Origin of the sequence: Herbaspirillum sp. 1173 (assembly GCF_031455335.1) — a bacterium.
Classification (GTDB): domain Bacteria; phylum Pseudomonadota; class Gammaproteobacteria; order Burkholderiales; family Burkholderiaceae_D; genus Herbaspirillum; species Herbaspirillum huttiense.
On record NZ_JAVDSP010000001.1, the window covers coordinates 1,608,447 to 1,663,982 of the forward strand.

The 55,536-nt window shown below is 63.0% G+C and carries 53 protein-coding genes, 5 tRNA genes and 1 riboswitch (2 of these 59 running past the window's edge); of the genes, 31 read left to right on the plus strand and 27 right to left on the minus strand.

Annotated features, from left to right (window positions below; all coding sequences use genetic code 11):
- Together J2X56_RS07140 and J2X56_RS07145 are read right to left on the minus strand one after the other, a co-directional pair.
- Positions 1-801: the 5' portion of a CoA-acylating methylmalonate-semialdehyde dehydrogenase gene (locus J2X56_RS07140; RefSeq protein WP_121042043.1), read on the minus strand. 708 nt of this gene lie to the left of the window's left edge; only the first 801 of its 1,509 coding nucleotides appear in the window; the start codon lies at positions 799-801; its stop codon lies off the left edge, out of view.
- Between the two features lie 71 nt (positions 802-872).
- Positions 873-2,114 carry an ABC transporter substrate-binding protein gene (locus tag J2X56_RS07145; RefSeq protein WP_252695204.1) on the minus strand — a complete coding sequence of 414 codons (1,242 nt, stop codon included), beginning with the start codon at positions 2,112-2,114 and terminating at the stop codon, positions 873-875.
- A gap of 213 nt (positions 2,115-2,327) precedes the next feature.
- Here J2X56_RS07145 and J2X56_RS07150 point away from each other — a divergent pair, with 213 nt between their 5' ends.
- The 4 genes from J2X56_RS07150 (at position 2,328) to J2X56_RS07165 (ending at position 5,039) form a co-directional block, all read left to right on the plus strand.
- Entirely contained in the window at positions 2,328-3,245 is a 918-nt protein-coding gene (locus tag J2X56_RS07150) for a LysR family transcriptional regulator (protein WP_252695205.1), read from the plus strand.
- A 91-nt stretch (positions 3,246-3,336) separates the two neighbouring features.
- Positions 3,337-3,918, plus strand: coding sequence for a DJ-1/PfpI family protein (locus tag J2X56_RS07155; RefSeq protein WP_034329926.1), 582 nt, complete (start codon positions 3,337-3,339; stop codon positions 3,916-3,918).
- 153 nt (positions 3,919-4,071) lie between these two features.
- The gene (locus tag J2X56_RS07160; RefSeq protein WP_310159179.1) at positions 4,072-4,659 is read left to right on the plus strand and encodes a sigma-70 family RNA polymerase sigma factor; all 588 of its coding nucleotides are present in this window, start codon (positions 4,072-4,074) and stop codon (positions 4,657-4,659) included.
- Complete coding sequence (locus J2X56_RS07165) at positions 4,659-5,039, plus strand: hypothetical protein (protein WP_121042049.1); 381 nt, start codon at positions 4,659-4,661, stop codon at positions 5,037-5,039. Before J2X56_RS07160 ends, J2X56_RS07165 begins: the two co-directional genes overlap by 1 nt.
- Positions 5,040-5,068: 29 nt before the next feature.
- Here J2X56_RS07165 and J2X56_RS07170 read toward each other — a convergent pair whose 3' ends face one another.
- From J2X56_RS07170 to apbC, 9 genes are all read right to left on the minus strand, one after another.
- On the minus strand, positions 5,069-6,322 hold the full coding sequence (locus J2X56_RS07170) for an NAD(P)/FAD-dependent oxidoreductase (RefSeq protein WP_121042051.1): 1,254 nt from the start codon (positions 6,320-6,322) through the stop codon (positions 5,069-5,071).
- A gap of 2 nt (positions 6,323-6,324) precedes the next feature.
- The gene (locus J2X56_RS07175; RefSeq protein ID WP_134136075.1) at positions 6,325-7,128 is read right to left on the minus strand and encodes an enoyl-CoA hydratase-related protein; all 804 of its coding nucleotides are present in this window, start codon (positions 7,126-7,128) and stop codon (positions 6,325-6,327) included.
- Positions 7,129-7,645: 517 nt separating this feature from the next.
- Positions 7,646-7,721 (minus strand) — tRNA-Glu (locus J2X56_RS07180).
- A 73-nt stretch (positions 7,722-7,794) separates the two neighbouring features.
- Positions 7,795-7,870, minus strand: a tRNA-Ala gene (locus tag J2X56_RS07185).
- Between the two features lie 110 nt (positions 7,871-7,980).
- Positions 7,981-8,056, minus strand: a tRNA-Glu gene (locus tag J2X56_RS07190).
- A 56-nt stretch (positions 8,057-8,112) separates the two neighbouring features.
- Positions 8,113-8,188, minus strand: a tRNA-Glu gene (locus J2X56_RS07195).
- An 80-nt stretch (positions 8,189-8,268) separates the two neighbouring features.
- Positions 8,269-8,344: transfer RNA gene (locus tag J2X56_RS07200), tRNA-Ala, on the minus strand.
- A 73-nt stretch (positions 8,345-8,417) separates the two neighbouring features.
- On the minus strand, positions 8,418-9,818 hold the full coding sequence (gene gltX / locus J2X56_RS07205; RefSeq protein ID WP_134136077.1) for a glutamate--tRNA ligase: 1,401 nt from the start codon (positions 9,816-9,818) through the stop codon (positions 8,418-8,420).
- A gap of 135 nt (positions 9,819-9,953) precedes the next feature.
- Positions 9,954-11,042 (minus strand): iron-sulfur cluster carrier protein ApbC, encoded by a 1,089-nt coding sequence (gene apbC / locus J2X56_RS07210; RefSeq protein WP_134136079.1) that lies wholly within the window; start codon positions 11,040-11,042, stop codon positions 9,954-9,956.
- A 230-nt stretch (positions 11,043-11,272) separates the two neighbouring features.
- Here apbC and metG point away from each other — a divergent pair, with 230 nt between their 5' ends.
- The 7 genes from metG (at position 11,273) to J2X56_RS07245 (ending at position 19,200) form a co-directional block, all read left to right on the plus strand.
- Positions 11,273-13,324 (plus strand): methionine--tRNA ligase, encoded by a 2,052-nt coding sequence (metG, locus tag J2X56_RS07215; protein ID WP_134136081.1) that lies wholly within the window; start codon positions 11,273-11,275, stop codon positions 13,322-13,324.
- Between the two features lie 41 nt (positions 13,325-13,365).
- Positions 13,366-13,845 (plus strand): GNAT family N-acetyltransferase, encoded by a 480-nt coding sequence (locus J2X56_RS07220; protein WP_039784909.1) that lies wholly within the window; start codon positions 13,366-13,368, stop codon positions 13,843-13,845.
- Positions 13,846-14,068: 223 nt separating this feature from the next.
- Complete coding sequence (locus J2X56_RS07225) at positions 14,069-15,049, plus strand: sugar-binding transcriptional regulator (protein WP_039784908.1); 981 nt, start codon at positions 14,069-14,071, stop codon at positions 15,047-15,049.
- A gap of 24 nt (positions 15,050-15,073) precedes the next feature.
- The gene (locus tag J2X56_RS07230) at positions 15,074-16,123 is read left to right on the plus strand and encodes an ABC transporter ATP-binding protein (RefSeq protein ID WP_121042062.1); all 1,050 of its coding nucleotides are present in this window, start codon (positions 15,074-15,076) and stop codon (positions 16,121-16,123) included.
- A gap of 54 nt (positions 16,124-16,177) precedes the next feature.
- Complete coding sequence (locus J2X56_RS07235) at positions 16,178-17,470, plus strand: ABC transporter substrate-binding protein (protein ID WP_121042064.1); 1,293 nt, start codon at positions 16,178-16,180, stop codon at positions 17,468-17,470.
- A gap of 27 nt (positions 17,471-17,497) precedes the next feature.
- Entirely contained in the window at positions 17,498-18,373 is an 876-nt protein-coding gene (locus J2X56_RS07240; protein WP_121042066.1) for a carbohydrate ABC transporter permease, read from the plus strand.
- The gene (locus J2X56_RS07245) at positions 18,370-19,200 is read left to right on the plus strand and encodes a carbohydrate ABC transporter permease (protein WP_121042068.1); all 831 of its coding nucleotides are present in this window, start codon (positions 18,370-18,372) and stop codon (positions 19,198-19,200) included. Before J2X56_RS07240 ends, J2X56_RS07245 begins: the two co-directional genes overlap by 4 nt.
- A gap of 12 nt (positions 19,201-19,212) precedes the next feature.
- Here J2X56_RS07245 and J2X56_RS07250 read toward each other — a convergent pair whose 3' ends face one another.
- The gene (locus J2X56_RS07250; protein ID WP_121042070.1) at positions 19,213-19,740 is read right to left on the minus strand and encodes a hypothetical protein; all 528 of its coding nucleotides are present in this window, start codon (positions 19,738-19,740) and stop codon (positions 19,213-19,215) included.
- 71 nt (positions 19,741-19,811) lie between these two features.
- Between J2X56_RS07250 and J2X56_RS07255 the strand changes: the two genes are divergently transcribed.
- From J2X56_RS07255 to J2X56_RS07270, 4 genes are all read left to right on the plus strand, one after another.
- Positions 19,812-20,015, plus strand: coding sequence for a DUF3460 family protein (locus J2X56_RS07255; RefSeq protein WP_034337181.1), 204 nt, complete (start codon positions 19,812-19,814; stop codon positions 20,013-20,015).
- Between the two features lie 9 nt (positions 20,016-20,024).
- Positions 20,025-20,921 carry a ScpA family protein gene (locus J2X56_RS07260; protein ID WP_039784902.1) on the plus strand — a complete coding sequence of 299 codons (897 nt, stop codon included), beginning with the start codon at positions 20,025-20,027 and terminating at the stop codon, positions 20,919-20,921.
- Between the two features lie 89 nt (positions 20,922-21,010).
- Positions 21,011-21,850 carry a pantoate--beta-alanine ligase gene (gene panC, locus J2X56_RS07265; RefSeq protein WP_121042072.1) on the plus strand — a complete coding sequence of 280 codons (840 nt, stop codon included), beginning with the start codon at positions 21,011-21,013 and terminating at the stop codon, positions 21,848-21,850.
- A gap of 3 nt (positions 21,851-21,853) precedes the next feature.
- Positions 21,854-22,741: a cobalamin-binding protein gene (locus J2X56_RS07270; RefSeq protein WP_121042074.1), complete on the plus strand. Its 888-nt coding sequence runs from the start codon at positions 21,854-21,856 to the stop codon at positions 22,739-22,741.
- A gap of 46 nt (positions 22,742-22,787) precedes the next feature.
- Here J2X56_RS07270 and J2X56_RS07275 read toward each other — a convergent pair whose 3' ends face one another.
- The 5 genes from J2X56_RS07275 to J2X56_RS07295 all read right to left on the minus strand — a co-directional run bounded on the left by J2X56_RS07275 (position 22,788) and on the right by J2X56_RS07295 (position 28,298).
- Positions 22,788-23,417 carry an outer membrane protein gene (locus J2X56_RS07275; RefSeq protein WP_158601259.1) on the minus strand — a complete coding sequence of 210 codons (630 nt, stop codon included), beginning with the start codon at positions 23,415-23,417 and terminating at the stop codon, positions 22,788-22,790.
- Between the two features lie 327 nt (positions 23,418-23,744).
- On the minus strand, positions 23,745-24,344 hold the full coding sequence (locus J2X56_RS07280; protein WP_121042078.1) for an outer membrane protein: 600 nt from the start codon (positions 24,342-24,344) through the stop codon (positions 23,745-23,747).
- A 165-nt stretch (positions 24,345-24,509) separates the two neighbouring features.
- Entirely contained in the window at positions 24,510-25,310 is an 801-nt protein-coding gene (locus J2X56_RS07285; RefSeq protein WP_134136211.1) for an ABC transporter ATP-binding protein, read from the minus strand.
- Positions 25,311-25,315: 5 nt separating this feature from the next.
- Positions 25,316-26,299 (minus strand): iron ABC transporter permease, encoded by a 984-nt coding sequence (locus J2X56_RS07290; protein WP_199725075.1) that lies wholly within the window; start codon positions 26,297-26,299, stop codon positions 25,316-25,318.
- A gap of 22 nt (positions 26,300-26,321) precedes the next feature.
- The gene (locus J2X56_RS07295; protein WP_134136085.1) at positions 26,322-28,298 is read right to left on the minus strand and encodes a TonB-dependent receptor; all 1,977 of its coding nucleotides are present in this window, start codon (positions 28,296-28,298) and stop codon (positions 26,322-26,324) included.
- 79 nt (positions 28,299-28,377) lie between these two features.
- A riboswitch (cobalamin riboswitch) is annotated at positions 28,378-28,655 on the minus strand.
- A gap of 499 nt (positions 28,656-29,154) precedes the next feature.
- Between J2X56_RS07295 and J2X56_RS07300 the strand changes: the two genes are divergently transcribed.
- Together J2X56_RS07300 and J2X56_RS07305 are read left to right on the plus strand one after the other, a co-directional pair.
- The gene (locus tag J2X56_RS07300; protein WP_121042082.1) at positions 29,155-29,898 is read left to right on the plus strand and encodes a protein phosphatase CheZ; all 744 of its coding nucleotides are present in this window, start codon (positions 29,155-29,157) and stop codon (positions 29,896-29,898) included.
- A complete protein-coding gene (locus J2X56_RS07305; RefSeq protein WP_121042084.1) occupies positions 29,898-31,820 on the plus strand; it encodes a chemotaxis protein CheA in 1,923 nt (640 codons plus the stop codon). Before J2X56_RS07300 ends, J2X56_RS07305 begins: the two co-directional genes overlap by 1 nt.
- 99 nt (positions 31,821-31,919) lie before the next feature.
- On the opposite strand, the gene J2X56_RS07310 is transcribed toward J2X56_RS07305, so the two are convergent.
- Positions 31,920-32,861, minus strand: coding sequence for a CysB family HTH-type transcriptional regulator (locus tag J2X56_RS07310; protein ID WP_034333711.1), 942 nt, complete (start codon positions 32,859-32,861; stop codon positions 31,920-31,922).
- Positions 32,862-33,047: 186 nt separating this feature from the next.
- Between J2X56_RS07310 and J2X56_RS07315 the strand changes: the two genes are divergently transcribed.
- The 8 genes from J2X56_RS07315 to J2X56_RS07350 all read left to right on the plus strand — a co-directional run bounded on the left by J2X56_RS07315 (position 33,048) and on the right by J2X56_RS07350 (position 40,356).
- Complete coding sequence (locus J2X56_RS07315) at positions 33,048-33,821, plus strand: sulfite exporter TauE/SafE family protein (RefSeq protein WP_310159205.1); 774 nt, start codon at positions 33,048-33,050, stop codon at positions 33,819-33,821.
- A gap of 63 nt (positions 33,822-33,884) precedes the next feature.
- Entirely contained in the window at positions 33,885-35,582 is a 1,698-nt protein-coding gene (locus tag J2X56_RS07320) for a nitrite/sulfite reductase (protein ID WP_121042088.1), read from the plus strand.
- Positions 35,575-36,102 (plus strand): DUF934 domain-containing protein, encoded by a 528-nt coding sequence (locus J2X56_RS07325; protein WP_209583762.1) that lies wholly within the window; start codon positions 35,575-35,577, stop codon positions 36,100-36,102. Before J2X56_RS07320 ends, J2X56_RS07325 begins: the two co-directional genes overlap by 8 nt.
- Positions 36,103-36,132: 30 nt before the next feature.
- Entirely contained in the window at positions 36,133-36,864 is a 732-nt protein-coding gene (locus J2X56_RS07330) for a phosphoadenylyl-sulfate reductase (RefSeq protein WP_252695221.1), read from the plus strand.
- A gap of 49 nt (positions 36,865-36,913) precedes the next feature.
- Positions 36,914-37,849: a sulfate adenylyltransferase subunit CysD gene (gene cysD, locus J2X56_RS07335; RefSeq protein WP_310159212.1), complete on the plus strand. Its 936-nt coding sequence runs from the start codon at positions 36,914-36,916 to the stop codon at positions 37,847-37,849.
- Positions 37,849-39,180, plus strand: coding sequence for a GTP-binding protein (locus tag J2X56_RS07340; RefSeq protein ID WP_310159215.1), 1,332 nt, complete (start codon positions 37,849-37,851; stop codon positions 39,178-39,180). The genes cysD and J2X56_RS07340 overlap by 1 nt, the downstream gene beginning before the upstream one ends.
- A 37-nt stretch (positions 39,181-39,217) precedes the next feature.
- Positions 39,218-39,979 carry a uroporphyrinogen-III C-methyltransferase gene (gene cobA, locus J2X56_RS07345; protein WP_121042094.1) on the plus strand — a complete coding sequence of 254 codons (762 nt, stop codon included), beginning with the start codon at positions 39,218-39,220 and terminating at the stop codon, positions 39,977-39,979.
- 5 nt (positions 39,980-39,984) lie between these two features.
- Positions 39,985-40,356: a tRNA-binding protein gene (locus J2X56_RS07350; protein WP_310159222.1), complete on the plus strand. Its 372-nt coding sequence runs from the start codon at positions 39,985-39,987 to the stop codon at positions 40,354-40,356.
- A 79-nt stretch (positions 40,357-40,435) separates the two neighbouring features.
- Here J2X56_RS07350 and J2X56_RS07355 read toward each other — a convergent pair whose 3' ends face one another.
- Genes J2X56_RS07355 through lptF form a run of 3 tightly spaced genes read right to left on the minus strand, consistent with a single transcriptional unit; the run spans position 40,436 to position 43,130 of the window.
- Entirely contained in the window at positions 40,436-40,819 is a 384-nt protein-coding gene (locus J2X56_RS07355) for a sirohydrochlorin chelatase (protein ID WP_205703686.1), read from the minus strand.
- 48 nt (positions 40,820-40,867) lie between these two features.
- Positions 40,868-41,998: an LPS export ABC transporter permease LptG gene (gene lptG, locus J2X56_RS07360; protein WP_034335073.1), complete on the minus strand. Its 1,131-nt coding sequence runs from the start codon at positions 41,996-41,998 to the stop codon at positions 40,868-40,870.
- A gap of 1 nt (position 41,999) precedes the next feature.
- Entirely contained in the window at positions 42,000-43,130 is a 1,131-nt protein-coding gene (gene lptF / locus J2X56_RS07365; protein WP_134136088.1) for an LPS export ABC transporter permease LptF, read from the minus strand.
- 154 nt (positions 43,131-43,284) lie between these two features.
- Between lptF and J2X56_RS07370 the strand changes: the two genes are divergently transcribed.
- The 6 genes from J2X56_RS07370 (at position 43,285) to xth (ending at position 50,263) form a co-directional block, all read left to right on the plus strand.
- The gene (locus J2X56_RS07370; RefSeq protein WP_134136089.1) at positions 43,285-44,805 is read left to right on the plus strand and encodes a leucyl aminopeptidase; all 1,521 of its coding nucleotides are present in this window, start codon (positions 43,285-43,287) and stop codon (positions 44,803-44,805) included.
- Positions 44,806-44,840: 35 nt separating this feature from the next.
- Positions 44,841-45,821, plus strand: coding sequence for a dienelactone hydrolase family protein (locus tag J2X56_RS07375; protein WP_310159227.1), 981 nt, complete (start codon positions 44,841-44,843; stop codon positions 45,819-45,821).
- 154 nt (positions 45,822-45,975) lie between these two features.
- Positions 45,976-47,088: an alkene reductase gene (locus J2X56_RS07380; protein ID WP_310159229.1), complete on the plus strand. Its 1,113-nt coding sequence runs from the start codon at positions 45,976-45,978 to the stop codon at positions 47,086-47,088.
- A gap of 152 nt (positions 47,089-47,240) precedes the next feature.
- Positions 47,241-48,008: a MipA/OmpV family protein gene (locus J2X56_RS07385; RefSeq protein ID WP_034335090.1), complete on the plus strand. Its 768-nt coding sequence runs from the start codon at positions 47,241-47,243 to the stop codon at positions 48,006-48,008.
- Between the two features lie 690 nt (positions 48,009-48,698).
- Positions 48,699-49,271: an FxDxF family PEP-CTERM protein gene (locus tag J2X56_RS07390; RefSeq protein WP_121042105.1), complete on the plus strand. Its 573-nt coding sequence runs from the start codon at positions 48,699-48,701 to the stop codon at positions 49,269-49,271.
- A gap of 224 nt (positions 49,272-49,495) precedes the next feature.
- On the plus strand, positions 49,496-50,263 hold the full coding sequence (gene xth / locus J2X56_RS07395) for an exodeoxyribonuclease III (protein ID WP_034330165.1): 768 nt from the start codon (positions 49,496-49,498) through the stop codon (positions 50,261-50,263).
- Positions 50,264-50,342: 79 nt separating this feature from the next.
- Here xth and J2X56_RS07400 read toward each other — a convergent pair whose 3' ends face one another.
- From J2X56_RS07400 to prpB, 6 genes are all read right to left on the minus strand, one after another.
- The gene (locus J2X56_RS07400; protein WP_121042342.1) at positions 50,343-50,630 is read right to left on the minus strand and encodes a hypothetical protein; all 288 of its coding nucleotides are present in this window, start codon (positions 50,628-50,630) and stop codon (positions 50,343-50,345) included.
- Positions 50,630-51,133, minus strand: coding sequence for an arsinothricin resistance N-acetyltransferase ArsN1 family B (locus J2X56_RS07405; RefSeq protein ID WP_310159232.1), 504 nt, complete (start codon positions 51,131-51,133; stop codon positions 50,630-50,632). The genes J2X56_RS07400 and J2X56_RS07405 overlap by 1 nt, the downstream gene beginning before the upstream one ends.
- Positions 51,134-51,245: 112 nt before the next feature.
- On the minus strand, positions 51,246-53,132 hold the full coding sequence (locus J2X56_RS07410; RefSeq protein WP_310159234.1) for a propionate--CoA ligase: 1,887 nt from the start codon (positions 53,130-53,132) through the stop codon (positions 51,246-51,248).
- 320 nt (positions 53,133-53,452) lie between these two features.
- Positions 53,453-53,890, minus strand: a complete 438-nt coding sequence (locus tag J2X56_RS07415) for a hypothetical protein (RefSeq protein WP_209583748.1) — start codon at positions 53,888-53,890, stop codon at positions 53,453-53,455.
- A gap of 263 nt (positions 53,891-54,153) precedes the next feature.
- Positions 54,154-55,308: a 2-methylcitrate synthase gene (gene prpC, locus J2X56_RS07420; protein ID WP_039784877.1), complete on the minus strand. Its 1,155-nt coding sequence runs from the start codon at positions 55,306-55,308 to the stop codon at positions 54,154-54,156.
- A 73-nt stretch (positions 55,309-55,381) separates the two neighbouring features.
- Positions 55,382-55,536, minus strand: the end of a protein-coding gene (prpB, locus tag J2X56_RS07425) for a methylisocitrate lyase (protein ID WP_121042346.1). It continues 736 nt past the right edge of the window; only the last 155 of its 891 coding nucleotides appear in the window; the start codon falls outside the window, past its right edge; its stop codon occupies positions 55,382-55,384.

A 55,536-nucleotide genomic window follows, 5' to 3' on the forward strand; every position in this document is an offset into this window, starting at 1 on the left:
CTTGGGGGCATCGGGCAAGACGATGCAGTGGTTCTTGGCGCCCATCATGCACTGGGCGCGCTTGCCGGCTTCGCTGGCGCGGCGATAGATGTGGGTGCCGACATGGGTGGAACCGATGAAGGACACCGCCTTGATGTCGGGATGGTCGCAGATCATGTTGGCCACGTCCGGACCGCCATGCACCACGTTCAACACGCCCGGCGGCAGGCCGGCCTGGTTGGCCAGCTCGACCAGGAACAGCGAGGAAGTCGGGTCCTGCTCGGAGGGCTTCAACACGAAGGTATTGCCGCAGGCCACGGCGATGGGGAACATGAAGCAAGGCAGCATCACCGGGAAGTTGAAGGCGGTGATGCCCGCCCCCACGCCGAGCGGCTGGTAGAGCGTGTAGACGTCCACGCCGCCGGCCACGTTCTCGGCCAGTTCGCCCAGCTGCAGCGAGGTGATGGAGCAGGCATGTTCCACCACTTCCAGGCCGCGCATGACTTCGCCTTCGGCGTCCGGCAGGGTCTTGCCGTGTTCGCGAGTGATCAGTTCGGCCAGCGGGGCGATGTTCTCGCGCAGCAGTTGCTGGAACTTCAGCATGATGCGCATGCGCTGCGCCAGTGAAGTATTGCGCCAGGTCTTGAAGGTTTCCTTGGCGTTGGCCACGGCCCGGTCCACTTCTTCCTTGGTGGCGAAGGGCACGCGCGCCACCACTTCCTGGGTGGCCGGGTTCAGCACGTCGCGCCACTCCTTGGAAGTGGACTGCACCTTTTCACCGTTGAGGTACAGGGGAACGTTGGGGATGTTGGCTTGGCTCATTGCAATTTCCATTGTGAAGAGGTGAACAGGATGGGGAGAGCAAGGCCGGGAGCAGCTCCCGGCCACAGGCATTACTGCTTGACCAGCGGGCAGGCCGCGTCCATCGGACGGAAGGCCTGCTGGGCCGGGATCACCGACAGCAGCTTCAGGTAATCCCACGGCGCCTTGGACTCGGCCGGGGTCTTGACCTGGTACAGGTACATGTCGTGGATCACGCGGCCATCCGGACGGATGGAGGCATTGCGCATGACGGCGTCGGAGATCGGAATTTCTCGCATCTTCTGCGCCACCACTTTCCAGTCCGAGGTCTTGGCGGCCGCGCGCGCCTTCAGGAACTGGTAGACGCTGGAATAGACACCGGCCTGCACCATGGTCGGCTTGATGTTCTTGAACTGCGCTTCGAAACGCTTGGAGAAGGCGCGGGTCTGCTCGTCGTAATCCCAGTAGAAGCCATCGGTATAGACCAGGCCTTGCGCGGCCTCCAACCCCAGCGCATGTACGTCAGACAGGAACACCAGCAGCGCCACCAGGCGCTGGTCCTTGCCGCCGACGGCAAAGGAACGGGCCTGCTTGATGGCGTTGACCACATCGGTGCCGCCGTTGGCCAGCCCGATCACCTGGGCCTTGGAGGCCTGCGCCTGCAGCAGGAAGGAGGAAAAGTCCGAGGCATTGAGCGGATGGCGCACCGAACCCACCACCGTACCGCCATTGGCCTTGACCACATCGGACGCATCCTTCTCCAGCGAATGGCCGAAGGCGTAGTCCACCGTCACGAAGTACCAGGACTTGTTGCCCAGCTTGGTCAGCGCCGCTGCCGCACCGGCCGCTTGCGAGTAGGTGTCGAACATCCAGTGGAAACCGTTGGTGGCGCATTCGGCCGTCGTCAGCGCACCGGTGGCCGGGCCGCTGTACATGGCGATGCCGCCCTTTTCCTTGATCAGCTTCTGCACCGCCAGCGCCACCGAGGAATTGGTGAGATCGGCGATGGCCTCGACCTTGTCGCGGTCCAGCCATTCGCGGGCGCGCGTCACGCCGACGTCGGGCTTGTTCTGGTTGTCGGCCGAGAGGATCTCGATCTTCATGCCCTTGCACTCATTCTTGAGGCAGTCTTCCACCGCCATTTTGGCGGCCACCACCGAACCCTGGCCGCCCATGGCCGAGTAGGGGCCTGACATGTCGGTGAGCACGCCGATCTTGACGGTGTTGGCATCCTGGGCAAGGGCGGGAATGGCGGTCATCGCAGTGGTGGCCAGCGACACCGTACAGGCCACGGCAGCAGCCGTGAGGGAACGGCCGAAAGCGTTCTTGGACATCTTGTCTCCTTGATCTTGTGATTGTTGTCGGACCTGCCCGCGTTCATGGACGCCGGGTCTTGCCGTTGTCTCCTGCCGTCTGTCGCCTCTGTCTTCCCGGGCGGCATCACGGCCCCGCTATTCTGCATGTGCGTATTTACCGATACAATAACCACAAAGACAAAACGCTTTTGCATTTATGCACATCGGCGGCGATGCAACCATGGAGACCACATGCTGGACTGGGACAACCTCAGGATCTTTCTCGAACTCACCCGCAGCCAGGGCCTGGTGGATGCCGCCAAGAAGCTGGGCATCGACCATTCCACCGTCTCGCGGCGCATGAAGCGCTTCGAGGAGCAGGTCGGCAGCCAGCTGTTCGACCGCAACAACCACGGCTACAAGCTCACCGCCGACGGCTACCGGCTGGTGGAATATGCCGAGCAGGTCGAAAGCACTCTCTATGCCGCCACCGAAGAACTGGGCGGACACAACAGCAAGCTCTCCGGCCAGGTCCGGCTGGGCGCGACCGAAGGCTTCGGCACCTTCGTGCTGGCACCGCACATCGCGCATTTCTGCGCCCGCAATCCCCACATCACGGTGGACATGCTGCCGATGCCGCGTTTCGTGAATCTGTCCAAGCATGAGGCCGACATCAGCGTGTCGATCGAACGGCCGCTGTCGGGTAATTACGTGGTCACAAAACTGTCCGACTATGTCCTGAAGCTTTATGCTTCACGTGAGTACTTGGCCAGGCACGCGCCGATTCACACCATGGATGACCTGGCGCAACACAACTTCATCGGCTACATCGATGACCTGGTCTTCAGTGAAGAATTGCGCTACAAGGATACGGTGGCGCCGGACGCTTTCCGAGCCTTCCGCAGCACCAGCGTGGTAGCGCAATACACGGCGGCCTGCGCCGGCCGCGCGCTGGCGATCCTGCCCTGCTTCCTGGCGCAGCAGTCCGACGAGCTGGTGCCGGTGCTGCCTGAACAGATCGCCATCACCCGCACCTTCTGGCTGGTGGCTTCCAGCGAGCAGCGCCATGTGGCGCGGGTATCAGCCCTGTGGAGCTACCTGCGCGACTGCGTGGAGCTCAACCGCGACTTCCTGATGGGGCAGTCGCGCCGGATGCGCTGGCTGGAGTGAATCCTGCCCAAGCCATCCCGCAACAAGATGTGTTTCAACCCGGCCGCCCGGTCCCTCCCCGCGCCGGCGGCCTTATCCCAAGGAGATGACGATGGCTGCAAAGAAAATCCTGCTCTTGACCGGTGATTTCGCCGAGGATTATGAAACCATGGTGCCTTTCCAGGCCCTGCAGATGGTCGGCCACACGGTACACGCGGTCTGCCCCGGCAAGAAAGCCGGCGACAAGATCAAAACCGCCATCCACGACTTCGAAGGCGACCAGACCTATACCGAGAAGCCCGGCCACCAGTTCGCCCTCAACGCCAGCTTCGACGACGTCAGCGCGGCAGGCTATGACGCGCTGGTAGTGGCCGGTGGCCGCGCCCCGGAATACCTGCGCCTGAACCCCAAGGTGATCGAGCTGGTGCAAGCCTTCGCCAAGGCTGACAAGCCCATCGCCGCGGTCTGCCACGGTCCGCAGGTGCTGGCTGCGGCGGGCGTGCTGGAAGGCAAGAAGGTCTCGGCCTATCCGGCTTGCGCGCCGGAAGTGAAGCTGGCCGGCGGGCAATTCGCCGATATTGCCGTGGATGCCGCCATCACCGACGGCAAACTGGTCACGGCACCGGCCTGGCCCGCACATCCGGCGTGGCTGGCGCAGTTCCTGCAGGTGCTGGGCACGCGCATCGAACTGTAAGGGCTGGAGCCTCAGGCGGGGAGCGGCTTGCAGGGCCATGGCTCCCCGCGCAAACCCGCTGGTTTTGCTTGTTTCTTCATTTCCTCTTCGCAGTTCCCCCCCATTTTTTCCTGCCGAGCCACAATATGCCCTGAGAACAACCGTCTTCAGGGCATGCAGCCCATTTCCACCCTCTCCCCGATGAGCGACCAGGACCGCGAGATCACCGCCACCGTCATGCGCGAACGCAGCCGGCTGGGCGGCTTCATCCGCCGCCGGGTGGCCGACGCCGGCGAGGCCGAAGACATCCTGCAGGAAGTGTTCTACGAGTTCGTCCAGGCCTACCGCCTGCCGGAGCCGATCGAGCAGGTCAGCGCCTGGTTGTTCCGCGTGGCGCGCAACCGCATCATCGACCGCTTCCGCAAGAAGAAGGAAGAGCCCTTGCCCGAGGCGCACGACATCGAGCAAGTCGAGGGTGGCGAAGACAGCTGGCGGCTGGACCTGGTGCTGCCGGCCAGCGACGGCGGCCCGGAAGCGGCCTATGCCCGTGCGGCGCTGATCGAGGCCTTGCAGGCGGCACTGGACGAATTGCCGCCAGCGCAGCGCGAGGTCTTCATCGCCCACGAACTCGATGGCCTCAGTTTCAAGGAAATGGCTGCTGCCAGTGGCAACAGCCTCAATACCCTGCTGGCGCGCAAGCGCTATGCAGTCCTGCATCTGCGCGAGCGCTTGCAGGCGGTTTATGACGAATTGGAGATGTAATGGAACAGAACGACATGCCTCAAAATCCGCCCACCCCGGCACGCCGCGATCGTGGCTTCCGTGGCGGGCGTGATCCGCGCCGCTGGGGCGTGAAACTGCTGCTGTGCCTGCTGTGCTTGCCCCTGCTGGGCGTGGTGGTGATGCTGCTGTGGAACTGGGTGATGCCGCCGATCTTCCCGGGCGTAGCCGAGATCGGCTTCTGGCGGGCGCTGGGATTGCTGGTGCTGTGCCGGGTGCTGTTCGGCGGTTTCCGCGGGCGGCATGGTGGTTGGCATGAGAAGCGCCGCTTCATGCAGGCGCGCTGGGAAGCGATGACGCCCGAGGAACGCGAACGCTGCCAGCGCCGCGGCCGCCTGTTCTGCCGCGAAGAGCGCAAGTGAAGGAAAACGTCTTCCCGGGTTGAACGCGATCAGCCCAGGGCCGAGGGCTGGGGTGCGATGTTCCAGTCGCGCTCCTGCAAGCCAATCGACGTGAAGGGATCGACCAAAGTGCCGGCCACCATCCGCGCCAACATTTGCGGTGCGGGCGGCACTACCGACAAGCGCGCCGCCAATTGGTCGCGCACCCACGGCAACCACACCGAATCGGACTGGTAGAACGGCGTGAACATCGCCGACATCGCCTGGAAGGTCCGCACGTGGCGGCGTCGCGAGGCGGCATAGCGCGGCAGCGCTTGTTGCAGCGTATCGGACTGCTGCAGGGCATGAATCAGCGCCCGTGCATCGAGCAAGGCCATGTTGGCCCCCTGCCCCAGCTGCGGGCTGGTGGAGTGGGCAGCGTCGCCGATGATGGCCAGCCGCTGGCCATAGGGCGAAGGCAGGGTGTGATGGCCGTAGCGCGCCAGCGTCATCTGTTCGAAGCCATCGATCTGGGCCAGATAGGGTTCACATTCCGGCCACAGCGCATGAATTCCCTCCTTCCATGCGTCCAGCCCTCGTTGCTTGAGCTGCTCCACCTGGTCCGGCTTGGTACTCCAGAAGAAGGCCACCATGGGATCATCCTGCTGCCTCGGGCGACCGATGGGCAGCACCCCGATCATGGTGCTGGCGCGGCGATAGCGCTGTACCAGCGAATTCACACCGAACGACAGGCCGGGCTGGGCGCGCAAGGAAACCCAGAAGGCACCATAAGGCAAGCGCTTCGGCTCGCAGGTATTGAGCGCGTGGCGGCGCAGCAGCGAACGGGCACCACTGGCATCGATGACCAGATCGAAGGGACCGATGCGGCGGCCATCCGCAGTGCTCAGGCTGGCACCTGCGCTGCCCTGTTCCAGGCCGTTGATCTCATGGCCGGTTTCGGCTTCGATCCCTTCCCGTTGCGCTGCTTCCTGCAGGACGCCGAACAGGGCCGCACGATGGACCGCAATGCCATAGCGTCCTCCGCGCACGGCGTCATACCGCACATCCAGCACCGTCTTGCCGTTGCGGGCGTCGGCCCCGTAGAGGCGGTCGATGCGCTGGCCCAGCGCGGCGATGCGCGAGAACAGGCCCAGGTCTTCCAGTACCGTCAGTCCCGTGGGCTGCAGGATCAGGCCGGAACCGACGGGCGCGGCCGTAACGAAGCGCTCCAGCAAGGTGACGCGATGGCCGGCGCGCTTGAGATAGAGCGCCATGGCCAATCCGGCCGGACCGGCACCGGCGATGGCTACGTGCATGGATTTCATGTTTATCCTGCTGAAGATGAAGCGCGTGTCCAGGCCGGGGCGTCTTTTTCGAGGAAGGCGCGCAGGCCCTCCCGCCCTTCCGGGGAGGCGCGCAGGTCGGCGATGACGCCGGCCGTATATTCCGCCAGTTCAGGCGTGACCTGCAGCGGATTGGCGACCTGCACCAGTTGCTTGGCGGCGCGCATGGCCTGTGGTCCATTGGCCAGCAAGGCATCGATCACTTGCAGCACCTTGGCATCCAGTTCCTGGGCCAGCACCACTTCATGCACCAGGCCAATGGCGGCGGCGCGGATGGCCGAGAAACGCTCGCCAGAGACGAAGAAGCGGCGCGCCTGCGATACGCCCATCTTGGCGATCACGTACGGGCTGATGGCGGCAGGAGCCAGGCCCAGCTTGACTTCGGAAAGCGCAAAGAAGGCCGCCTCGGAAGCCACCACGATGTCGCAGCACGAGACCAGACCGACACCGCCGCCCATCACCGCGCCCTGGACCTTGGCCACCGTCGGCGCCGGGAAGCTGTTGAGGGTTTCCATCAGCAAGGCCAGCTTGCGGGCATCGCGCAGATTGTCATCGCGCGAGGCATCGGCCATGCGGCGCATCCAGGCCAGGTCGGCACCGGCGGAGAAGGACTTGCCGGTGGAGGCCAGCAGCAGGACGCGAGTACGCTTGTCGTCACGCGCCTCGTTGATGAGGTCGATCAGGTGGGCGATCAGTTGATCGTCGAAAGCATTGTGGACATCAGGGCGATTGAGGGTCAGCGTGGCCAGGCCACGCGGGTCGATGTCGAGATGGGCGGCTGCGGTCATGAAGGCTCCTGCGGTAAGGTTTGACGGGAGGATAGCGCAAAATGCCGGGGGAAAATGTTACTGGGGAGACAAATGCACTTTGGGGCAGCAAACAAACAAGCCCGCTTGCGCGGGCTTTCGGTCGGCTGGATTGGCTTGGATTGCGTCAGGTGCGCGCTCAACAGTCTTCTAACGCTCGCGGCGCGAGCGAGGGATTCGCCCACGTGCCGCGGGCCCGGTTTCGCTTGCAAGCGAAACCTTTCGAATCCCCCCCGCGATGTGCTCAAGCACATCGCTAGGCGCCGCCAAATAAAAAAGCCCGCTTGCGCGGGCTTTCGGTTGACTGGGTTGGCTTGGATCGCGTCAGGTGCGCGCTCTACAGTCCTCTAACGCTCGCTGCGCGAGCGAGGGATTCGCCCACGTGCCGCGGGCCCGGTTTCGCTTGCAAGCGAAACCTTTCGAATCCCCCCGCGATGTGCTCAAGCACATCGCTAGGCGCCGCCAAACAAAAAAGCCCGCTTGCGCGGGCTTTTTTATTTGGCGTCCCCTGGGGGATTCGAACCCCCGTACTCACCGTGAAAGGGTGATGTCCTAGGCCTCTAGACGAAGGGGACAAAACGGTCACAACTACAACATTCCTCGAATCAGCTCTTCCGCCAATTCACCCCGCATTTCCATGCGGGTCGCTGGTGGAGGTAAGCGGGATCGAACCGCTGACCTCTTGCATGCCATGCAAGCGCTCTCCCAGCTGAGCTATACCCCCTGCGAAAGGAAAAGTCCCAAACTACAGACTATCCAACCTCAAGGTAGCCTGATCAATCAGACTACTTAAACTTTCCAACAATCCGGCGGCAACCGGACTGCCTCACAACCTGGCGTCCCCTGGGGGATTCGAACCCCCGTACTCACCGTGAAAGGGTGATGTCCTAGGCCTCTAGACGAAGGGGACACTGTACCGCTACATACCTGCGCTGCCTGCTGGGTGACAGCGCAGATATCAAAATCTGGCGTCCCCTGGGGGATTCGAACCCCCGTACTCACCGTGAAAGGGTGATGTCCTAGGCCTCTAGACGAAGGGGACAAGCAGGTACTTCACATTACTTCTTACTTCTACACTTCAAGCTTCGCCTGAAATATCACCGCCAAACATCTGCGGGTCGCTGGTGGAGGTAAGCGGGATCGAACCGCTGACCTCTTGCATGCCATGCAAGCGCTCTCCCAGCTGAGCTATACCCCCGTTGCGAAGAAGCGAGATTATGCAATACCTCTTTTCAAAAGACAACAGCTTTTTGAAAAATAATTTCTTTTTTTCAAAGATATGCCGCCAAGCGTGCCTCTACAGCCTCACGGCCAAACAATTGCAGCACGGCGTCAATGGCCGGCGTCTGCAATTGCCCCGCCACGATCAGGCGCAACGGCATCGCCAGCTGTGGCATCTTGATGCCGTGCGCAGCCAGCACTTCCTTGATCATCGGCGCAATCGCTTCCTTGCTCCACTCCACCGTCGCCACGCGCTGGGCAAAGTCAGCCAGCGCCGGCTTGATCGCCTCGGTAATGTGCTGGGCCACCAGGGCCGCATCCGGGGCCGGCTGGCGATAGAACATCAGCGCCGCAGCCGCAATCTCGTTGACGGTATTGGCACGATCCTTCAGCAGAGCAATCACGGCCGCCAGATCAGGCGCGCCCTCGAACACCGCACCCTGTGCCTGCAGCAGCGGGCGAACCAGATCAGCCAGGCGGGCGTTGTCAGCCAGCTTGATGTAGTGGTTGTTGAGCCAGTTCAGCTTTTCCGGATTGAATTGCGCCGGCGCCTTGGTCAGGTGATCCAGGTCGAACCATTCGCAGAACTGCTGCATCGAGAAAATCTCGTCGTCACCATGACTCCAGCCCAGGCGCGCCAGATAGTTCAGCATGGCCTCAGGCAGATAGCCCTGGGCCGGGTAATCCATCACGCTCACCGCACCGTGGCGCTTGGACAGCTTCTCGCCATCCGCACCCAGGATCATCGGCACGTGGCCATACTCGGGCAGCGTGCCGCCCAGAGCCTTCAGGATATTGATCTGGCGCGGCGTATTGTTCACATGGTCGTCGCCACGGATGACGTGGGTGATCTTCATGTCCCAATCATCCACCACAACACAGAAGTTGTAGGTCGGCGTGCCGTCCGGACGGGCGATCACCAAGTCGTCCAGCTCACGGTTGGAGATGGTGATGGGGCCCTTGACCACATCATTCCAGTTCACCTCGCCGTCTTGCGGATTCTTGAAACGCACCACCGGCTTGCGCCCTTCAGGGATCGCCGGCAAGGTCTTGCCCGGCTCGGGACGCCAGGTGCCGTCGTAGCGCGGCTTCTCGCCGGCCGCACGCTGGCGCTCGCGCATGGCTTCCACTTCTTCCGGGGTGCAATAGCAATAGTAAGCCGTGCCCTGCTCCAGCATCTGGCCGATCACTTCGCGATAGCGATCCATGCGCTTCATCTGGTAGAACGGACCTTCATCATGCTCCAGCCCCAGCCACTGCATGCCCTCGATGATGGCCTGCACCGCTTCCGGGGTGGAACGCTCGACGTCGGTATCTTCGATGCGCAGCACGAAAGTGCCGCCGAAGCGACGGGCATAGGCCCAGGAGAACAGCGCCGTGCGGGCACCGCCCAGGTGCAGGTAGCCGGTGGGGCTGGGAGCGAAACGGGTACGAACTTGAGTGGCAGTCATGATAGCGAGTAAAAATCAGGCCGGTCCTGGAATGCCAGGGCCGGCCATCGGTCAAGCAAAGGAATTCGGAAAGGCGTCATTTTAACGCCTTTGCAGGGCGGCACGCCATGCCGGCGGGACGCCCCGGGGCGGACATCAGTCGTTCTGCACCACGATGCTGGGGAACTTGCTGGTCATGTCGCGCGCCTTCTCGGCCACCTTCACGGCCACCTTGCGGGCGATGGCCTTGTAGATCTCGGCGACCTTGCCATCCGGATCGGCCACCACGGTGGGCTTGCCGGAATCGGTCTGCTGGCGGATTTCCATGGTCAGCGGCAAGGCCCCCAGGAAGTCCACGCCGAAATCCGCACACATCTTCTCGCCACCGCCCACGCCAAAGATGGGCTCGGCATGGCCGCAGTTGGAACAGACGTGCATGCTCATGTTTTCCACGATCCCCAGGATGGGGATGCCGACCTTCTCGAACATGCGCAAACCCTTGCGCGCATCCAGCAGGGCGATGTCCTGCGGGGTGGTGACGATGACCGCACCGGTGACCGGCACCTTCTGTGACAAGGTCAGTTGCACATCGCCTGTACCCGGCGGCATGTCGACGATCAGGTAATCCAGGTCGCGCCAGTTGGTCTGGTCCAGCAATTGCTGCAGGGCTTGCGTGACGATGGGGCCGCGCCAGACCATGGGCTCGTCCGGATCGATCATGAAACCGATGGACGAGACCTGCAGGCCGTGGTTTTCCAGCGGCTCCATGGTCTTGCCATCCTTGGTCTCGGGCTGGCCGGAGATGCCCATCATCATGGGTTGCGAGGGACCATAAATATCGGCATCCAGGATGCCCACGCGCGCGCCCTCGGCCGACAGCGCCAGCGCCAGGTTGACCGCCGTGGTGGATTTGCCTACCCCGCCCTTGCCCGACGCCACGGCGATGATGTTCTTGACGTTGCTCTTGAGCTTGATGCCGCGCTGCACCGCGTGCGCCACGATCTTGAAGTAGACGTTGGCCTCGACTGCGGTCACGCCCGGCAGCTTGCCCAGCGCCTCTTCAACCAGCTGGCGAATAGGCGCAATCTGGCTGGCCGCCGGATAGCCCAGCTCCACATCCAGCAGCACGCGGCCAGCCTCGACGCGGATGTTGCGGGCTTCCTTGCCACGGATCATGTCCTTGCCGGTATTGGGGTCGATCACCTGCAACAGGGCCGCCTTGATCTCTTCCACGGTAATGCTCATTGGTTCTCCTTGCTCAGAACCCGCAAGTCTAAACCAATCGCGCCAGGGCCGCCCTGTGCGGCAATCAAACCACCCTTGCACAACGCTTCACTTTGATTGCAATGGAGCAACTACTGCGCCCAAGGCCCTCTGACTGATAGAATGCCCCTCTTTCATGGCAGTTTTCTTGCAGCTTTCTTGCTTTTTCGGCGCGCACGCGCCTTAACCTACTTGCATCGTCCGTATCGCCAATGAGCACTTCCGCACCTCGCCAACTCTTCGTCACGACCGCACTCCCCTACGCCAACGGCGCTTTCCACATCGGCCACATCATGGAATACATCCAGGCCGATATCTGGGTCCGGTTCCAGCGAATGCAGGGCAATGAGGTGCACTTCGTCGGTGCCGACGACGCCCACGGCGCGCCCATCATGATCGCCGCCGAAAAGGCCAACATCACGCCGCAGCAGTTCGTGGCCAACATTGCCGCCGGCCGCAAGCAGTACCTGGATGGCTTCCACATCGCCTTCGACAACTGGAGCTCCACCGACAGCCCGGAGAACCACGCACTGTCGCAGGAAATCTACCGCGCGCTGCGCGACGAGGCCAAGCTGATCTCCACCAAGACCATCGACCAGTTCTACGATCCGGTGAAGAACATGTTCCTGCCGGACCGCTACATCAAGGGCGAATGCCCCAAGTGCGGCACCAAGGACCAGTATGGCGACTCCTGCGAGAACTGCAGCGCGGTCTATTCGCCGACCGACCTGAAGAATCCTTACTCGACCCTCTCGGGCGCAACCCCGGTGATGAAGTCGTCTGAACATTTCTTCTTCAAGCTCTCGGATCCGAAGTGCGTGGCCTTCCTGCGCGAATGGGCACTGGACAGCAACCGCCTGCAACCGGAAGTGGCCAACAAGGCCCGCGAGTGGCTGGATGGCGAAGACGGCCTGGGCGACTGGGACATCAGCCGCGACGCGCCCTACTTCGGCATCGAGATCCCGGACGCACCGGGCAAGTACTTCTACGTCTGGCTGGACGCGCCCATCGGCTACCTGGCCTCGCTGAAGAATTACTTCGTCAAGACCGGCCGCGACTTCGACGCCTTCATGGCCGATGACAAGACCGAGCAGTATCACTTCATCGGCAAGGACATCACCTACTTCCACACCCTGTTCTGGCCCGCCATGCTGAAGTTCGCCGGCCGCAAGACGCCGACCAACGTGTTCGCGCACGGCTTCATTACGGTCAGCGGCGAGAAGATGTCCAAGTCGCGCGGCACCGGCATCTCGCCGCTGCGCTACCTGGATATCGGCATGAACCCGGAATGGCTGCGCTACTACATCGCCGCCAAGTTGAATGCCAAGGTGGAAGACGTGGACTTCAACCCGGACGACTTCGTCGCCCGCGTCAACGCCGACCTGATCGGCAAGTACGTCAACATCGCCAGCCGCGCTGCCGGTTTCATCGCCAAGCGCTTCGAAGGTCGTGTTTCCACCCAGTGGGCCACCGCTGACGATGCCTTCCTGGCCAAGCTGCGCGGCGTGGCTGAAGAGATCCGCAGCCTCTACGAGCAGCGCGAATACGGCAAGGCCCTGCGCCTGGTGATGGAGCAAGCCGACGCCATCAACGCTTACGTGGACGCCAACAAACCTTGGGAACTGGCCAAGGACAGCAGCAAGGATGCGCAACTGCACGAAGTCTGCAGCCGCCTGCTGGAAGCCTTCCGCATCCTGACCGTCTACCTCAAGCCGGTGCTGCCGCAACTGGCCGCCCAGGTGGAAGCCTTCCTGCAGGTCCAGCCCTTCCAGTGGAGCGATGTGGCCGTGCCGCTGGCCGATGGCCACGTCATCAATGCCTATTCGCACCTGATGCAGCGCGTCGATCCCAAGATGTTGGATGCTTTGTTCGAAGCGCCGGAAGCGCCCGCAGCGGCAGAAAGCGCCATCGAAGAGCTGGCGCCGGAAATCTCCATCGATGACTTCGCCAAGGTCGACCTGCGCATCGCCAAGATCGTCAACTGCGAAGCGGTGGAAGGCTCCACCAAGCTGCTGCGCCTGACCCTGGATGCCGGTGAAGGCCGCACCCGCAATGTCTTCTCGGGCATCGCCTCGGCCTACAAGCCGGAAGAACTGGTCGGCAAGCTGACCGTGATGGTGGCCAACCTGGCGCCGCGCAAGATGAAGTTCGGTGTCTCCGAGGGCATGGTGCTGGCCGCCTCCGCCAAGGATGAGAAAGCCAATCCGGGCATCTATGTGCTCAACCCCTGGCCGGGTGCCGAGCCGGGCATGCGCGTGCGCTGAGGCATTCGCCGCCGATTGCCTGTGCAGGAGGAAAGAACGTCATGAACCTGGTGATACGTGAAGCCACCTCGGAAGATGCCAGTCTGATCGCCGAACTGACCCGTCACAGCTGGGCCAACAAGGTTGCGCCCAGTTCTTCGGGCCACCGCGAAGCCCCCGACCATGTGCAGGAAGACCTGCAGCATGGCGGCGCCTTCATCCTGCTCAGTGGCGAGACGCCTGCCGGTTCGGTGCGCTGGCTGCCTCTGGACACCGAAAGCGATGTCTGGGAAATCCGCCGCATGGGCATCGCCCCGGCGTTCCGGGGTGAACGCCTGTCCCAGCACCTGATGGAAGCCCTGATCCATCGTGCCCAGTCAGCCGATGTGCGCGAATTGCGGCTGGCGGTACGCACCGATCAGGTGCAGTTGGTAGACCTGTATGCCGCCTTCGGCTTCGAGATCGCGCCGGAACTGGAGTACACCCGCGCCAATCCGCAGGAAGCCCCGCCCATCGTGATGCGGCGCGTGATGCGGCACTGATGTTTCTCCTCCTGTGATCCCCCTTGAAAGCGACGCCTGATGCGTCGCTTTTCTTTTGCCTCGCCGCCACACCAGCAAATTGGAACGTTTGTTCATCAAGCGGTAACAATCGCTCGCTACCATCGTGAAAACGTTGTCAGGAGGCCCAGCCCGCCTGGCCTGCCGGGGGGGCAGTCCGAGGGCATGCGCCAAAAGTTCACATTCACTGGTAAGCACAATAACAATGGCCCAAGGGGATAGACAGGAAACTGCCTACATGGCGGTCCGCGTTGCGCGGCTCTACTACTTCCAGAACATGACCACCGCCGCGATTGCCGACGAAATCGGCACTTCGCGCGCGACCGTCTCGCGCCTGCTGTCCTTCGCACTGGAGCGCGGACTGGTGGAAATCCGCGTACACGATCCGCAGCAGGTCTCCGGCAGCCTGGAAGCGGCCATCGCCCATCACTATCGGCTGCGGTCGATCCAGGTGGTACCCGTGGCGGCCGCAGCCACCGACAAGGAAACCCTGCAGCGGGTCACCTGCCACGCTGCTGCCTACGTCAATTCCCTGGTCACGCCGGGTACCGTCATCGGCCTGGCCTGGGGCACGACCGTGGCGCAGATCGCCGACCAGCTGCTGCCGCGCCATGTGCATGACGTGGACGTTGTCGCCTTGAACGGTTCGGGCAGCGGTGCCAGCTTCATCAACAGCTTCAGCGAATCCATCGTCTCGCGCTTTGCCCAGAACTATGGTGCGCGCGCCCATCACCTGCCGGTGCCGGCCTTCTTCGACTATCCCGAAACGCGCACGGCGCTGTGGCGAGAAAAGAGCATCAAGGCCATCCGCGACCTGCAGGAACGTGCCTCCATCCTGCTGTTCTCCATCGGGGCCGAGGCCACCGGCAGCTATATCCATACCGCCGGCTATCTGGGTGAAGAAGAACGCCAGATCCTGCGCGACGAAGGCCTGGTCGGCGACATCGCCACCGTCTTCTTCCGCGCCGATGGTTCCTGGCGCGATGTGGCCTTCAATGCCCGCAACAGCGGCCCGGACATGGAATGCTTTGCGCGCGCCGCGCATTCGCTGTGCGTGGTCTCCGGCACCGGCAAGCTGCCGGGCCTCAAAGCCGCATTGCGCGGCGGCTTCATCAACGAACTGATCATCGACGAACCGAGCGCGCGCCTGCTGGTGGAGCAGATCCGCAGCGGCGCGGCGGCGTGATCGCATCTCCACGAGGAAACCAGCATGGCAGCCATCTCCTTGCAGGGCGTCTGCAAGCACTGGGGTCAAGCCCAGGCGGTGAGCAACATCGATTTTGAGGTCAAGTCGGGGCAGTTCACCGTCCTGCTGGGGCCTTCCGGCTGCGGCAAGTCGACCACCCTGCGCCTGATCGCGGGACTGGACAAACCCACTTCCGGCAGCATCCACATTGGCGGCCGCGATGTCACGCAACTGCCCCCGGCCCAGCGCAAGATTTCCATGGTGTTCCAGTCGTATGCGCTGTTCCCGCACCTGAGCGTGCGCGACAACATTCTCTTCGGCGTGCGCGTGCGCAAGGAGCCGCGTGCAGGCCATGCGTCACGCCTGCAGCGCGTGGCCGACATTCTCGGCCTGTCGCACCTGCTGGAACGCCGCCCGGCACAGCTCTCCGGCGGCCAGCAGCAGCGCGTGGCGCTGGGCCGCGCCATCATTGCCGATGCACCGGTGTGCCTGATGGATGAGCCGCTCTCCAACCTCGATGCGCAGCTGCGCCAGGAAATGCGCCGCGAGATCCGCGCCCTGCAGCAGCAGCTGAACATGACCATGGTCTACGTCACCCATGACCAGACCGAAGCCATGAGCATGGCCGACCAGGTGATCCTGCTGCGTGAAGGCCGCATCGAACAGGACGCAGCGCCCGCCGATCTCTACGCCCAGCCGGCCACGGCCTTTGCCGCCCGCTTCATCGGCACGCCGCCGATGAACCTGCTGCCCCTGCAAGCGCATGCGCAAGGCCTGGCCATTGTCGGCAGCGACGTGGTGCTGCACGAGCTCGGCCAAATACCCCTGCAACTCGGGCTGCGCCCTGAACACATCCGCCTGGCAGCGGCCAGCGAGGCCACTGCGTCCGCCCAGGTGGAAACGGTCGAATACTTCGGTGCCGACACCATCATCGGCGCGCGCATCGGCAGCGCCTCGCTGCTGGTGCGCGCGCCGGGGCAACACCGGTTCAACGCGGGCGAAACGGTCCACCTGGCCTGGGATGCCCGCGACCAGTATTTCTTCGAACAGGAGAGCGGCCTGCGCCGGTCCTGATCCGTAAAACGATTTCCGCAGCAAGCCAACCCATCCACCTCATGGAGATGCATCATGCGTAGAACCTTCCTCAAGTCCCTGGCCGCCCTGGCTGTCTCAGCCGCTTTCTGTGCGCCGGTGCTGGCCGCCAATCCGGTCGAGATCAGCTTCTATTACCCGGTCGCCGTGGGCGGCGCGGTCACCAAGACCATCGACAGCATGGTGGCCGATTTCGAGAAGGCCAATCCCGACATCAAGGTCAAGGCCATCTATGCCGGCACCTACCAGGAAAGCATCGTCAAGGCACTGACCGCCTTCAAGGGCGGCACCCCGCCAACCCTGGCCGTGCTGCTCTCGACCGACCTCTTCACCCTGATCGACGAGAACGCCATCGTCCCGATCGACAGCCTGGCCAGCAGCGCCGAAGACAAGAAGTGGATCGACGGCTTCTACAAGGGCTTCATGGAAAACAGCCAGACCGAAGGCAAGACCTGGGGCATTCCCTTCCAGCGCTCGACCATCGTGATGTACTACAACAAGAACCTGTTCAAGGAAGCCGGCCTGAACCCCGACAAGGCCCCGGCCAACTGGAACGAGATGGTGGAAGCCGCCAAGAAGCTGACCAAGCGCGATGCCGCCGGCAACGTCAGCCAGTGGGGTGTGAAGATTCCTTCCACCGGCTTCGGCTACTGGATGTTCCAGGCCATGACCGCTTCCAATGACACGATCCTCATGAACAGCGCCGGCACCAAGACCTACTTCGACAAGCCGGGCGCCGTGCAGGCCCTGCAGCACTGGGTCGACCTGACCACAAAAGACAAGGTGATGCCGGCCGGTTCCATCGAATGGGGCACCACGCCCAAGGACTTCCTGGAGCAGAAGGCTGCCATGGTCTGGACCACCACTGGCAACCTGACCAACATCCGCACCAACGCCAGCTTCCCCTTCGGCGTGGCCATGCTGCCCGGCATCAAGCATCCGGGCAGCCCCACCGGCGGCGGCAACTTCTACGTCTTCAACAAGACTTCGCCGGCCGAGCAGCAGGCCGCCATGAAGTTCATCCGCTTCGCCACCGAGCCGGCGCGCGCGGCACAGTGGTCCATTGCCACCGGCTATGTGGCCCCGCGCCAGGATGCCTGGGATACCCCGGAAATGAAGAAATATTTGCAGGACGTCCCGGCCGCCGACGTGGCGCGCGAGCAGATGAAGTATGGCGTGGCTGAACTGTCCACCCACGACAACCAGCGTGTGACCAAGGCCTTGAACGACAACCTGCAGGCAGCGCTGTCCGGCACCAAGACCCCGGAGGCTGCCCTGAAGGATGCCCAGCGCGAAGCCGAGCGCATCCTGCGCGCCTACGGCCGCTAAGCGCGGTCCGTTGCACAAGGCCTGCCGATGAAACGCCTGCCCTCCTCCGTGCTGCCCTGGCTGCTGCTGTCACCGGCCATGGTGCTGCTGATCGCCTTCACGCACTATCCGGCGCTGGCCACGCTCTGGCACAGCTTCTTTTCCACGCCCAAGGGAGGCCGCCCATCGGTCTTCGTCGGACTGGAGAATTACCGGCTGATGGCGGAGGATCCGGTGTTCTGGCAGGCCCTGTGCAACAACCTCTGGTTCGCCCTCGGCACCATCCCGCTGGCCATCGCCTTGGCCATCCTGATGGCGCTGTGGGTCAACGAGAAACTGGCCGGGCGCGGCGTACTGCGCCTGGCCTATTTCACGCCGACGGTGCTGCCGATGATCGCGGTGGCCAATATCTGGCTGTTCTTCTATACCCCGCAATACGGCTTGCTGGAGCAGATCACCGGTGCGCTGGGCCTGCCCTCGCACAATTGGCTGGGCAATCCGCAGACCGTACTGGGTGCGCTGATGGTGGTGGCGGTGTGGAAGGAAGCCGGATTCTTCATGATCTTCTACCTGGCCGCCCTGCAGCAGATCTCACCGGTGCTGGCCGAAGCCGCCGCACTTGAAGGGGCCACGCGCTGGCAATATTTCTGGCGCGTGCAGTTCCCGCTGCTCATGCCCACCACACTCTTCGTGCTGATCAATGCGCTCATCAACGCTTTCCGCCTGGTGGATCACATCGTGGTGATGACCAAGGGCGGACCGGACAACGCCAGCTCCCTGCTGCTGTACTACATCTATGAAGTTGGCTTCGCCTTCTGGGATTCTTCCTACGCTGCAGCCCTGACGGTAGTGCTGCTGGCCCTGCTGGGGCTGATTGCGCTGGTGAAGTTTCGTGTACTTGACCGCAGGACCCACTATCAATGATCGCGCCTACCTCACCCTTCGCTGAGCGCCATCGTGCGCTGGAAACCGTCGCTGCCTGGGTGCTGGCGCTGCTGTGGCTACTGCCGCTGCTGTACGCGCTGTGGACGGCCTTCCATCCGGCCGCCTACGCCACCCGCTTCGTGCCGGATGCACCGCTGACGCTGCAGAATTTTGCCAACGCCTGGCATGCCGCGCCGTTTCCGCGCTATTTCCTCAACACCTTCCTGCTGGTGACGATGATCCTGGCGGCGCAGCTGGTGCTGGCCACGCTGGCCGCGTATGCGTTTGCCCGCTTCACTTTTCGGGGCAGCAATGTGATGTTCATGCTGGTACTGCTGCAACTGATGGTGATGCCCGACATCCTGATCGTGGAGAACTACCAGACCATGAACCTGCTGGGTCTGCGCGACACCATCCTCTCGATTGGCCTGCCCTACTTCGCCTCGGCGTTCGGCATCTTCCTGCTGCGCCAGACCTTCAAGACGGTGCCGCGCGAGCTGGATGAAGCGGCAACCGTGGAAGGCGCCTCGGCCTGGCAGATCCTGATGCAGGTCTATGTGCCGCTGGCCAAGCCGATCTATATCGCCTTCGGGCTGGTCTCGGTCAGTACCCACTGGAACAACTTCCTGTGGCCGCTGATCGTGACCAATTCGGTGGAATCGCGCCCGCTGACGGTGGGGCTGCAGGTGTTCTCCTCCACCGACCAGGGGGTGGACTGGTCCATCATCACGGCGGCCACGCTGATGACTTCTGCGCCTTTGCTGCTGGCGTTCCTGCTGTTCCAGCGGCAATTCGTGCAGTCGTTCATGCGGGCGGGGATACGCTGAACCCGCAGCGCTTCAGTGGCCCGAGATTTCAGAAATCGAGGTGCGCACGACCTGCTTGGTGGTGATGTCGAAATGCACGTTGAAAAGCCGGTCCTCGTGCACGTAGCGATACTTCCAGTCCCACACTTCCTCATTCTTGCGGGCGAACTGCACCACGCTGCGCGGCCGGCCGAATTCGCGCCGGATCTGCTCGGTGCTCATGCCGGGACGAATGGTGTCGAAATGATCCTGCGTCAGCACCTGCGTGTAGTCGATCAGCGTACCGGAGGCCCCGATACGGAACATCCAGGTCCGGATGCCTTCCGGTCCCTTGGGGTATTCCAGGGTCCTGGCCCCGCCCCCGTCTTCCCAGACGGTATCGGGCTGGCCCATTACGCCGCGCACGTCGGCTTCGCTGGAAACACCCTTTTGCAGCTTGTCCAAACCGAACTCCTCGATGGGATTGCCATTGCGGTCGCAGCCAAACATGGCCAGAGCGACAAGCAAAGCGCCGAAATGACCGGCGTGGCGACGCAGGCGGGTGAAGATGGGTTCACGCATAGGTAATTGATTATCCCTGATGAAGACAAGGTAAAATACGGCTTCTGTGTAACATTTGGCCTGAAAATATCATGCTCTTCGGAAAAAAGACCACCTACGTATCTGAAATCACCCAGTTCATCGACGAACTGAAGACGAAGAACCCGAAGCTGGAAGAGTCCCAACGCGCCGGCCGCGCCCTGCTGTGGGACAAGGAACCGCTGGACCTGGACAAGTCCGCCCGTGACAAGGCTTCGCGCGTGGCCCAGCAGCCCTACGTCTACCAGAGCCACTAAGCTGTTCGCATGACGGTTCAAGCAGGTGGCACCGATCCCGCCGGCCAGCCCGGCGCGGAACCCAGCGCCGACGCCATCGACATCACCCCCGCAGGCCAGCAGGACACCACGCCCGACGTGATCGACGGCGTGGCATTGGCACGCCTGTACGGAGAACCGCTGTTCCAGCTGCCCAATGACCTCTACATCCCGCCGGATGCGCTGGAAGTCTTCCTGGAAGCCTTCCAGGGTCCGCTGGACCTGCTGCTGTACCTGATTCGCAAGCAGAACTTCAACATCCTCGACATTCCGCTGGCGCAAGTCACCGCGCAATACCTGGAATACGTCGAGCAGATCCGCAAGCAGAACCTGGAACTGGCCGCCGAGTACCTGCTGATGGCCGCCATGCTCATCGAGATCAAGTCGCGCATGCTGCTGCCGGCCAAGAAGGCCGAGCCCGGCGAGGAGCCGGAAGATCCGCGCGCCGAGCTGGTGCGCCGCCTGCTGGAATATGAACAGATCAAGCTGGCCGCCCAGGAGCTGGACCAGCTGCCGCAAGTCGGCCGCGACTACGTGCGCACCCAGGTCCACATCGAGCAGACCGTGGTCACGCGCTGGCCCGAGGTCGACATCGACGACCTCAAGGCGGTCTGGGCCGATATCCTCAAGCGCGCCAAGCTGACCCAGCATCACCACATCAGCCGCGAAGAACTGTCGGTGCGCGAGCACATGACGGGCATCTTGCGGCGTTTGCAGTCGGCGCGTTTCGTCGAGTTCTCGGACCTCTTCGATCCCTCGCGCGGGGTACCGGTGGTGGTGGTCAACTTTATCGCCCTGCTCGAACTGGCCAAGGAAACGCTCATCGAAATCACCCAGGCCGAAGCCTTCGCGCCCATCTATGTCAGACTGTCGTACTCGCCCAGCTGAGCGGGCGCAGCCGACCGGCAACCGGGGCCGGGCTGCGCAGGCTTGAGCGACAAGCCACGCGACGGTCCGCCCGCAACCAGAGAATCCGCATGAAAATCATTTCCTCCATCGAAGAACTCCGCGACCACCTGCGCGGCCAGTTGCGCACCGCCTTCGTGGCGACCATGGGCAACCTGCACGAAGGCCATCTGTCCCTGATGCGCCTGGCGCGCACCCACGGCGACCCGGTGGTGGCCTCGATCTTCGTGAACCGCCTGCAGTTCGGCCCCAACGAGGACTTCGACAAATATCCCCGCACCTTCCAGGCCGACGTCGAGAAGCTCGAAAAGGAAGGCGTCTACGTCCTCTTCGCCCCCACCGAAAAGGATATGTACCCGGAACCGCAGGAATACCGCGTGCAGCCGCCCAATGACCTGGGCAACATCCTGGAAGGTGAATTCCGTCCCGGCTTCTTCACCGGGGTCTCCACCGTGGTGATGAAATTGTTTTCCTGCGTGCAGCCGCGCGTCGCCGTCTTCGGCAAGAAGGATTACCAGCAGTTGATGATCGTGCGCAACATGGCGCGCCAGTTCGCCCTGCCGACCGAAATCGTGGGCGCCGAAACCTATCGCGCCGAAGACGGCCTGGCCCTGTCCTCGCGCAACGGCTACCTGTCGGCCGAAGAACGCGCCGAAGCGCCGCTGCTCTACCAGGTGCTCAACGACGTGGCCAACGAAGTGCGCGGCGGCCAGCACAACGTCGCCCTGGTCGAGCAACTGGCCATGGAACGCCTGGCCGGCCGTGGCTGGAAGCCGGACTACGTGGCCGTACGCAAGCGCATCGACTTGCAGCCGCCTTCAGCAGCCGACATGGAACAAGGCGCGCCGCTGGTCGTGCTGTCTGCCGCCAAGCTGGGTGCCACGCGCCTGATCGACAACCTGGAAATCTGATCCATGCGTGTGCTGGCGGCCTGGCTGCTGTCCCTCACCGGATTGCTGGCGGCCGGCGCAGCCCACGCCAGCATCACCGTCCAGGATGACCTGGGCCAGAACGTCACCCTGCTACAGCCGGCGCGCCGCATCGTCAGCCTGGCCCCACATGTTACCGAACTGCTGTACGCGGCCGGCGCCGGCGAGCAGATCGTCGGCGCCAGCAATCACAGCGACTATCCCCCGCAAGCTGCCCGCCTGCCCAACCTGGGCGGCTACAACGCGCTCGACCTGGAGCGCATCGCCAGCCTCAAACCCGATCTGGTCGTGGCCTGGCACAGCGGCAACAAACCCCTGCAACTGGCGCGCCTGCGCAGCCTGGGCATTCCCGTCTTCGAGAGCCAGCCGGCCGATTTCGGCATGATCGCTACTTCGCTGGAACGACTGGGCCAGTTGGCCGGTACCGAGGCCACCGCCCAAGCGGCGGCGACTGCCTTCCGTGCGCGTTGGCAGCAGCTGGAAGCGCAATATCGCGGCCGTACGCCGGTGAGCGTGTTCTATCAGATCTGGAGCCAGCCTCTGATGACGCTCAACGGCCAGCACATGGTGTCGTCGGTGCTGCGCCTGTGCGGCGGACGCAATATCTTCGCCGACCTGCCGCAACTGGCGCCTACGGTCAGTGTGGAGTCGGTGCTGGCAGCAGATCCTCAAGTGATTCTCACGGCAGGCGATGCGCGCGACCAGCCGCTGGAGCGCTGGAAGGCCTTTCCCCGCCTGCGAGCCGTGCGCGACGGGCAGCTCCATACCGTCAATGCGGATTGGCTGAACCGCGCCGGGCCACGGGTGCTGGAGGCGGCGCAGGAAGTGTGCGGGAAGCTGGATCAGGCACGACAAGCAACAAGCGCTCAATAAAAACATCCCTCACGAGGAGGGATGTGCGGCTTCAGACTGAAGGTATTCAGAAGCGATATTTCAGGCCAGCGCTCAGGAGATTGGCATTGACTGAAACACCATCCTCCCAGGAACCGCCCACACGCTGCAGACGGGTGTAAGCGCCATTGATGCTGAAGCGGGAAGTCAGGTCATATTCGTAGCCGATCCCCAACTGGTAACCAATACCGGACTGCGCGTGGGAAGTGGATCTGCGGTACGCATAGGGCCCTTCCTCTGCGGCCTCCAGAGAGACCTGGGAATGCATCAGGCCTCCTTTCAGATACAGCCCGGGAATGAACGCGGTCAATTTGTAGATCGCAAGCAGGTCGAAACCATGGGTGTTGGCCGTCAGATGCCAGCGATAGGGGCCAGCGTTGCGTTCTTCTCGCTTGAAATCACCCAGATGGAAATATCCCGATTCCAGGGAAAAATTGGGAGTGAACTGATAGCCGACGGACAGCCGCACGGCACCAGCCCGGGCGCTTTCGTCATATTCGTCTCGTGACGGGCCGTCATTGCCGTCGTTGACGGCATAGCTGACCGAGCCGCCTTCCAGACCGACATAGATGCCGGTCGCCGGCCTGGACTCCTGCGCAAAGCCCACGGTCGACATAGCCAATGCCGCAGTGGCGGCGATTAAATGGATTACCTTCATCTGCATATCTCCCACGAAGTTGATCGAATCGTTGCGATCCCGGAGGCGTGTGCCGCTGCCCTCGGGAACGAGCTCCTGACGTAGCACGGAGGTGCTGTGCCAAGCCGGGCGCGATCATAGGAGTTGATGAGGAGAAGTCATCCGAATGCGAGAAAAATGAGTATTTTCCTCGATGAATAGCGAAGGTCCGCTCGAAATGGAATGAAGTGCAAGCGAAAAAACAAGTCGCTACAGGGGCTGGCATGGGTGCCTGTACGCTGCATGCGAACGAAAAAAAATCCCTCCACCAGGGAGGGATTTCAAGACCCGCAAAACTGCAGGTAAAGCTTAGAACTTGTACTTCACGCCAGCCGAGTACAGATTCATCTTGTTGTCGCTTTCGCCACCCAGCTTTTCGAAGCGGGTGTAGCCAACGTTGATGCCAACGTTCTTCGCCACGGCGAACTCATAGCCCAGGCCGTACAGGTAACCGGTACCGGTTTGCGAGAAGGAGCTCGTGCCGGACGGCTGGCTCAGTTCCAGGGAAACCTTGGAACGGGTCGCACCCGCCTTCAGGTACAGGCCTGGCACGAATTCGGTGAACTTGTAGATCACGGACAGATCGGCGCCCTTGACGTCAGCCTTGACGTTGTAACGCACGGTACCGGTGCGGTTGGTACCGTCTTGCTTGAAGTCGTCGGTGGCGAAGTAACCCAGTTCGATCGCGAAGTTCTTGTTGATCTGATAACCAACCAGGGCGCGCAGGGCACCGGTTTCGTTGGTTTCGGAGGTCTTCACGCCGTTGGTCGGGGTAGCGATGCTGCTGATGGTGGCGACGCCGCCTTCCAGGCCGATGTACACGCCGCTGTCAACGGTCTGCGCTGCCACCGAACCGGCGGCCATCATTGCTGCGATTGCTGCAACTGCTGCTGCGATATTCTTTTTCATTCCTGATATCCCTAAATAATTGTCAGTACTTCGTCAGGGTTTTCCCCGGCGGCAATTATATCGGGAGGCGAGAATTCGTAAATATTGGTAAAGAGTTTTCTGTTGATTTTTTGAGCTCTTTTGCTGAAAAACAACATATCAGCAGATGAGAATACGAAGCTTCTTTCAAACCCTGCGCTTCTCCTGCTCACCCTGGCTCGCCACGAAAACCACACCGTCCAGGCTTGCGACCGGGAAGAAGCGGCATCCATACGCCGCCTCCAGCGCTGCAGGCTGCAGGATGGCTTCCGCGGTGCCGCCGTGCGCGGTGCTGCCGTCGAGCAGCAGGATATGCGAGGCAAAGCGCCGCGCCAGATTGATATCGTGACAACTGGCTACCACGGCCCTGCCCTCCTGCGCCCATTCCTGCAGCAATTGCATTACCTGCAATTGGGCCGCGATATCCTGATGCGAGGTCGGCTCATCCAGCAGACAGAGCGCGGGAGCCTGCACCAGCAAGGTCGCCAGCGCCACGCGCTGGCGCTCCCCGCCGGACAGCCGCAACAGATCCTGTCCCGCCAAGCCGGACAGGCCGACCTGTTCGAGGGCGGACAAGGCCAGCGCGCTGTCCTTCTCCGGCGCGCCCCAGCCATCGCCATGGGCAAAGCGGCCCGCCATGACGGCATCCAGCACCTGCAGCGAAAACGCATCCTGTTGATGTTGCAACAGCAGGCCGCGCTGCAAGGCCAGTTGCGACGGCGAAAAGGACGACAGCGCCCTTCCCTGCAGCAGAACCTCGCCGGCATGCGCCGCCTGCAAGCCGGCCAGTACATGCAGCAGGCTGCTTTTGCCGACCCCGTTGCGCCCCAGCACGCACCAGAATTCACCCGCGCGCACCTGCCAGTCCAGCGCCTGCAGCAGGACACGCTCACCCGCGCACACCGCCAGCTGGCGGGTCTGCAGAACGGGCACTGAAGAATGCGTCATATTCGTCATGGGCGGCTCCGCGCCAGCAGCCACAGGAACATTGGCACGCCCACCAGTGCCGTGATCACTCCCACCGGCAGTTGCACCGGTGCGGCCACGGTACGCGCCAGCAAATCCGCCAGCGTCAGCATGGCCCCGCCGCCAAGGACACAGGCCGGCAGCAGCAGGCGCTGGTCATTGCCGACCAGCAGGCGCAAGCCATGCGGCACCACCAGTCCGACGAAGCCGATGGTCCCCGCCATCGCCACGGCACCGGCCGTGCAGGCCGCCGTTACACACAGAAGCATCACCCGCAGCCGCATCACCGGCACGCCCAGCAACTGCGCAAAGGCATCGCCGCGTGCCAGCAGATTGAGCGAGGGCGCATGACGCCAGCTCCACAGCAATGCCAGCAGCAACACCGGTGCCATCAAGGACAGCAGGCGCGCATCGTCGAGGTCGCCGATCAGCCAGAACACCATGCCGCGCAACTGCGCATCCGGCGCAATCGACAGCGCCAGCGAAATCAGCGCACCGAATCCCGCTGCCAGCATCACACCCGTCAGCAACAGGCGCTGGCTGGACAACAAGGGAGACACCGCCAGATGCCGCAGCGAGGGACGCACCAGCCCGAACAGCAGCAGCATCGCCAGCCCCGCGCCCAGCAAGGCGCCGGGTGCGGTGACGGCCTGTACCGGCCAGCCCAGCCGCAGGGCTGCCAGCATGGCCAGCAAGGCCCCGGCCGCCGAACCGCCCGACAAGCCCAATACATAGGGATCGGCCAGCGGATTGCGCAACAGTACCTGCATCAGCGCCCCCGACAGGGCCAGCGCGCCGCCCACGGCAAAGGCGGTCAGCGCGCGTGGCACGCGCAGCGACAGCAGCATCGCCAACTGGTCGGCGGAGGCCGAAGGACGCAAACAGCCAGTACTGCCGCACAGCACCGCCGCCGACAAGGCCAGCAGGGACAGCAGCAGCAAGGTGCACAGCACAGGCAGGTAACGTCGCATCGGGGCCAGGATCAGGTCAGCATCAGAAGTCGTAGCGGGCGGTGAATTTCAAGGCCCGTCCGTCCTCCGGATAGATGCCCGAGACCGCCCCGCCACTGCAGTCATACGCCTGCGAGTAATACTTGCGATCAGCCAGATTGGTCCCCGTGACGGCAAATTCCCAGGCGCTGACACGCACCGCATACCGCGCATCGAAGGTAGTGAACGAAGGCATGCGCGCGCAGGTGTTGGCGAAGTCGTTGCCCATGCGCTGGCGGTCCACCCAGCGTGCACCGACGTCGGCGCTTTGCTGTCCGGACTTCCAGTTCAGGCGGGTCGACAGGGTATTGGCCGGCACCAGCGCCAGTTGCTTGCCGCTGTTGTCGCCTTCCTCGAAACGCGCATTGATGTGCTGGTAGGTGGCACTCCAGCCCAGGGTCTCGGTCAGCTGCACACGGCCTTCCAGTTCCACACCCTGATGGCGGGTGGGGGCCAGGTTGCTGTTGGCCCCGAAGCCACCGTTGGCGGTCGGGTCATAATACAGCTCGTCGCGCACGCGATGGCGGAACCAGCGCAGCGTCACCTGGCGCGCCGTATGGCCCAGGGTCGCGCCCAGTTCCAGGTCATGCGAGACCTGCGGTTTCAGGACCGCGCCGCTGGGCAAGGCCGTGAAGCCGTTCTCGTCGGCAGTTGCCAGACGATAGCTCTGGCCGGTCTTGACGAAGCCGCGCAGCAGCGGCAGCGGCGCATAGCTGGCTTGCAGATCCCAGGCATTGACGGCGCTGGTGCGGCCATAGGCGCCGGAATCGCTCTGCTGGGTGAACTGCTCGCGGCGCACGCCGGCAGCGAGGCGGGCGTTGCGGTCAAACTCGATTTCATCGCGCAGGTACAGCGCCTTCGAATGCTGGGAGGCATCGCTGTTGCCATAGCTGGCATTGGTGGCCGAACTCCATTCGGCCAGGTCCACACCGGCAATGGCTTCGTTCTTCCACAGGCCGCTGTCGAGCACGTGACGCAGGCGCGGCGAGAACTGGGTGGTCCGGATGTTGGCTTGCGCGGTGGAGCCGCTGCTGACATAGGTGGAGCGCGAAATCTTCTCCCGATGCGACAGCTCGGCCGCCACGTCGAAGGCACCGAAGCGGCGCTCGAGGAAGGCCGTGATGCTGTCATTGTCGTAGGAGCCATGATCCAGCGGCTTGCTGGTCTGGCGCGCATTGGCGTCATATTGCGCCTGGCTCAGGCTGCCCGGCAGGCCGAAATCGGCGCGCGACAAGTTGGCGCGCAGGCCGAAGCGCCAGTCGCTGGCGAACCACTGCACCGTGGTACTGAAATTTTCCTGATTGGACTTGCTGTTGTCGCGCCAGTTGTCGGCATGCGACTTGGCATAGCTGGCGTCGATGGACATGTTGTCCCAGCCGCGCGAAACCGCTGCCCGGCCGGCGCGCTGACCGTTGCTGCCGACCTCGCCGATCACGGTTCCGCGCACGGTATTGGCCTGCGGGCGGCGCGTGATGATCTGGATGGTGCCGCCGGTAGCGCCGCTGCCATACAGCACGCTGCTGCCGCCGCGCACGATCTCGATGCGCTCGATGGTTTCGATGGGGATCGCCGACAGCAGCGGCGTGGCCAGTTCATTCTCGGAAATGCGCACGCCATCGACCAGCACCACCATGTTCTGGTCGCCATTGGTGCCGAAGCCGCGCAGGTCCAGCGGGAAGTCGCGCGGGCCGGACAGGCTCTGGCGCCCATAGACGCCGCCCAGCTTGCGGATGGCTTCGTTGGCGTTGTCGATGCCGGCTTCGCGGATCTGCTCGGCGGTGATGACGGTGGCAGCGACCGGCGGGAATGCCGGATCATTGGGGAAGCGCGAGGCCGAGACCACTACCGCCGACAGCGGCTGGCTGGTATCGGCGGCGTGGGTCGAGGCTGCGAAAGCCGAAAGAATCAGCGCACTGGCAGTGCGCAGGGCAATACGGGGGCGAGGACCGCCACAGCGGGCCTGGAAATAAGCGATATGCATGAAAAATCAGGTAAAGAATCTGTGCAGCCAGCCTCCCCGCGGGCCGCAATCAACGGAAAACCGCACCAATACTGGCTGTGCGGGCTCCTCCTGTTCTGGCCGGTCTCCGGACTGCAGGCATGACCATCGGCCTTCCCATGTGGCGAAGTGAACGTTCGCGCAAAAACACAGTGGCGTGGAAGAGGTCTCGCCGGCGAGACGCGACGCATCGTCACATCGTCGCCGGCACCTGGTTACCGTTGCGGGGGCAGTACACCTTGGCTGACCGCCCTGCTGGCTGCAGGCGGCCTGGCGCGTGTTTCCCGTTTAACTGCCGGCGAGGACACGCCGGCGGGCACCAAAACCGCGCCATTGTAGGCGTGCAGCGTACACGCCACAAGCCGCAGCACCCAGGTGATGTAAATCAGCACAAGCGGGACAGCCGCAATTGCTTTCAGGAAAAAGCCGGATAAAATCCATCCTCAGCAGTGATATATAGAAAAAATTCGATTTTTCTATCAAAAAACATTTGAATCGCGGTTCTTGCCAATTTTTTGTGGTGGGGCCGAAAAATTGAAACAAATGGGGGATTTCACTCGCTGTTTGGCCGATGAGATCACGCCAAGCGGTCCTATACTCGGCGCCATGGCATCGTCGACCGGCGGACCCTTGCGGGGTCGGCCGGCCTCACTGTCATCCTGAACGTTGTCGTGGTCTGCGGGCCTTCAGAGACTGCCTCTGGCTGCCGATATCTGTCTGATATCGGGGCGGTGGTAGTGGCTGTGCCTCCCGGAACGACGCATTAGATCCGCCTACGGGCAACTTTGCACAGCAGTGCGCCGACGAGCGCACACCTTTGTTGGGAGAATCAGTAATCATGAGCGACGACGTTGATCTGGAAGCATTGTTTGACGAAATTTCCTCGCAGACGCTACCGGGCATGACTGCCGAACCGGCTGCCGCCGCCCCCGCCGCCGCCGGCACCGAAGAAGCGGCTGCAGGCGAACAGGAGGACCAGAGCGACAAGCCCATGTACGAACGCCTGGGCGGCATCGTGCGCCTGCTGCACGACTCCATGCGCGAACTCGGCTACGACCGTTCGCTGACCGACGTGGCCGAGCAGATCGGCGACGCCCAGAGCCGTCTGGAACACATCGCCACCCTCACTGAGCAGGCCGCCAACAAGGTGCTCAATGCGCTGGACTCCGGCATGCCGGCCCAGGACCGCCTGCAGGAGCAAGCCAAGGACATCAACGCGCGCTGGACCAAGCTGTATGCCGGCCAGATGAACATCGAGGAATTCAAGGCACTGGCGGGCGACTCGCAGAAGTTCTCCAATTCGGTGATGGAATCGACCGAGGCGGAAAAGGCGCGCATGCTGGAAATCATGATGGCCCAGGACTTCCAGGACATCACCGGCCAGTTGATCAAGAAGATCGTGGCCATCACCGCTTCCGCCGAGCGCGAGCTGGCGCAACTGCTGCGCGACAATGCACCGCCGGAAGTCAAGGCGCAGATCGATGCCGAAAAACCGGTAACCCTGATGAATGGCCCCTCCGTGGGCGGCACCGCCATGGGTCAGGACGATGTGGACGACTTACTCGATAGCCTGGGGTTCTAATGGATGACGAAATGCTCAAGGATTTTGTCGTTGAAGCGTTGGATCTCGCCACCAACGTGGAAGAGCACCTGCTGACGCTGGAACGACATCCTGATGACCTTGAAATCCTCAACGCGGTCTTCCGCGCATTCCACACCATCAAGGGTGGCGCCGGGTTCGTGAACCTGCCGGCCATGGTGTCGGCCTGCCACCTGACCGAAAACCTGTTCGATGCGCTGCGCACCGGCAAGGCCCCGGTCACGCCGCTGGCCATCGAAGCAGCGCTGCAGGCCAGCGGCTTCGTGGCCGACCAGTTGAACGAATTGTCCAACGGTGCGGCACCCGACAGCCTGGCCTCCATGCCGGCCGAACTGAAGGACATCCTGACCCAGGCCATCGAAGGCAAGAGCGAATCCACGCCGGCCCCTGCCCCAGCGGCAGCAGCGGCAGCTGCGCCTGCCCCGGCAGCCGCAGCACCGGTGGCCGCGCCCGCAGCCGCCGCTGCAGTGGCCGCCGTCAGCGTCGATGGCAGTGCCAGCGTGATGAAGAATGGCGAACTGGACTGGCCCGCCCTCTACCAGGCCCTGGTGCCCGGTGCGGCTGCCGCGCCGGTCGCGGAGGGTAGCGCCGAGGCGGCCCCGGTGGCTGCCGCCGCAGCGGCACCCGCTGCTGCCGCGCCTGCCGCGCCCGCAGCCGATGGCGAGCCCAAGGCCGCCGCGCCGGTACAGCAGAATCGGCGCGCCACCGATTCCCCTGGCGGGGCCAAGGAAGAAAGCATCCGTATCGATGCCGTCAAGCTGGACGCCCTGCTGGAAGTGGCCGGCGAATCGGTGCAGGCCGCCAACCAGGCTGCCGTGCTGCTGGAAAAGCTGCAGCAGTTCAAGTTCGAAGGGACCGCTGCGGCCCTGATGTCGACCCTGGCCGAAACCCTGGGCCGCGCCTCGCGCTACTCCAGCGAACTGCAACGCGCCACGCTGTCCACGCGCATGCAGCCGGTCGGCCGCCTGTTCCAGAAATTCCCCCGACTGGTGCGCGAACTGGCCAAGGACCTGGGCAAGGACGTCGACCTGGTCATCACCGGTGCCGAAACCGAAGTCGACCGCGTGGTGGTGGACAGCCTCTACGACCCGCTGGTGCACATGCTGCGCAACTCGCTGGACCACGGTATCGAAGTGGACCGCGCCGCGGCCGGCAAGCCCAACAAGGCGACCATTTCGCTCAACGCCTGGCAGGCCGGCAGCAGCGTCATGATCGAAGTCTTCGATGACGGCAAGGGCATGGACCCGGACATGCTGCGCAACAAGGCGCTGGCCAAGGGCCTGATCAACGAACACCAGGCGCTGACCTCCGACGAAGCCTTGCAGCTGGTGTTCCTGCCCGGTTTCTCCACCAAGGAAGTGGCCTCCAGCGTCTCCGGACGCGGCGTGGGCATGGACGTGGTCAAGACGGCGGTGGAAAAGCATCGCGGCACCATCCGCATCGAATCCACCATCGGCAAGGGCACCAAGTTCTCGATCCGCCTGCCCATCGAACTGTCGATCATCCCGACCATGCTGGTGCGCTGCGCCGGTGCTCCGCTGGCCCTGCCGATGGCGGTGGTGGAGCGCGTGGTCGAGCTGCCGGAAACCTTCGACGAAGTCGGCGGCGCCCCGGTGCTGCGCGACCAGGGCCGTCCGCTGCCGGTCAATTCGCTGGCCGGCGTGCTGGGCTACGAGCCGGGCAATGAGCGAGTGGGTATCGTCATGGCGGTTCCCCACCCCTACATCCTGGGCGTGGAATCGGTGGAAGGCACGGCCGATCTCGTGATCAAGCCGCTGACCGCAATCCACACTGCCGGCATCACCGGTACGGCCCGTTCGGCCGAAGGTGAACTGGTGCTGGTGGTGGGCCTGTCCTTCCTGCTGGATGGCTGCCGCGATCTGGAGCGCACGGCGGTGGCATAAGATTGCCGCCAAGCGCTGCAAACGCAAACGGCCGGATCTGCAAGGATCCGGCCGTTTTGTTTCAGGCCTGGCGCACTGCTCGGCGCCGGGCCTTAAGCCTTAAAGTTCATACATGTCCTTCTCGCCTTCCATGACCTGCGCAATCAGCTTGCGATTGAGGGTCGGTGCCAGCAATTCAATGAAGGTATAGACATATCCCCGCAAATACGCCCCTTGCTTCAAGGCAACCCGCGAGACATTGGTGCCGAACAGATGGCCGGCCGGAATGGCCCGCAAGCCACGGTCGCGCTCGGCATCGAAGGCGATGCCGGCGATGATGCCCACGCCCATGCCCAGCTCGACATAGGTCTTGATCACATCGGCATCGATGGCTTCCAGCACCACGTCAGGCTTCAACTGGCGCAGCGAGAAGGCATGGTCGATCTTGCTGCGGCCGCTGAAAGCGGAATCGTAGGTAATCAGGGGATTGCCGGCAATCTCTTCCAGCGTCAGGCTTCTGGACTGCAGCAAGGGATGATCCGGCGGCACCACCACCACGTGCTCCCACTGATAACAAGGCAGCGAGACCAATCCCTCGCCTGAAGCCAGCGCTTCAGTGGCGATGGCAATATCCGCCTGGTCGTTGCGCACCATCTCGGTGATCTGCTTGGGGTTACCCTGCAGCAAGGAAAGATGCACTTTCGGATACTTCTGCGTGAAGGCCTGCACCACCTTGGGCAGCGCATAGCGCGCCTGGGTGTGGGTGGTGGCGATGGTGAAACTGCCGCTGTCATGGGCGGCGAATTCCTTGCCGATACGTTTGAGGCCATCCACTTCCTGCATGATCAGCTCGACCGAGCGCAGCACCGCGCGGCCCGGCTCGGTCAGGCCGCGAATACGCTTGCCGTGGCGCGTGAAGATGTCCACGCCCAGCTCCTCCTCCAGCTCGATGATGGCCTTGGAGACCCCGGGCTGCGAGGTATACAGAGCCTTGGCGGCCTCCGTGAGGTTGAAGTTCTGCCTTACCGCTTCACGAACGAAACGGAATTGATGAAGATTCATGTGGGAATTCCTTCGCTTCTACCTGGTATGGCGGCGCACCGCGCCTGCCTTGCTGGCCTCACCGGCCTTACCTGCCTCGTTTGGCGCATTTCCATATGCCAAAGGCGTATATAAGCAAATAAATACTATGTAGTTTGGTTTGAAACATAAGTTTATTACGATTCGCAGACTAATGGGCGAGGTGTTATGACTGTTTCTTATGTAGTAAGCGGATTTGCCGTTGGACTGCTGGTCGGACTGACCGGGGTCGGTGGCGGCTCGCTCATGACACCGCTGTTGACCTTGCTGTTCGGCATTCATCCCTCGGTGGCGGTGGGCACCGACCTGGCGTTCGCCTCCGCCACCAAGACCGCCGGCACCCTGGCCCATCGTTTCAAGGGTACGGTGCGCTGGGAGGTGGCGCGCCGCCTGTCCTATGGCGCCCTGCCCGCTGCGCTCGTGACCACCCTGCTGCTCAAGCACTTCGGTGCCGTCAGCGACGGCATCGCGCTGACCATCCGCTATTCGATTGCGATCTCGGTGTTCCTGACCGTGGTGGCCCTGCTCTTCCGCGCCCGCATGCAAGCCTGGCTCAATGCCCATCCGCAACGCCAGCTGCAGGGTGCCACGCTCGCCAACGCCACCATCGCCGCCGGTGCCCTGCTGGGCACGCTGGTGACGATTTCTTCCATCGGTGCCGGTGCCGTCGGCGCCACCTTGCTCGTGTTGCTGTATCCTCGCCTGTCTCCGGCGGAGATTGCCGGCACCGACATTGCCTATGCCGTGCCGCTGACCGCCATTGCGGCGCTGGGCCACTGGTGGCTGGGTTCGATCAACTGGGAACTGCTGGCGACCTTGTTGCTGGGATCGGTGCCAGGCATCACCATCGGATCGCTCGCGGCGCGAGCGGTGCCGGAGAAATTCTTGCGCGGCCTGCTGGCCATTACGCTGACGAGCGTTGCAGTCAAGCTGATTTGGTAGGCTCATTTTCAATCGGGCGCACCCTGATCCGGTCGCCCATAAGACGTTAACAGGGAAGACAAGATGTACCGCTATGACCAATACGATCACCTGATCGTCAAAGAGCGAGTCGCACAATACCGGGACCAGGTGCGTCGGCGCCTGTCGGATGAACTCATCGAAGACGAATTCCGCATCCTGCGCCTGCAAAACGGGCTCTACCTGCAACGCCACGCCTACATGCTGCGCGTCGCCATTCCCTACGGCATGCTGGCCTCCCGGCAACTGCGCAAGTTCGCCGAGATCGCCGTCAAGTACGACCGCGGCTACGGCCACTTCACCACCCGCCAGAACATCCAGTTCAACTGGATCAAGCTGGAAGAATCTCCCGATATCCTGGACGAACTGGCCAGCGTGGAAATGCACGCCATCCAGACCTCCGGCAACTGCATCCGCAACACCACCTCGGACGAACTGGCCGGCGTGGCCGCCGACGAAATCGTCGATCCGCGCCCCTACGCCGAACTGATCCGCGAGTGGAGCACTTTCCACCCCGAGTTCGCCTACCTGCCGCGCAAGTTCAAGATCGCCATCAGCGGCGCTGCCGAAGACCGTGCCGCGACCGCCGTGCATGACATCGGCCTGCACGTCATCAAGAACGAGGCTGGCGAAGTCGGCTTCCGCGTGCTGGTCGGCGGCGGCATGGGCCGCACCCCCATCCTGGGCAGCGTGATCCGTGACTTCCTGCCCTGGAAGCACGCCATGTCCTACCTCGAAGCGATCCTGCGCGTCTACAACCAGTACGGCCGCCGCGACAACATGTACAAGGCGCGCATCAAGATCCTGGTCAAGGCCATCGGCCCTGAAGAGTTTGCACGCCAGGTCGAAGCCGAATGGGCCGACATCAAGGATGGCCCCTCGACCCTGACCGAAGAAGAACTGCAGCGCGTGGCCAAGTTCTTCACCGATCCGGCCTACGAAACGCTGCCGGCCGTGGATGCGGAATACGAACGCCTGAAGGCCGAAGACCGTGGCTTCGCCAACTGGATCAAGCGCAACGTCAAGGCGCACAAGCAGGCCGGCTATGCTGCCGTGATCCTGTCGCTGAAGAAGCCGGGCGTGCCCCCAGGCGACATCACTGCCGACCAGATGAACTTCGTGGCCGACCTGGCCGATCAATACAGCTTCGGCGAACTGCGCGTGACCCACGAACAGAACCTGGTGCTGGCCGACGTCAAGCAATCCGACCTGTATGCCCTGTGGAAGGCCGCCAAGTCGCATGGCCTGGCGACGCCCAACATCGGCCTGCTGACCGACATCATCTGCTGCCCCGGCGGCGACTTCTGCTCGCTGGCCAATGCCAAGTCGATCCCGATCGCCCAAGCCATTGCCGAGAAGTTCGAGAACATCGACTTCCAGCATGACATCGGCGACATCGAACTGAACATCTCCGGTTGCATCAACGCCTGCGGCCACCACCACGTGGGCAACATCGGCATCCTGGGCGTGGACAAGGATGGTTCCGAGTGGTACCAGGTGTCGCTGGGCGGCGCCCAGGGCAACGAGTCCTCGATCGGCAAGATCATCGGCCCCTCGTTCTCGGCCACCCAGATGCCGACCGTGATCGACCGCCTGCTGCAGGTGTACGTCAAGCAGCGCACCGAGGAAGAACGTTTCATCGACACCGTGCGCCGCATCGGTGTGACCCCGTTCAAGGAATTCGTTTACGCAACGCCGATCCGTTCGGCCGAGTATGTCGCAGGAGAAGACGCAAATGCCTGAAATCATCAAGAACAAGACCGTCGTCAGCGACGACTGGACCGTCCTGCGCCTGGCTGAAGGCGAGACCGCAGACACCGTGACCGTGCCGCAAGGCCGCGTGATCGTGCCGCTGAAGGTATGGCAGGCCCAGGGCGATGCCCTGAAGTCGCGCGCCGAGATTGGCGTCTGGCTGGCCAGCGATGAACGTCCGGAAGAACTGAAGGGCCAGTTGGACAGCTTCAAGGTTGTAGCCGTGGACTTCCCCAAGTTCGCTGATGGCCGTGGCTATTCCATCGCTTACAACCTGCGTGCCCGCCTGGGCTACACCGGCGAGCTGCGCGCCATCGGCGACGTGCTGCGCGACCAGCTGTTCTACATGCAGCGCGTGGGCTTCGACGCCTTCGCCGTGCGTGCCGACAAGAACATCCACGATGCCGTCAAGGGCCTGACCGACTTCTCCGAAAAGTACCAGACCTCCTGGGACGAGAAGAACCCGCTGTTCCGCCGCGTCAAGCGCGAAACCGTGCAGACCGCCGACTGAGGCGCGATCGTGAAGAAGGAAGGACAGCCCATGGCTACCCCAGGCTTGCAAGAACTCATCGCCAAGACCCAGGCCACGCTGGAACGCATCGCCGCCGAGTACGCCCCGGCGGCGCTGGCCTCCAGCCTGGCGGCCGAAGACATGGTGCTGACCGACCTGATCCTGCGCGGCCAGCTGCAGGATCGCATCAGCATCTTCACCCTGGAAACCGGCCGCCTGCACAAGGAAACCGTAGGCATGCTGGACCGCATCCGCGAGGCCTACGATTACGAGGTCGCGCCCTATCGTCCCCAGCCTGAGGCGGTGGAAGCCTACGTGCAGAAGCACGGCGCCAACGCCTTCTACGACAGTGTGGAACTGCGCAAGGAGTGCTGCCACATCCGCAAGATGGAGCCGCTCAATCGCGCCCTGCAGGGCAAGGCCTCGTGGGTCACCGGCCAGCGCCGCGCGCAATCGGTCACGCGGGCCGAGCTGCACGTGCAGGAACGGGACGAAGCCCACGGCATGGAGAAGTTCAACCCCCTGGCCGACTGGTCCGAACAGGACGTGTGGGACTACATCCGCGCCAACGACGTGCCCTACAACCCGCTGCACGACCAGGGTTACCCGTCCATCGGCTGCGAGCCCTGTACCCGCGCCATCCAGCCCGGTGAAGATATCCGCGCCGGCCGCTGGTGGTGGGAGAACCCCGACTCCAAGGAATGCGGCCTGCACGTGGTCGACGGCAAGCTGGTGCGCATCAAGGCGCATGCAGCGAGCTGAACCAGAATTCAATCAAAGCAACAACAAGCAACGCATCGGAAGGTCCGGCATGAACACTGCGGTAGACACCCTCTTTTTGGACAACGCCAGCAACCGTCACCTCGACTGGCTGGAATCGGAAGCCATCCACATCATGCGCGAGGTCGCGGCCGAGTGCAGCAACCCGGCGCTGCTGTTCTCCGGCGGCAAGGACTCGGTGGTGCTGCTGCGCATCGCCGAGAAAGCCTTCCGTCCCGGCAAGTTCCCCTTCCCGCTGGTGCACATCGACACCGGCCACAACTTCCCGGAAGTCATCGAATTCCGTGACCGCCGCGCCGCTGAACTGGGCGAGCGCCTGGTGGTGCGTTCGGTGGAAGATTCGATCAAGCGCGGCACCGTGCGCCTGCGCAACCCGCAAACCGATTCGCGCAACGCCGCGCAAGCCGTGACGCTGCTGGAAACCATCGAAGAATTCAAGTTCGACGCCTGTATCGGCGGCGCGCGCCGTGATGAAGAAAAGGCCCGCGCCAAGGAACGCATCTTTTCCTTCCGCGACGAATTCGGCCAATGGAACCCCAAGGCCCAGCGCCCCGAGCTGTGGGACCTGTATAACACCCGCGTGCATCCGGGTGAGAACATGCGCGTCTTCCCCATCTCGAACTGGACCGAGCTGGACGTGTGGCAGTACATCGCCCGCGAAAAGCTGGCCCTGCCCTCGATCTACTTTGCCCATGAGCGCAAGGTGATTCCGCGCAATGGCCTCCTGGTGCCGCTCACCGACCTCACCCCGGCGCGCGAAGGCGAGACCGTGGAGAAGCAGGTCGTGCGCTTCCGCACCGTGGGCGACATCTCCTGCACCTGCCCGGTGTCTTCCGATGCCGCTTCCGTGGAAGCCATCATCGCCGAGACCGCAGTGACCCAGATTACCGAGCGCGGCGCGACCCGCATGGACGACCAGACGTCCGAAGCCTCAATGGAAAAACGCAAGAAGGAAGGATATTTCTGATGAACGCCGCCGCAACCCAAGCACAACTGGCCCAGGCCTCCGCGCAACCGCACGAACGCGGCCTGCTGCGCTTCATCACCGCCGGTTCCGTGGACGATGGCAAGAGCACCCTGATCGGCCGCCTGCTGTTCGACAGCAAGGGCATTTTCGCCGACCAGCTCGATGCCATTTCGCGCGCCAAGCACAAGCGTACCGTGGGCGACACGGTCGACCTGTCGCTGCTCACCGATGGCCTGGAAGCCGAGCGCGAGCAAGGCATCACCATCGACGTGGCCTATCGCTACTTTGCCACTCCCAAGCGCAAGTTCATCATCGCCGACACCCCGGGCCACGAGCAGTACACCCGCAACATGGTGACCGGTGCCTCGACTGCCGACGCCGTGATCATCCTGGTGGACGTGTCCAAGGTGAAGCTGGGCGACGATGGCAGCGTGGAACTGCTGACCCAGACCAAGCGCCACTCCACCATCGCCCACCTGCTGCAGATCCAGCACGTGATCGTGGCCGTCAACAAGATGGACCTGGTGGACTACGACCAGACCGTCTATGAACGCATCATCGGTGCTTACCAGCAATTCGCGCAGCAACTGGGCTTGAAGGATGTGCACGCCATCCCGCTGTCGGCGCTGGCCGGCGACAACGTGGTGGAGGCCAGCGCGCGCATGCCCTGGTACCAGGGTCCGACGCTGATCACCCTGCTGGAGTCGCTGTCGGTGTATGAAGATGCGCACGAGGAAGCCTTCCGCTTCCCGGTGCAGCTGGTGGCGCGCCACAACGGCCATGAAGCCAATGACTTCCGTGGCTACATGGGCCGCATCGAAGCCGGCAAGGTGGCCAAGGGTGACAAGCTGGTAGTGCTGCCCAGCGGCCAGAGCGCCACCGTCAAGGACATCCAGACCCTGGACGGTTCACTGGAATCGGCCACGGCCGGCCAGTCAGTGACCCTCCTGCTGGACGAATACCTGGATATCTCGCGCGGCGACCTGTTGGCCGCCGAGGCACAGCCGTCCACCATCCTGAAGACCATCAACGCGGATGTCTGCTGGCTCTCGGAAGAACCGCTGGACCTGCGCCGCAAGTACTGGCTCAAGCACACCACCAAGCAGGTGGCGGCGCGCGTGGCCAAGGTCGATACGCTGCTGGACATCAACACCCAGGAACGCCGTCCCGCCGATACGCTCAAGCTCAATGACATCGCCCGCATCAGCGTGAACGTGCAGCAGCCCATCGCGGCCGATGCCTACCAGGACATCCGTGCCACTGGCGCCTTCATCCTGATCGACGAAGTGAGCCACCAGACGGTGGCCGCTGGTATGATTCGGATCGACTGAATTTCCTTCGATCCGCAATCGTCTCTTCGACCAGGCCATGGCCACCCAACAGGCAGCGACTTCACCTTCTTCCGATTCACCCGCCCCCAGCCCGGAGCATCCGGGCATGGTGTGGCTGATCGGCTCGGGCCCCGGGGCCGCTGACCTGTTGACGGTGCGCGCCGCACGCCTGCTGGCGCAGGCCGACATCGTGCTGCACGATGCCCTGGTCACCGAAGAGATCCTGGCCCTGTGCCCGCAAGCCGTGCAGGTGTCGGTGGGCAAGCGCAGCGGCCAGCGCTCCACGGCCCAGCCGGTCATCAACCAGAAGCTGGTCGAAGCCGCGCAGCAGTACCGCCGCGTAGTACGCCTCAAAGGCGGCGACCCCATGCTCTTCGGCCGTGCCGATGAAGAGATGCGGGCGCTTGAAGCCAACCACATCCCCTATGAAATCGTCCCCGGCATCACTGCTGCACTGGCTGCCGCCTCGGCCGCCAAGCGTCCGCTCACACGGCGCGGGATTGCGCGCAGCGTCTCGCTGTTCACCTCCAGCACGGGCGTAGACGAGCCGGATGAAGTGCGCATGCCCAATGGCGATACGCTGGTGCAGTACATGGGCGGACGCGAAGCCACGGCCACGGCGCAGCGCTTGCTGGCTTTGGGCCATGCGCCCGATACGCCGGTCGTGGTGGTGGAGAACTGCAGCCGTCCTGACGAGCACATCTACCATCTGCAACTGGCCGGTCTGGAGGCCGGACTGCAAGCCTGCAGCGGGCCGGTGCTGGTGATGATCGGACCGGCGCTGGCGGATCGGGACTGAAGCTCATGCACCTGCTCCACGACCCTGCCGCCCCTGCAGCTGCTGCCATCGATTTCGAGGCCTTCCTCAAGGTCGATATCCGCATCGGCACCATCATCGCCGCAGACGCCTTCCCTGAAGCACGCAAGCCTGCGCTCAAACTGAAGATCGATTTCGGCCCGGGCATCGGCGTGCGCCAGAGCAGCGCCCAGATCACCACCCACTACACGCTGGAGCAGTTGGTCGGCCGTCAGGTGGCGGCGGTAGTGAATTTCCCGCCGCGCCAGATCGGCAAGTTCATGTCGGAAGTCCTGACGCTGGGCTTTCCTGACGCCCAGGGCGAGGTGGTGTTGTTCAAGCCCGACCAGGCCGTGCCCAACGGCGCTCGCCTGTTCTGAAGGGCTCACGGCCCCCCCCACAAAAAAAAGATGGCCCGTTTCCGGGCCATCGTCGCATCCAGGAGTGCTGACCGCCGGATCAGCTATTGACCGTCCCCACGCAATACGCCGCAATCGCCTTCAACACCGCTTCATCCTCGCCAACTGCAGCGACGGTGCGCACGTCCACACCCGGATGCGCCTGGCGCAATTGCTCCAGCAGTTCCGGCAGATCACGGCGAACGTGGCCGCCCTGCCCCAGGAACACCGGAATGACGGTCACGCGCCGGCTGCCGGCGGCGATCTGCCGCGCCGCCACAGTCGGCAGGTCCGGCTGCATCAGTTCCAGAAAGGCCAGCTCCACGCTGGTCCCCGGCATGGCCGCCTGCGTCAGCGCGCGCAGGCGCTCGAAAGGCGCAGCCCAGGCAGGGTCGCGAGCGCCGTGGGCGAACAGGATCAGGCTTTGGGAAGTGGCTTGGCTCATGATGTGCAGCAGTCTTTCAGGCTAAATAAACGAAATCGCAGGACGAACTCAGGTCCGCTCCACCCACCACAGCGCGCCAATGGCCAGCACCATGAACAGCAGGCTGGGCAAGGCCGCGGTCATGAAGGCCGGCCAGGTATTGAGCAGCCCCAGATGGGAGAACAGGCTGTTGATGAGCTGGAAGCAGACGCCGATCATGATACCGGTGAAGATCTTCAGGCTCACGCCACCGGCACGGAAATGCAGGTAGGCAAACGGCAAGGCCAGCGCCAGCATCACGAAGATCGACAGCGGATAGACGATCTTCTTCCAGAACGCGATTTCGTAACGGTCGGTGCGCTGATTGTTGGCTTCCAAATGCTTGGTGTAGGCCAGCAGGTCATAAGCCGACATGCGGTCCGGATCGGCGAAGAGCACCGAGAGAATTTCCGGCGTCACTTCCGACACCAGCTTCAGCTGCGGCAGCTTCACGGTCTTGACCGGCTCGGTGATCTTGCGGTCCTTGCCGCCGACGAAGTCCGATTGCACCACGTCGTTGAGCACCCACTGATGATTGCCCTCGTAGATGCCATCCTTGGCCACGACCATGCGCGCCATGTGGAAGTCGGTATCGAGCTCGTACAGCTTGACGCCTTCGATGCGGCCATCCGGTTGCACGGTCTGGATGTTGATGAAGCGGCTGCCGGTGACGTTGCCTTCCAGGCCGTTGTCCTTGATGACGTCCTTGGCCCACATGCCCGAGCGGAACTGCGAAGACATCGATGCCCCCTGCGCCTGCAGCTTGAGCTTCTCGGCCCACTCGGACGCCTTGGGCGCGATCAGTTCGCCGAACACGATGGTCAGCACCGCAAAGCCCACACCGATGCGCAGCAGCACCTTGGCCGCCATGCCGGTGGACATGCTGGAGACACGCATGATGGTGAATTCCGAGCGCGCCGCCAGTTGCGAGAGCGTGTAGATGGTACCGATCAGCACCGCCGTCGGCATCAGTTCATAGACATTGCCGGGCAAGCCCATGAGCACATAGAACACCGCCTGCTGCAGCTTGTAGCCATTGCGGCCGACCTGCTCCAGCTGGCCCATCATCTCGAAGAAGGCGAACAGCGCCAGGAAGGCCGCCAGTGCGAACAGTACCGAGCGCGTGATCTCGGCAGTGAAATAACGTTGGATGACTCTCATCTCAGGCCTCGCGCTTGAACGTCAGGGCGCGGCGCACTCGGCTCCACATCCGGGATGGGTGATAGGGATGATTGATGTTCAGGCGCAGGACGAACATGCCCACGATCAGCGCCACCACGATCAGGTGGACCGGCCACCAGGCCATCACGAAACTCATGCGCTGCTGCGCCACCGAAGCCTGGAACACGCTGACCGTATTGGAGTAGACGACGAACAGCAGCAAGGCCACCAGCAGCCCCAGCGAACGGCCGGCACGCGGGTTCACGAAGGACAGCGGAATGGCCAGCAGCATCAGCGCCAGCGCCATCAGCGGCAGGGCGATGCGCCACAGCAGTTCGCCGCGCGCATAGCCGTCCTGCTTGGCCAGCAGTTCCTTCATCTGCAAGGCGCGCGCCGAGCGTTCACCGGCGGCGCTCTGCGACTGGTTGCCGATCAACAGGCCGTAGCGTTCAAAATCGACGATCTGGAAATCCGGCAGGCTGGGCGAGCCATCGTAACGGCGGCCCTTGTTCATGACCACGAACTTCTCGCCATCAGGATCGATCTGGGTCTCGCCTTCCTTGGCGACGACCACGCTGTTCTTGCCGTCGGCGTTGATGGTGTTGACGAAGATGTTGCGCACCTTGGAGGCATCGCCGGAAATACCCTCGACGAAGAAGATCCGGTTGGCCGCCGCCGACTCCTGGAACTTGCCGGGAGAGACGCGGGCGATGTCCTCGCGCTGTTCGAAGCGGCTGCGGTATTCGCTGCTCTGTTCGTTGGCCCAGGGCGTCACCACGAAGGACAGCGCCGCCACCAGGGCCACGATGGGCCAGCCGAAGCGAATCACCGGCGCGATCCAGCGCGTGAGCGACATGCCGCAGGCGAACCAGACCACGATCTCGGAATCCTGGTAACTGCGCGTCATCACCAGCAGCACCGAGATGAACCCGGTGAGGATCAGGATGATGGGCATGTAGTTCAGCGACTGGAAGCCGATCAGGGCCAGCACGTCTTGCGACGCAACCTGGCCGCCTGCGGCCTGGCCGAGGATCTTGATCAGCATCACCGTCAGCGTGATGGTGAACAGCGTAGTGAAGACCCCACCTGCGGTGCTGGTCAGTTCGCGTCGTAGGGCGCGTTGGAAAATCATGGGAATGCTGGCTTGGTTTCTGGTGTCGGGATCGTTGTAGGGATGGCCGGTGCCCGGCATCGTGTCCGAGGCTGGCTCACCTGACAGAACTCATGCGCGCGTCGCGACGAAATGGGCTCTATAATCGCCAAGTAATTCATATAAAGGACGAACGATGGACTTTAGCACAAAAACATTGGACGCAAAAAACGCCTTGACGGGCGTAAAGACCGGCGCACTGGTCGTTGGCATCTATGAAAACCGCAAGCTGTCCAAGGCCGCCGGTGCCCTCGACAAGCTGGGCGCGATCAGCGCCGCGCTGAAGTCGGGCGACATTTCCGGCAAGCCGGGCTCGACCCTGCTGCTGCGCGGCGTGACCGGCATCGCCGCCGAACGCATCGTGCTGCTGGGCCTGGGCAACGAAGACGAGGGCGCTGACAAGAACTTTGCCGCTGCCAGCGGCGGCCTGGTGCGCGCCCTGGCCACCCTGGGCTGTGACGATGCCGCCCTGGCCCTGCCCTTCGATGGCATCAAGGGCCGTGGCCTGGACTGGGCCATCCGCACCGTGGTGCTGGCCGGCCGTGACGCCGTCTATCGTTCCGACACGATGAAGAGCAAGAAGGACCCGGCGCCTACCGGCGTCAGGAAGATCACCCTGCTGGTCGCCGCCGAGCAAGGCGCTGCCGCCAAGGCCGCCCTGGGCGAGGCCGTGGCGCTGGCCAACGGCATGGCACTGACCAAGGAACTGGGCAACCTGCCCGGCAACGTCTGTACCCCGACCTACCTGGCCACGACCGCCAAGAAACTGGCCAAGGAATTCAAGCTGGGCGTGGAAGTGCTGGAGCGCAAGCAGCTCGAAGCGCTCAAGATGGGCAGCTTCCTGTCGGTCACCAACGGCAGCGACCAGCCGCCCAAGTTCATCGTCCTGAAGCACCTGGGCGGCAAGGCTAAGGATGCACCCGTGGTGCTGGTCGGCAAGGGCATCACCTTCGACACCGGCGGCATCTCCCTCAAGCCGGGCCTGAACATGGACGAGATGAAGTACGACATGTGCGGTGCCGCCTCGGTGCTGGGGACCTTCCGCACCATCGCCGAACTGGGCCTGAAACTGAACGTCATCGGCGTCATCCCGACCTGCGAAAACATGCCCTCGGGCCGCGCCACCAAGCCGGGCGACATCGTCACCTCGATGTCCGGCCAGACCATCGAAGTCCTGAACACCGACGCCGAAGGCCGCCTGATCCTGTGCGACGCGCTGACCTATGTGGAACGCTTCAAACCGGCTGCCGTGGTCGACATCGCCACCCTGACCGGTGCCTGCGTGGTGGCCCTGGGCCATCACAACACGGGCCTGTTCACCCGCGAGGATGACACCCACGACCAGCTGGCCAACGCCCTGCTGGCGGCCGGCAAGGAAAGCGGCGATACCGCCTGGCGCATGCCGATCCAGGACGCCTACCAGGAGCAGTTGAAGTCCAACTTCGCTGACATCGCCAACATCGGCGGCCAGCCCGGCGGCAGCGTGACGGCAGCCTGCTTCCTGGAGCGATTCACCCGCAAGTACACCTGGGCCCACCTGGACATCGCCGGCACCGCCTGGAAGAGCGGCGCGGCCAAGGGCGCCACCGGCCGCCCGGTGCCGCTGCTGACGACCTGGCTGCTCAACCAGGCACGCGCCAAGTCGGCACGCGCCTGATGGGCCTGCGGCACGGAGACGGAACCGGCCACGCCATGACCACTCTCCTGTCGCGGACCGCCCCGGACGCCACCCTGGCAAGACCACCGCAGCACGCCGTGTTGCGGTGGTTTTTTTTCATCTTTTTACTGCTGGTTGCCAGCCCTGGACTGATCCTGCCGGGACCGGCCATGGCGCAAGACGCGCCGATGCCGCCCGCACAGACCGTGCGTTTTCCTTCATCTGACGGCAAAACCACCCTCACCGGCTATCTCTACGATCCCTTCGGTGCCGGCCCGCATCCGGCCATCGTGCTGCTGCATGGACGCGCCGGCCTGTATTCCTCCCGCGTCAATGCGGCCTGCACGCAGATCGGCCCGGCCATCCCCTCGCCCTGCGATGCCAGCACGCTGACCGCCCGCCATCTGGACTGGACGCGCTATTGGCTGGCACGCGGCTACGTGGTCCTGCTGGTGGACAGTTTCGGCCCACGCGGCGTGGCCCACGGCTTTGGCCGCCATACGCACGGTGCGCCCGAACGCGCCGCCGTCAATGAACTCACCGTTCGGCCGCTGGACGCGGAAGGAGCGCTGCAATGGCTGGCCACGCGCAGCGAAGTCGATGTCCGCCGCATCATGCTGCAAGGCTGGTCCAATGGCGGCAGCACGGCACTGAACGTGATGCAGCGCCAGGCTGCGCGGCCGGCGGGCGATGCGCCCTCCTTCGCCGCCGCGCTGGTGTTCTATCCGGGATGCGGCAAACAGGCCCTGCTGTCGTCCCACCCCGAGTTCGACAAACCGATGCAGGTGCTGCTGGGCAGCGCCGACGAGGAAGTCTCGCCGCTGACCTGCGAGCGCGTCCTGCGCCAGTCCATCCGCCTGCGCCAGGCACCGCCGCCGGTGGTGACGCTCTATGCGGGGGCCACACATGACTTCGACGACCCGGGCCGTGCACGCCAGTCGGTCGAGGCCAACCGCGCTGCGCGCCAGGATGCGCAGACCCGCCTGGGGCCCTGGCTGGAGCAGATTTCACGCTGAACATTGCTGGCCAGCAAAGCCGCAGCGACCGCCCGCAAGGCTGCGGGTTCCCCTCTAGACTGTGAACTTTTTCCGGAACACTACCAACCCCGCCGTGGTCGGTAGCAAGGTCGACGCAGTTCATTCCAACGAATGCCAACAAGAAAGGATCAGCATGGCCAACGCCAATACCAATGCCCATCTTCACAGTGACCTCTTCAAGCCCATGCAGCTGGGTGCGGTGCAATTGCAGAACCGCATCGTCATGGCGCCACTCACCCGCAGCCGTGCCAAGGCGGGCGACGTGCCCACCGAACTGGCAGCCGAATACTATGCGCAGCGCGCCGGTGCCGGCCTGATCATCGCCGAGGCCACCCAGATCTCGCCACAGGGCAAGGGCTACGCCTGGACCCCGGGCATCTACAACGAAGCGCACGTGGCCGGCTGGAAGAAGATCACCGACGCCGTCCACGCCAAGGGCGGCCGCATCTTCCTGCAGCTGTGGCATGTGGGCCGCATCTCGCACCCTGACCTGCAACCCGGCAACGCGCTGCCGGTCGCGCCCTCGGCCATCAAGCCGGAAGGCAATGCCTTCACCGAGAGCGGTTTCAAGCCCTTCGTGGAACCGCGCGCACTGGATGCCTCTGAACTGCCCGCCATCGTCGAGCAATACAAGGTCGCTGCGCAACTCTCCCTGCAGGCCGGATTCGATGGCGTGGAAATCCACGCCGCCAACGGCTACCTGCTGGACCAGTTCCTGCGTGACAAGACCAACCAGCGCACCGACAACTACGGCGGCAGCATCGAGAACCGTGCCCGCCTGCTGCTGGAAGTGGTGGAAGCGGTGACCTCGGTGATCCCCAGCGAGCGCGTGGGCATCCGCCTGTCGCCCATCAGCCCGGCCAATGACATCGCCGACAGCGATCCCAAGGCCCTCTTCAGCTATGTGGTGGAGCAGCTGAACCGCTACAAGCTGGTCTACCTGCACGTGGTGGAAGGTGCCACGGGCGGCCCGCGCGAAGTCGAAGGTGGCTTCGACCTGCAGATCCTGCGCGATCTCTTCAAGGGCATCTACATCGCCAACAATGGCTATGACCTGGAGATGGCGGTGAAGGCACGCGACCGCAATCTGGCCGACCTGGTCGCCTTCGGCCGCCCGTGGATCGCCAATCCGGATCTGGTTGAACGCTTCAAGGCCGGCGCACCGCTGGCCGAGATCAACCAGGCCACGCTCTATGGCGGCGGTGCGGAAGGCTATACCGACTACCCGACCCTGCAGCAGTCCTGATGCACTGAACCGTGCCGGGCCGCCTGCGTCCGGCGCCAATTGCCCATGACAGCCATGGCCTGCCTGCGCGGCAGGCCATTTTCGTGAGCGGATGCCGCAGCGCCCCGCTGACCGCTACAATGCCGCTTGCTCCCCCCACTCCACTGCCCATCATGAAAAACATACTCGCCATGCTCACGCTGGCCTGCTGCGCCCTCCCCGTTCTGGCTCAGCAAGCCGCTCCTGCAACCACCACGCCCGATCCCCTGCAACTGCAGGACCGTCTCACCGGTGACATCGGCGCAGGCGTCTACCGCGTCGACCGCAACGGCCCCGATGCCGACCGCAGCAACCACGTCCTGCCCTATGCCTATGCCGACTACGGGCGCTTCTTTGCCCGGCTCGACACCTTCGGCGTCAAGACGGTGCGCATGGGCTACGGCTATCTGGAACTGGCCGGGCGCGTGAGCCTGGACGGTTTCGATGCCCAGCGGGGCCTGCAGCGCCGTTCGGATCCGATTCCGCTCGGCATCGGCACCTACCAGGAAACGCCCATCGGCGGTTTCTTCCTCAACGTCTTCCGTGACTTCAACAAGTCGCATGGCACCCTGGCCGAGGCCATCTATGCGGCGCAGATCGACCTGGGTCCGGTGACCCTCTATCCGCAGCTCGGCGTCGAATACCGCAGCGGCAGCTACAACGATTACTTCGTCGGCGTCACTTCCAGCGAAGCGGCCGCCAGCGGCCTGCGCCAGTACAGCGCTGGTGCGTCCACCAGCCCGACCCTGGGCCTGGCTGCCGATGTCCCCTTGACCGGCGACTGGCACCTCAACCTGCACCTGCGCCGCAAATGGCTGGACAACGCGGTGGCCGACAGTCCGCTGGTGCGCCGTCACACCGATGACACCGCCATCGTGGCGGTCAGCTATCGCTTCAAGTAAGACACTTCTCCTCCCTGCCTGAAGACGGCGCGTTGCCCGGCTTCAGGTAGCGGCGCTGCCGTACCTGCTCTCCCGATTTTTCTTCTTCTCTTCTTCTCTTCGTTGTCTTCTGATGTCCTCGCTTGCCGCTGCTGCACGCGCGCTGTGGTGTAGTCAAGGATCGTCACGTTCCGCTGAAGCGCGCTCTGCGCACAGCGCACTTTTTCTCTACGGATGAGCTGGACTTCCTTGCGAATTTTTTTCGCGTGATCCTGAGCATTACGGCCGCGCTTCCCTTGCGTAAATAGTTCCCGAATATGTTCATGCGTCACTTTTTCTGACGCAAATTTCGCCCTGTTTTTCAGCCCATGAGAAGGAGTTCATGTTGCCCTAAAAACTTAGTTTCCGCATCCAAACTAATTGCTTCAAGAGAATCCATACTTCGTCGGAAACCCTTTACCGGCGCGGCTTCATGGATTCCTACATCACAACAGGAGTGACAGGAAAAGCGTAATAATTTATTGCTAACGTTGGCATTTTTCCATTATTCTCACTCCGTCTCGATGAACAAATATCACAAACAGAGACAGGATTCCGGCCTCGCCAACACCAATAAAAAAACCTGTCGGATCGCTATCCCCCTTGCAGTGCTTTCGCAATCAAATACCAATCGAATACCCACCAATCAATCGAACTGGAAAGAGGTCTTTTATGAAAAAACTGTTGAGCAGTTTCCTTGTCGCGTCCGCATTCGTCGCCATGGCATCCTCGGCTAGCGCCGCGGACCTGGAGCGTACGCGCACGCTGGTGTGGACCGACGCCACGTCGACCTTCAACGCCCGCTTCGGCGATGGCACCACTGGCCAGACCTTCCTGGAAAACTTCACCTTCAACATCGGCGGTGCCGGCGCGTCGGTTTCCTCGGCCCTGGTGTCGATCGCCCTGGACGGCCTCTCGCGTGTGGGCATCAACAGCTTCACCCTGAGCGGCAACGGCCAGACCTACACCGGCACCCAACTGTCCGGCGGTGACCTGCAGATCTTCAGCCTGCGCACCAACGGCCTGACTTCCGGCCTGTACACCCTGTCGGTGGCCGGCACCGTGCTGGGCTCGGCGGGCGGCAGCTTCGCCGGCAACATCAGCGTGGCACCGGTCCCGGAAGCCTCGACCACCGCCATGATGATCGGCGGCCTGGGCCTGATCGGCTTCGCGGCCTATCGTCGTCGCAAGGCGGGTGACAAGGGTGACAAGGCGCAGATGAATGCGCAGATGATGCCGGCGTAATGCTCGGGATCTGATTGCTTGGCCCGGATTGCGGGCCGGCAATGGCACAACGAAGGGGAATGTCTGCGAGGGCCTTCCCCTTCTGTTTTGGAGGAAGTCTTCGGTCTCGGCCGACCTCGTCCAACCTGCCGCCTTGGTGAATGCGGTAAGATGTCGCCCGTTGTCCACGACGCATCGGCCATGATGCGCACGGCCCGCCTCCGATTCACCACTGCATTGTCTCCATGAAAATCGCTACCTGGAACGTCAACTCCCTCAAGGTCCGCCTGCCGCAAGTGCTGAAATGGCTGGAAGAAAACCCGGTCGACGTGCTCTGCCTGCAGGAAACCAAACTGACCGACGACAAGTTCCCCGCAGCCGAGATCGCCGCCGCCGGCTACCTGGTCGAGTTCTCGGGCCAGAAGACCTACAACGGCGTGGCCATCCTGTCGCGCCATCCGATGAACGACGTGGTCAAGAACAACCCGCTCTTCCCCGACGAACAGCAGCGCATCATCGCCGCCACCATCGAAGGCGTGCGCTATGTCTGTGCCTACATTCCCAACGGCCAGTCGCTGGAATCCGAAAAGTATCCCTACAAACTCAGCTGGCTGGCCGCCCTGCACGAATGGCTGGCCCAGGAAAAGGCGAAGAACCCGCGCCTGGCCCTGCTCGGCGACTACAACATCGCCCCCGAAGACCGCGACGTGCACGACCCGGTCGCCTGGCAAGGCCAGGTGCTGGTCTCCGAACCGGAACGCGAAGCCTTCCGCAAGCTGCAAGCCCTGGGCCTGACGGATTCCTATCGCCTCTTCGAACAACCGGAAAAGATGTACAGCTGGTGGGACTACCGCCAGATGGGCTTCCGCCTCAACCGCGGCCTGCGCATCGACCACATCCTGCTGTCCGAAGAACTGGTGCCGCGCTGCACCGCCTGCGTCATCGACAAGGTGCCGCGCAAGTGGGAACAACCCTCGGATCACGCACCGGTGATCGCCACCCTGGCGGACTGAGGCACATACCCCTCCAGCCATAAAAAAAACGGCAAATGATTTATATCATTTGCCGTTTTGCGTTCAAGCGCATGAGGATTTATTCAACACCACCTTCAGGTGGCGTTTGTTCTTTCTTGTTGCGCATGTTCTTCTCGAACTGCACATCCAGCTTGCTCACGCGCTTGGCCTTCTGCGGTCCCTGGGCGTTGACGAAGCGCACGAAATCATCCAGTTCCATGGCCTCGTTGAGTTTCTCCAGCGGCTGCCCGGACACGCGCCGGGTCAGGATGAAACGTTCATCGGAGGTGCGCAGCATGGAGTACTCGCGCGATTCGGTACGTTCGTTCAGGCGCTCGATGGCGCTGGCGGCTCGGGTCGATCTCATCATTGGGCCTCTTGCAGTTTGAGTTGCCAGTATCCCACGTCGATCCAGCGTCCCATCTTGTAACCCACTTCCGTAAAGACGCCACAGGCCACGAAGCCCACGCTCTCATGCAGCGCCACGCTGGCCGGGTTGGGCTGGGCAATGCCCCCGATGACCAGATGCACGCCCAAGGACTTCAACTGCTCAATGAGTTCACGATAAAGCTGCTTGCCGATGCCGCGTCCGCCCGCATCGTGGCGCAGGTAGACCGAGCTCTCCACCGAGTGCCGGTAAGCCGCACGCGGCTTCCACTTGCTGGCATAGGCATAGCCGAGCACCTCGCCCTGCTCTTCAAAGACCAGCCAGGGGAAATCAGCCTGCACATCGGCAATGCGCGCGGCCATGGTCTCGACGCTGACCGCTTCGGTCTCGAAGCTGATCACGGTGGTCTGCACGTAATGGTTGTAGATGCCGCAGAGGGCGGGAGCATCGGCAGCGGTGGCCGGGCGGATGGTGGGCGACATGGGCGGGACGCAATCGTGGAAAAGCGAAAGCCGTCAGTGTAACCAAATTACGCCAGGCACGGCGTCCCTGCTCCGCTGCAGGGACGCCGTGCCTTCATGAGGGAAGTGCGAGTCAGTCCTTGATGACCGCCCGCACCTGCTCCAGCGCGGCCGGATCCTCGATGGTGGGCAGGTCGCCCGGATCGCGTCCTTCGCAGATGGACTGGATGGCCCGGCGCAAGAGCTTGCCCGAACGCGTCTTGGGCAAGCCGCTGACGAAGAACACCCGCGCCGGCCGGCCCACTGCGCCGATCTGCTTGTCCACCACGCCCATGATTTCCGCTTCCAGCGCACGGCGCCCCTCGGGCGTGGCAATCGCATCGGCCTGCTTGGGAATGGCGAAGGCAATCGCGACTTGTCCCTTGAGCTTGTCTTCCACGCCGACCACGGCCACTTCGGACACGTTGGGATGGCTGGAGATGCTCTCCTCGATTTCGCGCGTGCCCAGCCGATGGCCAGCCACGTTGATGACGTCATCGGTGCGGCCCAGGATGAAGTAGTAACCGTCCTGATCCTTGATGCCCCAGTCGAAGGTCGAGTAGACCTCGCGCGGCAGGCTGCGCCAGTACGTGTTGACGAAGCGCTCATCGTCGCCATAGACGGTCTGCATGCAGCCCGGCGGCAGCGGGCCTTCAATGGCCACCACGCCCTTCTCGTCAGCCGCGCAAGGCTCGCCGGTCGCTTCGTTCAGGATGGCCAGCCGATAGCCCGGCATCGGCACCCCGGGACTGCCCAGGCGCGTGGGCTTGTCGCTGATGCCCTTGGCAATCGAGATGATGGGCCAGCCCGATTCGGTCTGCCAGTAGTTATCGATGACCGGCACCTTCAGCGCGCCCGAGATCCAGCTCGACGTCGTTTCATCCAGCGGCTCGCCGGCCAGATAAAGCGCCTTGAGCGAGGACGTGTCATAGCGCTCCATGCACTCGGCCGGCTGTTTCTTCAGTACGCGGATGGCCGTCGGTGCCGAGAACATGCGCGTGACCTTGTATTTTTCGACGATGCTCCACCAGATGCCCGCATCGGGCCGGATCGGCAAGCCTTCATAAAGCACCGTCGCCATGCCCGCAATGAGCGGCCCGTAGACGATGTAGGAGTGGCCCACCACCCAGCCGATGTCGGATGTGCAGAAATAAGTCTCGCCCGGCTTGCCGCAGAAGATGTGTTGCATGGACGAGGCCAGCGCTACGGCATAGCCGCCCACGTCGCGCTGCACGCCCTTGGGCTTGCCGGTGGTACCGGAGGTATAGAGCACGTAGCTGGTTTCATTCGATTCCAGCCAGGCCACCGGCACCGGCTGGTCCAGGTGTTGTTCACGCAAGGGCGCGTAATCGACGTCGCGTTGCGCCGTGCGCGCCATCTCCGCCAGACCGCGATCCACCAGCAAGACCTTCTGCGGCTTGTGCTGCGCCAGGTTGATCGCTTCGTCCAGCAAACCCTTGTACGGAATCACCTTGCCGCCACGCGAACCGGCATCAGCCGAGACGATCAGGATCGGCTGCGCATCATCGATGCGCGAGGCCAGGCTGTTGGAGGCAAAGCCGCCGAACACCACCGAATGCACCGCGCCAATACGGGCGCAGGCCAGCATGGCGAAGACCGCCTCGGCGATCATCGGCATGTAGATCAGCACGCGGTCGCCGCGCCGCACGCCCAGCGACAGCATGGTGGCGGCCATGGCCTGCACTTCGCGATGCAGCTCGGCGAAGTCGTAGACGCGTTCGGTGTTGGTCTCGGTGGAGATGGCGATCAGCGCCGCCTGATGCGGCCGCTCGCCCAGATGGCGATCCACCGCGTTGTGACAGAGATTGGTGGTGCCGCCGATGAACCAGCGCGCAAACGGTGCGCGGGAATAATCGAGCGTGCGGGTGAACGGTTTGTCCCAATGAATGCGCTGCGCTTCTTCTGCCCAATAGGCTTCAGGCTGCTCGATGGAACGGCGATAGAAATCCTCGTATTGCATGACGTCTCCTCATGTCTCTCGAATTGAAAACCGCTGTCGGCCTTGCGCAGCGTGGCTTGCAGGCCGATGGTCGCGTGGCTCTGGTGCATGGAAAAAAACATCTTTGCCATGCGTGGCCCTCATGCGACGACAAAACCAGTCTTGCACCTGAATCTTACGAGGGGCTGAATCCGCCGCTTGCATCAGCGGTCTTCGATGATTCAAATCAAGCAGGAGCGATGCCGACAGCAAGACGCCATCGGCATGACAAGGGAGGAGGAAATACGAGGTGGAAAGAACGCGCCGACGTCAGACCTGCACGACGGCGCGGCGCTGCATTGTCAGCGCGTGCGGCAGTCGTTGGCCAGCTGCTGCCCGATCTTGGAATTGAGCAGCATGGACTTCGACGGGATCTGGATCCACACCAGGCCTTCGCCCTTGTTCTCCAGACGCACTGCACCGGTCGAGGTGCTGACCGGGTTCATCATGTAGCTGCTGCCCTTCCACACCAGCGTGACGCCATCGGTCACGCGGCCATCCATGCGGATTTCCACCTTGTTGCCCATCTCGCAGCTGAAGGCACCGGTCTTCAATTGCGTGGCCCAGCTCGGCTGTGTGGCAGCGGGCGACTGCAGCAGCTGCGGCAGCACCGGCTTGGTCTCGGTGACCGGCACGGGCGTGGAAGAACAGGCGGACAGGGCAACAGCCACGGCACCGGCCAGTGCGAAGGAAGTCAGGGGCAATGCGGAAAGACGGCGGGAAACGATGGCAGCAATCATCGGATGATCCATGGAGAGTCAGGGGTGGACGCGGGGGCGAAAAAGATCCGACCGCATCTTAGCAAGTTATTGCATCTGACTCGACCACATGTAACGCTTGTTACAAATCTGCCTGCGCACTGCCACTGCCCCGGGGAATGCTGCGGCCGACACGCGCCGGCCGCCGCTTCCTTCTTCTTGCTGCTCCCTCTCCCTCTCTTGCCCCTCATGCCCGCGCCATCCGCTGATGACTCAACTGCGCGGGCACTTCGTCTTGCTTGGTCTTACTTGCGCTTGCTGATCGGCACGAACTTCAGGTCTTCCGGTCCCACGTAGTTGGCCGAGGGGCGGATGATCTTGTTGTCGATGCGCTGTTCGATGATGTGCGCCGCCCAGCCCGAGGTGCGGGCAATGACGAACAGCGGCGTGAACATCGCGGTCGGTACGCCCATCATGTGGTAGGACACGGCCGAGAACCAGTCCAGGTTGGGGAACATCTTCTTGATGTCCCACATGACCGTTTCCAGGCGTTCGGCGATGTCGAACATCTTGGTCGAACCGGCTTCCTTGGAGAGCTTGCGCGCCACTTCCTTGATGACCTTGTTGCGCGGGTCGGAGATGGTGTAGACCGGATGGCCGAAACCGATCACCACTTCCTTGTTCTCGACGCGGCGGCGGATGTCGGCTTCGGCTTCGTCGGGGTTGTCATAGCGCTTCTGGATCTCGAAGGCCACTTCATTGGCGCCGCCGTGCTTGGGGCCGCGCAGTGCGCCGATGGCACCGGTGATGGCCGAATACATGTCCGAACCGGTGCCGGCGATGACGCGGCCGGTGAAGGTGGAGGCGTTGAATTCGTGTTCCGCGTACAGGATCAGCGAGGTGTGCATGGCCTTCTCCCAGGCGTCGGAAGGCTTCTCGCCGTGCAGTAGGTGCAGGAAGTGCGCGCCGATGGAATCGTCATCGGTCTCCACTTCGATGCGGTTGCCATTGTGGCTGTAGTGGTACCAGTACAGCAGCATGGAACCGAGCGACGCCATCAGGCGGTCGGCGATGTCGCGCGCGCCGGGGGTGTTGTGGTCATCCTTCTCCGGCAGCACGCAACCCAGCGCCGAGACGCCGGTGCGCATCACGTCCATCGGATGCGAGGCCGCAGGCAGCCATTCCAGCGCCGCCTTGACGTTGGCCGGCAGGCCGCGCAGGGCCTTGAGCTTGGCCTTGTAGGCGCGCAGTTCGGCCGCTGTCGGCAGCTTGCCGTGCACCAGCAGGTGAGCGATTTCCTCGAACTCGCAGCTGTCGGCCACGTCCAGGATGTCGTAGCCGCGATAGTGCAGGTCATTGCCGGTCTTGCCGACGGTACACAGGGCGGTGTTGCCGGCGGTCACGCCAGAGAGGGCAACGGATTTCTTGGGCTTGAAACCGGGGGCTTGCTGATCGCTCATCGTGTTCTCCTCGTAGTCTGTATTGGCTCGAAACTGATTATCGGAAGGGGGTATTCGGTCTTGCGGTAATGTTTTACTTGTTCTTCTGCTGGGCAAACAGCGCATCCAGACGCTGCTCGTAGCTGTGGTAATCGATGCGGTCATAGAGCTCCATCCGGGTCTGCATGGTATCGACCACGTTCTTCTGGGTGCCGTCGCGGCGAATCGCCTGGTAGACGTTTTCGGCGG

Excerpts from the sequence above, each read along its gene's own strand:
- J2X56_RS07145 (WP_252695204.1), bottom strand. The coding sequence starts at position 2,114 with ATGTCCAAGAACGCTTTCGGCCGTTCCCTCACGGCTGCTGCCGTGGCC.
- J2X56_RS07175 (WP_134136075.1), bottom strand. The coding sequence starts at position 7,128 with ATGACCGCAGCCGCCCATCTCGACATCGACCCGCGTGGCCTGGCCACG.
- lptG (WP_034335073.1), bottom strand. The coding sequence starts at position 41,998 with ATGAGAGTCATCCAACGTTATTTCACTGCCGAGATCACGCGCTCGGTA.
- J2X56_RS07255 (WP_034337181.1), top strand. The coding sequence starts at position 19,812 with ATGCTCTTCGGAAAAAAGACCACCTACGTATCTGAAATCACCCAGTTC.
- J2X56_RS07325 (WP_209583762.1), top strand. The coding sequence starts at position 35,575 with ATGCCTGAAATCATCAAGAACAAGACCGTCGTCAGCGACGACTGGACC.
- J2X56_RS07295 (WP_134136085.1), bottom strand. The coding sequence starts at position 28,298 with ATGCATATCGCTTATTTCCAGGCCCGCTGTGGCGGTCCTCGCCCCCGT.
- J2X56_RS07310 (WP_034333711.1), bottom strand. The coding sequence starts at position 32,861 with ATGAATCTTCATCAATTCCGTTTCGTTCGTGAAGCGGTAAGGCAGAAC.
- J2X56_RS07260 (WP_039784902.1), top strand. The coding sequence starts at position 20,025 with ATGACGGTTCAAGCAGGTGGCACCGATCCCGCCGGCCAGCCCGGCGCG.
- prpC (WP_039784877.1), bottom strand. The coding sequence starts at position 55,308 with ATGAGCGATCAGCAAGCCCCCGGTTTCAAGCCCAAGAAATCCGTTGCC.
- panC (WP_121042072.1), top strand. The coding sequence starts at position 21,011 with ATGAAAATCATTTCCTCCATCGAAGAACTCCGCGACCACCTGCGCGGC.
- metG (WP_134136081.1), top strand. The coding sequence starts at position 11,273 with ATGAGCACTTCCGCACCTCGCCAACTCTTCGTCACGACCGCACTCCCC.
- J2X56_RS07275 (WP_158601259.1), bottom strand. The coding sequence starts at position 23,417 with ATGAAGGTAATCCATTTAATCGCCGCCACTGCGGCATTGGCTATGTCG.
- J2X56_RS07305 (WP_121042084.1), top strand. The coding sequence starts at position 29,898 with ATGGATGACGAAATGCTCAAGGATTTTGTCGTTGAAGCGTTGGATCTC.
- J2X56_RS07330 (WP_252695221.1), top strand. The coding sequence starts at position 36,133 with ATGGCTACCCCAGGCTTGCAAGAACTCATCGCCAAGACCCAGGCCACG.
- J2X56_RS07375 (WP_310159227.1), top strand. The coding sequence starts at position 44,841 with ATGACCACTCTCCTGTCGCGGACCGCCCCGGACGCCACCCTGGCAAGA.
- J2X56_RS07400 (WP_121042342.1), bottom strand. The coding sequence starts at position 50,630 with ATGAGATCGACCCGAGCCGCCAGCGCCATCGAGCGCCTGAACGAACGT.
- J2X56_RS07155 (WP_034329926.1), top strand. The coding sequence starts at position 3,337 with ATGGCTGCAAAGAAAATCCTGCTCTTGACCGGTGATTTCGCCGAGGAT.
- J2X56_RS07270 (WP_121042074.1), top strand. The coding sequence starts at position 21,854 with ATGCGTGTGCTGGCGGCCTGGCTGCTGTCCCTCACCGGATTGCTGGCG.
- J2X56_RS07385 (WP_034335090.1), top strand. The coding sequence starts at position 47,241 with ATGAAAAACATACTCGCCATGCTCACGCTGGCCTGCTGCGCCCTCCCC.
- J2X56_RS07355 (WP_205703686.1), bottom strand. The coding sequence starts at position 40,819 with ATGAGCCAAGCCACTTCCCAAAGCCTGATCCTGTTCGCCCACGGCGCT.
- J2X56_RS07320 (WP_121042088.1), top strand. The coding sequence starts at position 33,885 with ATGTACCGCTATGACCAATACGATCACCTGATCGTCAAAGAGCGAGTC.
- J2X56_RS07230 (WP_121042062.1), top strand. The coding sequence starts at position 15,074 with ATGGCAGCCATCTCCTTGCAGGGCGTCTGCAAGCACTGGGGTCAAGCC.
- cysD (WP_310159212.1), top strand. The coding sequence starts at position 36,914 with ATGAACACTGCGGTAGACACCCTCTTTTTGGACAACGCCAGCAACCGT.
- J2X56_RS07415 (WP_209583748.1), bottom strand. The coding sequence starts at position 53,890 with ATGATTGCTGCCATCGTTTCCCGCCGTCTTTCCGCATTGCCCCTGACT.
- apbC (WP_134136079.1), bottom strand. The coding sequence starts at position 11,042 with ATGAGCATTACCGTGGAAGAGATCAAGGCGGCCCTGTTGCAGGTGATC.
- J2X56_RS07165 (WP_121042049.1), top strand. The coding sequence starts at position 4,659 with ATGGAACAGAACGACATGCCTCAAAATCCGCCCACCCCGGCACGCCGC.
- J2X56_RS07410 (WP_310159234.1), bottom strand. The coding sequence starts at position 53,132 with ATGCAATACGAGGATTTCTATCGCCGTTCCATCGAGCAGCCTGAAGCC.
- J2X56_RS07300 (WP_121042082.1), top strand. The coding sequence starts at position 29,155 with ATGAGCGACGACGTTGATCTGGAAGCATTGTTTGACGAAATTTCCTCG.
- J2X56_RS07225 (WP_039784908.1), top strand. The coding sequence starts at position 14,069 with ATGGCCCAAGGGGATAGACAGGAAACTGCCTACATGGCGGTCCGCGTT.
- J2X56_RS07150 (WP_252695205.1), top strand. The coding sequence starts at position 2,328 with ATGCTGGACTGGGACAACCTCAGGATCTTTCTCGAACTCACCCGCAGC.
- J2X56_RS07170 (WP_121042051.1), bottom strand. The coding sequence starts at position 6,322 with ATGAAATCCATGCACGTAGCCATCGCCGGTGCCGGTCCGGCCGGATTG.
- cobA (WP_121042094.1), top strand. The coding sequence starts at position 39,218 with ATGGCCACCCAACAGGCAGCGACTTCACCTTCTTCCGATTCACCCGCC.
- J2X56_RS07380 (WP_310159229.1), top strand. The coding sequence starts at position 45,976 with ATGGCCAACGCCAATACCAATGCCCATCTTCACAGTGACCTCTTCAAG.
- J2X56_RS07370 (WP_134136089.1), top strand. The coding sequence starts at position 43,285 with ATGGACTTTAGCACAAAAACATTGGACGCAAAAAACGCCTTGACGGGC.
- J2X56_RS07160 (WP_310159179.1), top strand. The coding sequence starts at position 4,072 with ATGCAGCCCATTTCCACCCTCTCCCCGATGAGCGACCAGGACCGCGAG.
- J2X56_RS07285 (WP_134136211.1), bottom strand. The coding sequence starts at position 25,310 with ATGACGCATTCTTCAGTGCCCGTTCTGCAGACCCGCCAGCTGGCGGTG.
- J2X56_RS07315 (WP_310159205.1), top strand. The coding sequence starts at position 33,048 with ATGACTGTTTCTTATGTAGTAAGCGGATTTGCCGTTGGACTGCTGGTC.
- J2X56_RS07220 (WP_039784909.1), top strand. The coding sequence starts at position 13,366 with ATGAACCTGGTGATACGTGAAGCCACCTCGGAAGATGCCAGTCTGATC.
- J2X56_RS07250 (WP_121042070.1), bottom strand. The coding sequence starts at position 19,740 with ATGCGTGAACCCATCTTCACCCGCCTGCGTCGCCACGCCGGTCATTTC.
- J2X56_RS07350 (WP_310159222.1), top strand. The coding sequence starts at position 39,985 with ATGCACCTGCTCCACGACCCTGCCGCCCCTGCAGCTGCTGCCATCGAT.
- J2X56_RS07240 (WP_121042066.1), top strand. The coding sequence starts at position 17,498 with ATGAAACGCCTGCCCTCCTCCGTGCTGCCCTGGCTGCTGCTGTCACCG.
- gltX (WP_134136077.1), bottom strand. The coding sequence starts at position 9,818 with ATGACTGCCACTCAAGTTCGTACCCGTTTCGCTCCCAGCCCCACCGGC.
- lptF (WP_134136088.1), bottom strand. The coding sequence starts at position 43,130 with ATGATTTTCCAACGCGCCCTACGACGCGAACTGACCAGCACCGCAGGT.
- J2X56_RS07245 (WP_121042068.1), top strand. The coding sequence starts at position 18,370 with ATGATCGCGCCTACCTCACCCTTCGCTGAGCGCCATCGTGCGCTGGAA.
- J2X56_RS07280 (WP_121042078.1), bottom strand. The coding sequence starts at position 24,344 with ATGAAAAAGAATATCGCAGCAGCAGTTGCAGCAATCGCAGCAATGATG.
- xth (WP_034330165.1), top strand. The coding sequence starts at position 49,496 with ATGAAAATCGCTACCTGGAACGTCAACTCCCTCAAGGTCCGCCTGCCG.
- J2X56_RS07390 (WP_121042105.1), top strand. The coding sequence starts at position 48,699 with ATGAAAAAACTGTTGAGCAGTTTCCTTGTCGCGTCCGCATTCGTCGCC.
- J2X56_RS07290 (WP_199725075.1), bottom strand. The coding sequence starts at position 26,299 with ATGCGACGTTACCTGCCTGTGCTGTGCACCTTGCTGCTGCTGTCCCTG.
- J2X56_RS07235 (WP_121042064.1), top strand. The coding sequence starts at position 16,178 with ATGCGTAGAACCTTCCTCAAGTCCCTGGCCGCCCTGGCTGTCTCAGCC.
- J2X56_RS07405 (WP_310159232.1), bottom strand. The coding sequence starts at position 51,133 with ATGTCGCCCACCATCCGCCCGGCCACCGCTGCCGATGCTCCCGCCCTC.
- J2X56_RS07340 (WP_310159215.1), top strand. The coding sequence starts at position 37,849 with ATGAACGCCGCCGCAACCCAAGCACAACTGGCCCAGGCCTCCGCGCAA.